Below are 56,717 nucleotides of genomic sequence, written 5' to 3'. Positions count from 1 at the left end.
CGCGACGAACGTCAGCCCGAGACCCCAGCCGGCGACCCGGACGATCCGGCGGCGCCACTTGCTTCGGACGGCCTGCTGACGCACGGGAACCTCCTGGTGGGGCGGATGTCACCCACCAGGACGCCGCGACCACGCTCGGTGGTGGACGAGTTCCCGTCATTTCGTCCGGAAGGACGATCGCCTCCTCTGAAAGGCCGAGGCGAGCTGTTGCCGCGTCAGCGAGTCAGCGTGGTGCCGTCGAACCAGTTCCGCGCGCCGACCGCGGTGTCGTGCTCGCGGCCGCCGGCGACGGTGATCCGCTCGAGCGCTGCGAGATGCTCCGGCGCGAGTGTCACGTGCGCCGCGAGGCTGTTCTGCTCGACGTACGCCGCCCGCCGGGTGCCCGGGATCGGGACCACGTCGTCCGCCTTGGCGAGCAGCCAGGCCAGCGCGACCTGGCCCGGCGTCGCCTCCAGCTCGGCCGCGATCCCGCGGACGATCTCGACGGTGCTGAGGTTGTGGTCGAGGTTCTCCTCGGAGTACCAGGGCATCGTCGCGCGGTGGTCGGCGCCGGTCAGGTCCGCGCGGGACGCGATCGCGCCGGTCAGCGCGCCGCGACCGAGCGGGCTGTACGGCACGATGCCGATCCCGAGCTCGCGGGTCAGCGGCAGCACCTCGCGCTCGATCCCGCGCTCCCACAGCGACCACTCGGTCTGGATCGCGGTGATCGGGTGCACGGCGTGCGCGCGCCGGATGGTGTCCGGCGCCGCCTCGGACAGCCCGAGGTACCGGACTTTGCCTTCGGCAACGAACTCGGCCAGCGCGCCGACGGTGTCCTCGATCGGCACGGCCGGGTCGACGCGGTGCTGGTAGTACAGGTCGACGTGGTCGGTGCCGAGCCGGCGCAGCGACCGCTCCAGGCGCTCGCGCGCGTACGCCGGGCTGCCGTCGATCTTCGCCTCGCCGCCGCCGAACGGCGCCGCGACGATCCCGAACTTGGTCGCGACCACGAAGTCGTCACGGCGGCCGGCCAGCGCGCGGCCGAGGATCTCCTCGCTGTCGCCGTACCCGTCGGCGGTGTCGATCAGCGTCACGCCGAGCTTCGCGGCCCGGTCGAGGATCTCGCGGGCGGCTTGGTCGGCGTCGTAGCTGCCCTGCTGGCCGTACGGGTTGGCGAAGCTCATCGCGCCGAAGCCGATCGCGCCGACCTGGAGCTCGCCGGGGCCGAGCAGGCGGGTGGGGATGGTCATGTCAGGGTCCTTCCGGTGGGATGTCCTCATCTGGGGACAAGTGTATGTCCTCAGCTGGGGACAAATCCAGCCGGTCCCGTAGACTGCGCTCATGCCGGATGTCCAGCGGGCGACCCGCGATGCCGAAGCGACCCGGCAGCGGATTCTGACCGCCGCGGTCGACGCGTTCGCGGCGTACGGGTTCGACGGCGCGAGCACGCGGACGATCGCGGGCAGTGCCGGCGTGGACCCGCGGCTGATCACCCGGTACTACGGGTCGAAGGAAGCACTGTTCGAGCAAGTCGTCGAGAAGACCTACGAGCACCCGCTGATGATGCTGCCCGGCGACAACCTGGTGATGGCGCGCTCGCTGCTCAGCGATCCGCCCGAGGGGCAGTCGAAGGGGTTGCTGCTGACGATCCGCTCGGCAGGCAGCCCGCGCGCGGTCGAGATCATGCAGCGGCACCTCGCCGGACACTACCAGCGCGATCTGGCCGCCGGGCTGCCGGACGGGATCGATGCGGCGGCCCGGGCCGCGCTGCTGATCGCGGTCTGCAGCGGGGTGCAGTTGCTGCGGAACGTGCTGGACAACACCGCGCTGCAGGGTGAGGCGTCGGATGCTGTGGTGGAAAGGCTCGCGGCAGCGCTGGATCTGCTGGGCAGCTAGCTGGTCTGTTAGCTCGAGTACGGCGGGGGCTAGCTTGCCGCCGGTCCCGTCGAGCCGCGGACGACCAGCTGAGTGGCCAGCTCGAGGTGCAGTGCCTCGGGCTGGTGGCCGTCCAGGAAGCGCATCAGCTGGGTGACCGCGATCCGGCCCATCTCCTGCAGGGGCTGGCGAACGGTGGTCAGCGGCGGGTCGATCGCGGCGCTCAGGTCGATGTCGTCGAAGCCGGTGATCGACAGGTCGCCGGGGACGGTGAGGCCGCGGGCGCGCGCCGCATGGTAGGTGCCGACGGCAACCTTGTCGTTGAAGCAGACAACGGCTGTCGGCCGGGGGTGCAGGTCGAGGAGCTGGTCGGCGGCCTCGCGGCCGTCCTCGATGGTGGGGTGGACGTAGCGGATCCTTGTCGGCGGCAACAGCGTGCCCGCGGCGGCGAGCGCCGCCCGGTGCCCGACCATCCGCGCGTCGGTGGCCAGCCACTCCTCGGGGCCGGCGATCACCGCGATGTCGCGGTGGCCGAGCCCGGTCAGGTGCGCGACGACCGCGTTCGCGCCGGAGGCGTGTGCGGCCGACACCGCGGCGACGTCCGGCGGCAGCGGCTGCCGGGGATCGACGACGACGAACGGGAATCCCGAACGGGACAGAACCGTCAGCTCGCGCGCCGACTCCGGCGGCAGGATCAGGATCGCGCCGTCGACACCGTCCTGCTCCGGCAGCCCGCTGAGGACGTCGGTCTCCTGGCCCGACTCCCCGGCGTCCAGGATCAGGCGGCGGCCGTGCAGCGCGAGGGTCTCGGCGATCGACGACACGATCAGGCCGAAGTAGTCGGTCAGCAGGTACGGGCAACGGACGTGGACAGCGCCCAGGCTCTCGGCCGGTTCGTCGCCGGCGTTTCGCCGTGCAACAGCCTGCAGCACCAGGTCGCGGGTCCGCGGGGCGACGTTCTCGTGGTCGTTCAGCACCCGGGAGACGGTGGCGATCGAGACCCCGGTCTCCGCGGCGATGTCGCGCAACGTGGTGCGCGGCTCCACGATGGCCGCGCTCCGGCGCCCGCGCGACCCGTTCATCGCCGCAGTCTAACGGACCATTGACGCGGTTGCGGTGGTGCTGTTTCATGATGAAACAGTTTTTGCAGGATGCTCGGTTCTGGTGATCGGGCCTGTGCATGACCATCTCGACCGGCGCGTGCCCCCGGCGCCGGTCGCCCGCCCCCGCAAGGAGAGTCATGTCGTCCTTCTGGAAACCCCGCGCCCGGCGCCGCCGTGGCGTCGTCCTGTCCGCCGCGGCGGCCGCCGTCGTCGCGGCCACCTGCCTGACGGTGCCCGCCCAGACCGCCTCGGCCGCGCCGAACGTCGCGGTCTACCTGACCACCCCGAACCGCTCCAGCCTGCTCGGCCGGCAGGGCGACCTGAGCTTCGGCTCCGGCGGCTCCGGGCCGACGATCACGGTCAACCCCGGTACGACGTACCAGTCGATGGTCGGTTTCGGTGCCTCGTTCACCGACGCCGCAGCGTGGAACATCTTCAACTCACCGCGCCGCAACGAGGTGATGAACGCGCTGTTCAACCGCGGCAGCGGGATCGGCCTCAGCTTCCTGCGCCAGCCGATCGGCTCGACCGACTTCTCGCGCAGCTTCTACACCTACAACGACGGCGCCGCCGACCCGAGCCTGTCCCGGTTCTCGATCGCGCACGACCAGTCGTACATCCTGCCGCTGGTCAAGCAGGCGCTGGCGCTGAACCCGGAGATCTCGGTGATGGCGACGCCGTGGAGCGCGCCGGCCTGGATGAAGGACAACAACAACCTGATCGGCGGCTCGCTCAGCGACAGCCGGATCGGGGTGTACGCCGACTACCTGGTCAAGTTCACCCAGGCGTACCAGGCGGCCGGCGTACCGATCGACTACCTGAGCGTGCAGAACGAGCCGAAGTTCTCGCCGCCCGGGTACCCGGGGATGTACATGCTCGCCGGGCAGCAGAGCAACATCATCAACAACCTGGTGCCGAAGCTGCGCGCGGCCGGGCTGGACGCGCGGATGCTCGGCTACGACCACAACTGGGACGACACGTCGTACGCGCAGACGGTGAACAACAGCACCGGCAACAACGTCGTCGGCTCGGCCTGGCACTGCTACGGCGGCAACCCGTCGGGGCAGTCGGTGGTGCGCAACGCGCAGCCGAACAAGGAGATCTTCTTCACCGAGTGCTCCGGCACCAAGTCCGGTGACGACGCCTCGACCTTCCGCGACTCGCTGCGCTGGCAGGGCATCAACCTGGCGATCGGTACGACGCGCAACTGGGCCCGCACGGTGACCACCTGGAACATGGCGCTGAACAACGCCAACGGCCCGGTGATCGGCAGCTGCGGCAACTGCACCGGCGTCGCGACCGTCGACGGCAACAACGTCGCCTACAACGCCGAGTACTACGTACTCGGTCACCTGAGCAAGTTCGTCCGCCCCGGCGCGGTCCGGATCGACTCCACCGGCTACGGCGAGGGCGGCATCCAGAACGTTGCCTTCCGCAACCCCGACGGCACCATCGTCCTGGTCGCGATCAACAGCGGCGGCACCCAGAACTTCCAGGTCTCCTACGGCGGCCAGAACTTCGGCTACAACCTCCCCGGCGGCGCCATGGCCACCTTCACCTGGCCCGGCAACGGCGGCGGCAACCCGCCCACCGGCGGTAACACCGGCCCCATCACCGGCCTCGGCGGCAAGTGCCTCGACGTCACCAACGGCTCCACCGCCAACGGCAACCAGCCCCAGCTGTGGACCTGCTCCTCCGGCCCCAACCAGCAGTGGACCGTCGGCACCGACGGCACCATCCGGGCCCTCGGCAAGTGCCTCGACGTGACGGGCAACGGCACCGCGAACGGCACCGCCGTACAACTCTGGGACTGCTTCGGCGGCCCCAACCAACGCTGGACCCGCTCCAACGGCACACTGATCAACGCCGCGAGCAACACCTGCCTCGACGTACGAGACAACAACTCCGCTGACGGCGCCCGCCTGCAGATCTGGACTTGCACAGGCGGCGCCAACCAACGCTGGACGACCCCGGCCTAGCCGCTGGCGGGAGCCCTGCCCCTGACCAGGGCTCCCGCACGCATCCTTCAGTGCTCCATCAGCTCCCGCACCGTCGTGAACAACATTTCCTCAGCGGATCGACGGGGAGTGGTCGATGCGGCAGCACTGGGATACGTGTGCTTCATGGACCCTCTGTGTTCGCCGCAGTGGTCGTCCGTGTGGCGATGGTGTCTGCGGCGTCAGCCCTTCCTGTACGTCTAGGCGCGGACCGGAGACTCCCACGCGACTACTTGGTGATCCTCGATTGGGCCTACGAGGCCGGCGTACTCCGTCTCTCCGGCATGGACGCGCAGTTCCGTCACCGTGACGTGCAGTCCTGCTGCACGGAAGGTACGGGCCGTCCCCATCGCGGTCTTGAGGACGAACGTGATCGCGACAGACTGTAACGATCGGCCGAGCCGGCACGATAGACGCGTCAAGGGGAGGAACTAACGACGCGCCTGGACGGCGGATCGTCGGAGTGTGCGGCTCTTGAGGCCTGAAGGCGCAAGAGCACGCAGGCCAGTGGCATGGGGGCCACTACGTACACATCTTTTGGGGGGAAGTACATGTCGGGAATCGTGCTGCGGAAGAGTCGTGCCCGGAAGGTCATCACCCGGTGAATGGCAGCGACGTTGTTGAGACCATCAATCTTGCTCCCGATGCCGGACTGGTCAAGAGTCTTGGCGCGAACCACACGCTGGAGTCCGCGATCGCTGATCTCGTGGACAACAGCCTCGATGCTGGCGCGACCAAGGTCGCCGTCCGGCTGCTGACTGACAGCGAGAGGCTCGTTCAAGTCGAGGTGTTCGACAACGGTACTGGGATGGACTCAGCAGGGGTCGACAAAGCGATGACGCTCGGGCATCAGCGTGAGTACTCCGACAACGATCTCGGTCACTTCGGGATCGGGATGAAGGCTGCATCGTTCGGACACGCTGATGTCCTCACCGTGTGGTCATCACGGTACGGCGCGGTTCCGGTGGGTCGTCGCATCCGGCGCAGCGACTTCTCGAAGGATTTCTCCTGCGAGGTGCTGTCCGACGACGCTGCGTCCAACGCGGAGGTGCAACGCAAGCGGGTGATCGGAGCGGACCGCGGGACCTCCGTTGTCTGGAGCGAGCTTCGAGGTGCCTATCGCGGTGCCAACACCACGGAGGCACGGACCTGGATCGCGAACGCCGAACGCAGCCTCCGGTCGCATCTGGGTGTCACCTTTCACCGCCTCATCACCAAGAATGCACTCGACCTCGAGATCGTGGTCGACGAGCTGGAGTACGCCGATGAGGCGATCGGAACGCCGGTCGAGGCGATCGACCCGTTCGGTTACGCCAGCTCAGGTCACCCGGACTACCCCAAGGCGGTGGTTGCGGAGTCGGGAGGGCGTCAAGTCGTTCTGCAGTGCCACATCTGGCCACCAAAGGTCGACATCACGGGTTTCCGCATGAGCGGCAAGCCAGGGAACCAGTTCCAAGGCTTCTACATCTACAGAAACGACCGCCTGTTGCAAGTGGGAGGGTGGGCGGAGGTGGCGAACCCCTCCATCCAGCGTCAGCTCGCTCGCGTCGTACTTGACGACGAAACCGCGATCGGCTCCTTTCTCACGATGAATCCCGAGAAGGCCGGCCTTCGCTTCGAGCCCATCTTTCGGGACGCGCTGGACCACGCCGCTGCGGCGGATGGAACCACGTTCGACACCTTCCTGAAGGACGCCGAGACCCGCTACGTCGAGGGCAACCGCCGGATCAGCAGGCGTCGACCGGTGATCACTCCCGACAAAGGGTTCGCGCCGAAACTGCGAAGGTCCATCGAGAGAGAACTCCCGCTGATCCACACCGATGCTCTCAACCTGCAGTGGAAGCGTCTCCCCGACGACGAGTTCATCGAGGTCGATTTCGGCAACAGCACGTTGTGGATCAACAGTCGATACCGCTATCTCTTCGCCCCCGAGCGGGGGAGTTTGAACGATGCGCCCGTCGTCAAGGCGCTCCTGTTCCTGCTGGCCCACACGGTGTTCGAAGGCGCACACCTGGGACCGAAGGACAAGGACAACATCGCTCTCTGGCGCGCGATTCTCGGTGCCGCTGTCAAGGCCGAGGAGGAGATGCGCGGTGAGTAGCGCGGGCTCGACATCGGCTGATCAGGTGACGGACGTTCGTCACCTGTCGGTGGCGAACATCGACGCCGTCTGGAGTTCAGGGCACCCCGTAGTACTGCCCATCGTCGGGACGCCGGCGTGCGAACTCGTGATCCATCCGGCTCACGGCACGATCACGCTGATCACCGACTTCGAGCCGCCAGAACCGGACGTCGCGAAGTGGCGCAACATCACCTTCAACGTGGCGAGTTCGGATGGCGGAGATCTGGCTGAGCTGTCGGTTTCAGTTGAGGGGAACGTTCATGGTGCCTACGGCCTGCTGACCAGCGTGGCTGACAGGCTCCAGCTGCAGAGCGAACCGCTCGCGGCGGCGGCCGCGTTCGCCGTGACGAAACACCGCATGCTCTTCGCCGGTGAGGCCCGCCTGAGCGTCGAGAAGGAACTGGGGCTGTTCGGCGAGCTTCTGGTTCTCGAGTACCTGATCGAAAAGATCGGAGCAGGCGCCGCGATCGCATCGTGGCAGGGCCCGCTGTCGGAAGAACACGACTTCGTGTTCGGTCACGTGCATCTGGAGGTCAAATCGACGTCCAGTGAACGTCGACGCCACATGATGCACGGACTCCGGCAGCTCGTGCCACTCCGCAATGTTCCGCTGAGTCTGGTCTCGATCCAGCTGACTCGTAGCAACCATGAGGGTGGGCTGACACTCGGACAGTTGATCTCACGGGTCCGTACGAGTTCGGGCGCCTACCGTCCGGCCGTCGACACCAGCCTCGAAGCCCTAGGGTGGGATGACGCCCACGGGGATCTTTACACCACGTTCTGGACCACTCGAAACACGCCACGTGCTTTCGATATCAACGAGCAGTTCCCCGCCCTGACGACCGCACGACTCGACCAGGTCGTCCCGCACCTGGATCTGATCGGTGACCTCGCGTACCGCGTTGATCTGACCTACTCCAACCCCGATCCGTTGCCCGAGCCGCTGGCGGATCTCGTGGCCTTTGACGAGGAGCTCTCATGACCGAGGTAGACAACGGCACATCCCCAGGATGGGCGACGCCTCTCCGTAACCTCCTGCAAGGCTTCGCGGAACAGACACCCGGTCCGCTCCTACCGGTGCTGACGATGTTCGGTGGTGGTGAAGTCTCGGAGGAGGAACTGCTCGCCTTCGTCAGAGTCGCGTCCGTCAACAACAACGCGATGATCGCTCTCCGGCTTGCCTTCTCCAAATGGGACGCCCGCGAAGACCTCGATTCACCCGGGCTCGACGGCGTGCCAACAGCCCCTTCGACGATCGCGCGACGGCGTGCGGTGGTCCACCAATTGGGGTTGTCTCCCGCGGCCGAGGAAGTCATCCGCGCTGTCATTCCAGTTCATCAGAAGAAGTCGATCATCATCAGCAAGGAGTTCGAGCCCTGGTACGAGGAGGCGCGGCATCAGCGCAGCAGCCTCTATTGGGACGACTACGAGAAGTACCTCGCGGAGATCAAGAGGTGGCCAGCGTCCTCGATCACAACGCTCGACCAGAGCACCAATTCCGTGATCGAACGCCTCAGCGACCCGACCCGCGCCGAGATCAAGCAGACCAAGGGCCTGGTCGTCGGTTACGTGCAGAGCGGGAAGACCGCGAACTTCACCGGAGTGATCGCGAAAGCGGTCGACGCCGGCTACCGCCTGGTCATCGTCATGACCGGCACGATCGAGATCCTCCGTGCCCAGACGCAGCGCCGTATCGACATGGAGCTGATGGGCGTCGAGAACGTCCTGTCCGGCCAGGACCCGGCAGATCCGGTGGTGGCGAAGGGCCTCGACTACCAGCAGGACGAGGAATGGCTGCACGACAAATTCGTACGGCACTCCGAGCCAGCACTCAACCAACCCGGAGTGGCGCGCATTCGTCGGGTGACGACCCACCACAACGACTACAAGAGCCTTCCACAGGGGATGTCCCAGCTTCGGTACGAGCGGCACGACAAGACCAAGCCGTTGAACGCTGCTGAGAATCTTTTCCATGCCGACGCTTACGTGGTCATCGTGAAGAAGAACTCGGCACCGCTGACGAAGCTGATCAAGGATCTGAAGCCGCTGCAGGCGATGCTCGCGGAGCTGCCGGCGCTCATCATCGACGACGAGTCCGATCTCGCGTCGGTCAACACCAAGGATCCGAAGAAGTCCACCGCACGGACGACGATCAACCATCACATCACCGACCTGATGAGGATTGTCCCCCGCGCGCAGTACGTCGGCTACACCGCTACCCCTTTCGCCAACGTGTTCATCGATCCGGACGACGACAGCAATCTCTTTCCGTCAGACTTCGTGCTCTCCCTGCCTCGCCCTGAGGACTACATGGGTGTCCAGGAGTTCCACGACGTCGATCCCGACTGGGAGAACGTGCCGAAGACCGCGGTGACGTCGAACGAGGTCGCCTTCGCCCGCTCGATCAAGGCGAATCCGAACCACGACCCCGATCTTCATCGCGAAGAGCTTCGCGACGCGATCGACTCCTGGGTCTTGAGCGGAGCAATGAAGAAGTACCGCTCGTCCGTCAGCGGCCGTCTCTACCGGCACCACACGATGCTCGTCCACGAGGAGCTGGGCAACAAGGCCCACCTCGACTCTGCCACTGTCGTCCGCTCTCTCTGGGACAGCGGGAGATTCACGTCCGGTGAGGGCCTGACCAGGCTCCGCAAACTCTTCGACGATGACTTCCTGCCAGTTATGCTCGGTCGCGCCGACGGCGAACCGGTGCCGTCCAGCTTCGATGACATCAGACCGTACGTCGGTCAGGCCGTAGCAGAAATGACGAGCGGCGGCTCGGACCCGGTACTGATCGTGAACTCAGACAAGGCGGTCCAGGAGCAGCAGCAGGCACTCGACTTCGACGCAGGGCGGGTTTGGCGGATTCTGATCGGAGGCGCGAAGCTCAGCCGGGGATTCACTGTCGAAGGCCTCACAACAACGTTCTTCCGCCGCAAGGCCGGACAGGCCGACACTCTCATGCAGGCGGGGCGCTGGTTCGGTTTTCGCGAGGGGTACTCCGACCTTGTTCGCCTCTACATTCGTCGTGACGAATTGGCGGACCTCTACGAGGCGTTCGAGGCCCTGCTGCTCGACGAGGAGGCCTTCCGGGCCGAGCTGGCCCAGTACGCCGGCCTTGACGAGGAAGGCAAGCCGCTGGTCGAGCCGCGGCACATCCCCCCGCTCGTCAGCCAGCACCTCCCCTGGCTCAAGCCAACAGCGCGGAACAAGATGTTCAACGCGGTCGTGAAGTCACGTGGCTCAGTTGGTACGTTCCATCAACTGTCATCGATTCCTCCCAGGGGAGCTGATGAGCACCACGCGAACCTGACAGACGTGATCCTCCCGCTGTTGCAGCGAGCGACACGTGACGCGGAACTGCCGTACGTGGACACGGACAAGACGCCGAAGACCCAGTCAGCGAAGGTTGGGCTCATAGACGCCGCCGAGTTCGAGGAGTACTTCGAAAAGCTCGTCTGGCACCCCGACTACGACGGTGTGATCGGGCCACTCCGCGCATTCATCTCGACGGCGACGAAGAGCGGCGCAATCAAGGACTGGGCGATCATGTGGCCACAGCGGAAGCGGGAGACCGCGGGACGAATGCTTTCGTTCCCGGAGTTGGCCGCCGCCGCACCGATCTGGAAACGGAAGCGCCGCCAGCCGCCACGCATCGACTTCACCGGCGAGAACAAGCGCAACCTTCTCTCCGCCGAGGCCGTACCCCAAGGGGGGAACTTCGCGATGCTCGGGGCGAGCAGCACGAGGGGTGTTCTGGTGATCTCGTTGGTTGCCGACCAGAACGAGACCAGTGAATTGACTCCGGTCGACCGTCCTCAGGTCGTCGGTCTCATCTCCTTGCGAGTTCCTGACGCCTCAGTCCGCAACAAGCGGGAACTGATCCAGTACTCCGTTGTAGTCGCGGACAAAGCCGACGAGATCGCTGTCGACGAGTCCGAGGCCAAGCAATGACCGAGCCAGCGTCGGTTGCTCGGTCGGAGGTCGTCGACCTGGCCCCACGAGTCTGGCGAGACGCCTTCCCATGGCTCGCGATCAAGACCTTGCCTGATATGGGTTCCTGGCCGGAGACAGCGATCGACGAGACGGACCAGTCGCAGCGCCGAATCGTCTTCGACAGCATTGTGGCGGTCGCGATCGATCAGTTGGGACAGTGGACGATCGGTGAGATCCTGCCCGGCGTACCGCTGGACATACCGATCGAGGATCTCCGACTACCTGTCCGTGCCTACAACGTCCTGCATCGCGAGAAGCGACTGACGACGGGCGAGTTGGTCGACCTGCGCGTCGACGAGCTCCTTGCCTACCGCAACGCTGGCATAGGAACAGTGGCTTCGATCCTTCGGACCTTGGCTGACCGATCGACGTCCCTGCCGCAGGCCGCGCTGGTGGACGACACCGGTGCCGTAGCCGAGCCTGCTCCACCTGCTTCGTGGATCAGCGCTCTGATCAACGACATCGAGACCCTCGCCGAGTGGAATCAAACCACCGGTCAAGTTGATCGCGGATTACTGGCTCCGCACGCACTTGGGGCGCCCGGAGAAGTCATCGCCGCACACCGGCGGATACATTCGCTGTCGGCCACCGAGGTCTTGCCGATGTCGCCGACAAGCGCGGCGGACCTGCTCGAGCAGGCGATTCTCGGGATGGACGAGCGTTATCGCACCATCCTTGCTCGCCGGCTCTTCTCTTGGTCGCCGGTGACGTTGGAGCAGCTCGGCAAGGAGTTCGACGTCAGTCGCGAGCGCATCCGTCAGCTCGAGTCTCGGGCGCGCACAAAGTTGCATGAGCTCGTCGCGGAAGGAACTGCGGTTGGTCACATCGCTGCCCTCGTCCGAAGCGAGGTTCGCGGCGTTCGCCCGCTGGCTGAGGTGCTCGCTGTAGTCCCCGCGCTCGAACGGACCATCGAGAGCGTCGGCCAGCCGGCTTGGCGCGTTATCGATGTCCTGGACGACACCTACGAGATTGCCGACGGGTGGTGTGTCGAACCGAGCCTCGAGGCGGCGAAGCGCGAGACGGCGATCTACCTCGACGAGCTGGCTGACGAGTTCGGAGTGGTCCGGTTGGAGGACGTCGGTCTGGTCGGCGCCGATGATCCGGGGACTCTACCGTGGCTGACCGACTGGCTGACCTATCTCGGGTACGAGCAGCGCGCCGGATACGTGCTGCTGCGTACGAGCTCCATCAATGACCTCGCCGCAGCGCACCTGTCGATCGAGGGTGGACCGTTGCCGATCCAGGTGATCATCGAGCGGGTGGGTCGAGGATCTCTCGGCAATCTTCGCAATCAACTCAATGTCGACCCACGATTTCACAAGGTCGACGTCGAGCACTGGGCCCTGGCCGTGTGGGGGATGGAGAAGTACAGCAACATTCGCGCGGAGATCGGCAAGTTGCTGGATCAGGCGGGTGGTGAGCTCTCCCTTGCTACAGTGATCGACTCTCTGGTTGAACGGTTCGGAGTTGCATCTGCTTCAGTGAATGTGTATGCCGGGAGCGCACCGTATGAGGTCCGAAACGGGATGGTGCGTGTTCAGTCGGTGGGGATCGTCGGTGGAAAGAACCCTGCCAAGGTTCAGGGCTACTACCGACGTGGCGACGAGTGGTTGTACCGCACTACTGTCACCCACGACCATCTGCGGGGGAGCGGTTGGGGTTCGTCGACCGCAGTTGCCACCATTCTCGGCTTGTCCCCAGGCACGCAGGCAGAATTGCCGAGCCGACTCGGGCCGCAGAAGTTTTCGTGGAGGAACCATCAGCCGGCGTACGGCAGCATTAGGCGATTCCTCGAAGCCGACGATCTCGGAATCGGTGACGAGATCTTCCTCGTCTTCCGTGCCGACGCCAGCTTCGACGTCGAGAAGCTACCGGACCTTCCGAAGACGTCGCTGGCGCGGGCACTTCGTCTGGTCGGCGCCGACCTCACACTCGAGAACCAAGAAGCAACCGACGCGATGGCTGCCGCCATAAAGTACCCGTCAGGTCTGGGCCGAACCACCGTCGCCGACGGATACAAGGCCAGACGCGAGCCGCAACTCGCGGACCTGCTAGCCGAGGCGGACACCCGCTGATCAAAGGTCACGGCGGGTGTGCGACTGATCGACGCCGGAGATCTTGACGGGGGACGGTTCGAGGGGGTGCGGGCCGCCGTCGGAGTCGGCGAGATGGGGAAGTGGATCAGCAGGCGGTCCTCATAGCTGTTCCGCGTGCGGCTGGTGCCTTCTTGTCTTGCTGGCGCGACCGGGACGTGTGCAAACTCGGCGTGGGAGGCGGCATGGACGATTCACAAGCTCTTCGCCGGGCGGGATGGGCCGGCATCGCCTCCGTCGTACTGCTCGCCGGCGCGGTGGCGCTCACCGCGTCGGTCGGTGTCGACGCGCCTGGGATGTCGGATGCCGACATCCTGCGGAGGCTCAACGACGACACCCGCCAGGCTGCAGCCGGTATCGGGCTGCCGCTGCTCAGCGCGGGCGTGGCTCTGCTGCTGTGGTTCGCTGTGGGGCTGCGTCAGATTCTGGATCGCTTGTCCGGTGGCGATCTGCTCACCCATGCCATCGTCCCAGCGGCAGCGCTGTTCGGTGGGCTGATGATCACCGGCGTCTCGCTTGATGTGGCGACCGCGTTCAGCGCGTGGTCGGCCGAGTTCACTCCGGACCCGGACGTCGCTCGGGTACTTGGTACGGCGAGCGTCGTCGTAGCACTCACCGGTCTGGTCGGCGGTGCGGTGGTGGTCGCCGTGACAGCCCGAATCGGTCAACGCACTCGAACCCTGCCCCGGTGGGCGATCTGGACGTCGTACGCCGTCGCGCTGCTCTGCCTGTCAGGCTTCTGGACCGCCGGCACCGGCTCCGTCGCCTTCGGCCTGTGGCTCATCGGTGCCGCGATCGCGCTGCTGCGGAAGGCTTGACGTGGTGGGTGCTCGCCGTACACCCGGAGCGCCTCAGAACTCGGCTCCGACCTCCAGGACCTCGATGGTCGTGCCTGCGCCGACCAGGTGGTAGACCGCCCGTAACCCGTGCGCGTACAGCACCTTGATCTCGTCCTCGTCCGGGTCGTCCCAGCCGGAGGGCAGCAGTTGCCGGGCCTCCAGCATGTTCACCAGCACACAGGCATCCAACGGCCCGTTCAGCATCGCCGCGTCCAGTTCGTCCACTGCCGCGGCGGTCCACACCACGTGATTCGACACCGCAGTCCGGTACCCGGCACGGCCGCCTCCCATGCGGTGCGCCCGAGCAGGAGCCGTCAGTGCGGCAGGCGACGGGTGTCGATCAGTTCTTGTGCGACGTCGCGGAGTTTGGTGTTGGTGTCTTGGGAGTAGCGTTTGAGGATGGCGAAGGCTCGGTCGCCGTCGAGGTTGAAGCGTTCCATCAGGATGCCCATGGCTTGGCCGACGAGTTTGCGGGCGTCGACGGCGGCGGCGAGGGTGGTTTCGTGGCGGGTGGTGGCGACGGCGACGGAGGCGTGCCGGGCGAGGATGTGGGCGATGGCCTCGTCGTCGGGGCCGAAGGCGTCGGGTTGTGCGGAGTACAGGCCGAGTACGCCGACGACGGGGGCTTTGCCGGTGGTCAGTGGCATGTCGAGGACGCTGCGTACGCCGAGGGCGCGGACCGTGGCGGCCCACTCGGGCCAGCGGTGGTCGGTGGCGGTGTCGCGGACGCGGACGATGGCGTGGTCGCGCATCGACTCGGTGAGCGGGCCTTTGCCGCCGCCGACCTGGAGCTGGTAGATCTCGGCCACGACCGGGTGGGTGACGGCGGGGATCTCGAGCTCGCGGCCGCGGTTGGTGGTGAGCGCGACGCCGGCGTGCGAGCAGTTCAGTGCCTGCAGTGCGAACTCGACGACGGCGCCGACGGTTTCTTCGATGCCGCCGGAGTCGTGCAGTTCCAGGGCGAGCTGCGCGAACCTTCTCGCCAGTGCGTTCTCGTGCGGTGGGAGCGCGCGGACATCGGCCGGTTCTCCGACGGGCCGTCGGGTCCGCCGCGTTCCGGAGAGTGCGCTTGTGCTCATATCGTCAAGGTAGCTTGACGATCGATCCGCGTCAAGGTAACTTGACGCCAGTAGCGTTGAGCTTGTCGTCAAGTTATCTTGACGTCATGGGTGGTGACGTAGTGCAACCTCCGGGGCCGCCGGACAGTAGGAGTCTGGAGCAGTTGCTCGAGGTGCTGCGAGTCAGTGATGAGCGGGAGCGGTATGAGCGCGACATCGAAGAAGGCCGGGAAGCCGGTCAACCGGTCGCGACCCTTGTGAAGGCTCTGGGGGATCTGCCGGGCGTGACCGGGCTGGAGGCGCTGCGCGCGAGCCGGCGCGTGGTCGAGCTGCTCACCGGCGCGCGCTGGCACATGATCCGTCAGGCCCGCGAAGAAGGCTCCAGCTGGAGCCAGGTCGGCCTCGCGATGGGGACGAGCAAGCAGGCGGCGTACGACTTCTACCGGCGCAATCTCGACCAGCAGGACGCGTCGGCCGACGCAGCGAACAGTTCGACCCGATCGCGGGCAGCTCAGGGCGCGGACGCCAGCGACTGAGATCCCGGGACCTGCTGATTGCTGTACTCCGCGAACACCTTGGGGAAACCCTGCCGCCACGACGGGTAGGCCAAGGTCATTCCCAGGTCGGTCTTTGCCCTGGCGTTGCCGGCCGGGCGGAGCTGGTTGCCGTAGTACACGCTCTGGGGGCCGAGCCGCTGGGTGGCCTCCTCCTCGGATACTTGCCGCGGCCGCGGTCCTCCCAGCAGGTCGGCCAGGTACGGGAGCCAGTCCGCCTGCGGGGCGGGGTCGTCGTCCACGACGTTGTAGATGCCCTGGGCATCTTTCTCGATCGCCGGCAGCGTGGCCGCGACCGCGTCGTCGACGTGGACGAACGGGGAGTGGCCGGCGCCCGCGCCGACGATCGGGAGCTCGCCGGCCTGGACGGCGGTCGCGATGTCGCCGCCCGGGCCGATCGCCGTACCGGGGCCGTACAGGAAGCCGTACCGCAGTACGACGCCCTCCACGCCGTCGGTTCCGAGCACCAGCTCCTCGGCCATCAAGATTCTCGTACCGTCGCGGCGGAGCTCGTTCGTCACCGCCAGCCAGCGGCCGTAGTCGGTCGACGGCTCCGCGAGCGCGGTCATCTGGTTGACGACGACCTCGGGCCGATACCCCGCGATCGCCCGGCGTACGGACGTGGCGTCGAGCCCGTCCATCACCACCGCTCGCGCGCCGAGCGCCTCGAGCGCCTGAAGACTGCCGGTACGACGGGTGCTGGCCGCGACGTCGTGCCCACGCTCCAGCAACGCCGCGACGAGCGGCCGACCGACGACTCCTGTTCCCCCGGCAACGAACACTCGCATGGCTGTCTCCCTCGCGTCGCTGGCTGTCGTGCCCAGCCTCGGCGAACGTGCTTCCGGTTCGCGCCCGCGGGAGTCCCTGGTCCGGGCCCGGGCGCGGCCGAAATCGTGCCGACGGTGGAGGGAACCATCGGCACGATCTCGGCCCGGGCGGTTCCGGCCGTCCCGTCGTTCATCTCAGGGGCTCGACGAGCCGATGGGGCCAGATGAACGGCGGAACGGTCCGGCGGTCGGCGCCGGCCAGAAAGGGCGCGGGACCATGCGCCCTGCCATGAGTCGCCGTCCAGCCCCCGCGACCAGCACGACTACCTGTCAGAACCTGTGAAACTCCCAGCCAGTACCCACTCGACCGCCGCACATGCGACAGATTTCCCCCGACTTTTCGCCGCCGAACTCGTCGCTTCCCTGAGTCACCCCACTCCGACGGAGAGTGCCGACCCGGGCTGCTTCCGGGGGACCGTACGGCGGCTGACGCCACCCGGACCAGGAGGGCACCCCTAATATTGGTGGGAGTTGACACCACCCTGGCGGGCGCGCAAGCGGAGCGAGTCCGAGCAGATTGAGCGGAGGGGGCACATGTCGGCGACGAAGCTCCTGGTGCTCGGTGTCGTGCACCTCTCCGGCGGCGCGCATGGCTACCAGGTGCGGTCCGAACTGCAGAACTGGCGTGCGGAGATCTGGGCCAAGATCAAGCCCGGCTCGATCTATCACGCGCTGAAGAAGGCGGCGGCTGATGGCCTCCTCACCGAACAAGCCGAGCCGGGCAACTCCGGGCCGGAGCGCGTTCTGTACCACGTGACGGCTCAGGGACGTGACGAGATCGTCGAACTGGTCCGCGACGGTCTGCGGCGCACCCATGACCCCACCATGCTCGACGCGGCCATCGCCATGTTGCCCATGCTGACCAGGGCGGATGCCATCGCGCACGTTGACGAGCGGGTCGTGCGCCTGGAAGCGGAGCTCGAAGAGCAGGCCAAGTGGCGCGAGCACCCCGATCGGGACACCCCCGAGCACGTTCGCGATCAGGTCGAACTGTGGGCGGGACACGCTCGCATCGAACTGGAGTGGGCGAAGAGCCTGAGCCAACGACTGTCCGAGGGCGCCTACACCATGGCCGATGATCCGGGTTCGTGGCGAACGGTCCCCGACCACCTCGAGACGCACTTCTAGTAAAACTTGACTAGCTCTTCCTTCTCGTGCAGTCTGATCAAGTACTCAAATTTGACTAGCACTCAACCAGTCGGTTCGCGACACCGAGAGAAGGAGTCGAACCCATGGGAAAGCTCGCGATCGAGACGAGCGGGTTGAAGAAGAGCTTCGGCAAGACCCACGCGGTCGCCGGTGTGGACCTGGCCGTGAGTGCCGGGGGCGTGTACGGCGTGCTCGGTCCGAACGGGGCGGGCAAGACCACCACGATCCGGATGCTGGCCACGCTCCTGCGCCCCGATGCCGGAGAGGCGCAAGTGCTCGGGTACGACGTCGTGCGTGACGCCCGGGCGGTGCAGAGCAGGGTGGTCCTCACCGGGCAGTTCGCGTCGGTCGACGAGGACCTCACCGGGGTGGAGAACCTGTTGCTGCTCGCCAGGTTGCTCGGCTACTCACGCCGCCGAGGCAGGGAGCGGGCGGCCGACCTGCTCGACGCGTTCGGTCTTGCCGAGGCGGCCGACCGGCAGGTGAAGAAGTACTCCGGCGGGATGCGCCGGCGCATCGACATCGCGGCGAGCCTGGTCGTCACTCCCGAACTGATCTTCCTCGACGAGCCCACGACCGGGCTCGACCCGCGCAGCAGGAACCAGGTCTGGGAGATCGTCAGGGGCATGGTCGCCGAGGGCGCCACCGTGTTGCTGACCACGCAGTACCTCGACGAGGCCGACCAGCTGGCCGACCGGATCGCGGTGATCGACCACGGGAAGGTGATCGCCGAGGGCTCGAGTGGCGAGCTCAAGGCATCGGTCGGTGCCGGCTCGCTGCACGTACGGCTCCGTGCGCCCGAGCAGCGGGCCGAGGCCGAACGGGTCCTCGCCGGCGTCCTCGAGGTGCCGGCCGAGCCGTCCGCCGACCCGGCCGCGCTGTCCGCGCGGATCTCCGACCCCGAGCGGGTCGCCCGCGCCCTGGCCGAGCTGGCCCGCAGCGGCATCGACGTCACCGAGTTCGCGCTCGGTCAGCCGAGCCTGGACGAGGTGTTCCTCACCCTGACCGGACACGCCGCCGAGGAGGACGCCGCATGAGTGCCACGACCGCGGAACAGGCGCCGGCGCCGGTCACCGAGGACGCGCTGCGCAGTGTGCTGCTGGCCGGCGAGCGGCCGTCGCGCCCCGGCCCGGTGCGCACCTCGCTGACGTTCGGCTGGCGCGCTGTGCTGAAGATCAAACACGTGCCCGAGCAGCTCGTCGACGTGACCATGTTCCCGATCATGTTCACGCTGATGTTCACCTACCTGTTCGGTGGCGCGCTCGCCGGGTCGACGCAGGAGTACCTGCAGTTCCTGCTGCCGGGCATCCTGGTGCAGGCCAACGTCATGATCACCATGAACACCGGCATCACGCTGAACACCGACATCCAGAAGGGGGTGTTCGACAGGTTCAGGTCACTTCCGGTGTGGCGACCGTCGCCGCTGGTCGGCGCCCTGCTCGGCGATGTGCTGCGCTACTCGATCGGGTCGGCGATCGTGATCACGCTCGGACTGGTCCTGGGGTTCCGGCCGGAGGGCGGCGCCGTCGGCGTGGTGCTGTCGGTCGCGCTGCTGCTGGTGTTCTCGTTCTGCCTGTCGTGGCTGTGGACGATGCTTGGCCTGGTCCTGCGCACGCCGAACTCGGTGGCGGGGGTCAGCATGATGGTGATGTTCCCGCTGACGTTCGTGAGCAACATCTTCGTGGACCCGCAGACGATGCCCGGGTGGATGCAGGCGGTCGTCGAGGTCAACCCGATCAGCCACCTGGCGACCGTCGTACGCGGCCTGATGGACGGCTCGGTGCCCGCCGGGGAAATCGGCTGGGTGCTCGTCTCGTCCGTACTTCTCGTCGCGGTCTTCGGTCCCATCACCATGGTCCTCTACCGCAACAAGAAGTAGATGCCGCTACCGCGAGCACTTGGCCGAAATCGGCCGCTCGCCCCGAAAGGAGATGTGAGATGAACGAGATGGACTTTCGCGTGACATCGAACGACGGCGCCGCCATCGCCTACGACCGGAAGGGAAGCGGCCCGGCGGTCGTCCTGGTAGGCGGCGCGCTGGACGACGGAGCCGAGAACGCTGTCTTGGTACCTGCTCTCGCCGAGCACTTCACCGTCTACAACTACGCCCGTCGGGGACGCGGCGCGAGCGGCTTCATCGAGCCCTACGCCGTGGAAAGAGAGCTCGAGGACCTGGATGCGTTGATCGCGGAGGCGGGGGGCTCGGCACACCTGTTCGGCGCGTCCTCCGGTGGCGCGCTGGCGCTGGAAGCCGCCGCGGCCGGGTCAGCCATCGACACGATCGCCGTGTGGGAGGTGCCCTACGCGGTCGGGGACGACATCCGCCCGCAATTCGAGGAGTACGTCGCGGACACCCGACGCGCCTTCGACGCCGGGCGGGACGAGGAGGTTCTCGAACTGTTCATGCGCCTGTCCGGCGCCTCCGACGACAACATCGCGGCCAGGAAAGCGGCAGGCAAGCAGACGTCGCACTGGGCGGATTCGGTCGCCCTCGCGCCCACGCTGGTCCACGACAGCATCTTCCACAACCGCTACCAGCTGCCGGCCGATCGACTGGCAACGGTCACCCAACCGGTCCTGGTCACCACCGGAGGACCGATCACAGTCCCCTACATGGCAGGCCTGCCCTCGGACTTCTTCGACCGCGCAGCCGACGAGCTTGCAGACCTACTACCCCACGCTCAACGCGAGACCCTCGACGGCCCGGATCACGTCGTCGACCCACAGACCATCGCTCCACTGTTGCTACGGTTCTTCAGCAGCGAACACTGAGAGGCCCGCGAGGCGGTGCGGGAAGACCGATCAGGCACCGCGCAAGCAGATCGTCGTCGCCACGCAAGGCCCGGTGACCTGGGAGCGAGATGGCACGCGGGGCCAAGGGGGGCGCCGGGTCGGAGGTGTGGGCCAAAAGCGTGGGTGAAGCGTGCGCTGGAGGAACGACAAAGCCCAGGACACTCGCGTGACCTGGGCTGATGTGCGCCGCCAGGGACTCGAACCCCGAACCCGCTGATTCCCATGGAACCAGTCGGCGCCGTTCTCATTGTTACTCCTGAACGTGCCCTTCAGCGCGAAATTGCAGCATCGGGCGATCGGAAGGCGCTGGACTGTGCTCGTTGACACCCGCCCTATTCCGTGGGTAAAGGCATGGGAGTGCCGCCGGTGCCGACAAGGCAAGGGGCGGGGCCGTTCAAGCTGTCGATGAGTACCTACGACTCAGTCTAGGAGGCCGCGGCACCCCGCCTATTGGCGCATTTGATGTCTCACACTCGTACGTTCGACTCTCTCGATCGCTTCCAGGTTAGCTCCGCCAGGGCCGTACGTCGGGTACGGCGTCCCTGATTGCGATCGAGACTGCGGATGCCTGACTGAGGTCGATCTCACGGGGACTCGTGCTCTGGCCGTCACGGCGATGCTGATGGTGGCAGCCCACCTCGTGAGCGGCGCGAGAGCCAGATACGCGCAGTAGATCCGCCGTGTGCAGTTGTGAACACATCGACATCGCAGAGTGCGGTACTCGGTGCCCGCGGCGCGGGACTGTCGGGATGGATGAGGTATGCACTCGCTGATGATGCGAATGCGCGCAGAGTGGACAACTGGAACAGAGTTGCGATCCACACTCTGATGTAGCGCAGCTTGTCCCACTGACGATCGAGTGGCCCTGCAGGCGGTGGCCGGCGAAAGCCCAGTCGGCATAGTTGGCGCCTAGAGAACGAAGCGACGGATCGCGGGCATTTCGTAGCTACTTACGGTTGAGCATTACCTAAGGCCGTTCTGCAGACAGCATCCTCTAGTACTCCTACACTGATCGGGCAGTCAAGGGCCGTCTGGCTTTACGGCGGGTATAGGGGGAAGTATGTGGAGCGATCTGTCACTGGCTGTCGTGGTCTGCGTGGGTGCTGCCGTCGCGTTTTTCCACAAGCTGACAAGGTGGATTATTTTAGCCGTCTCTTCGGTTAGCTTGGTCGCACTCATCAGCGTCCATTCTGGGCCAGAACCCAGATTCCCGTTTATTCGAGTGCTAAATTTCAAGATCGATTCCGTGGTTGACCGAACTCTATTAACTATTGTGATAATCGTCGGGATCGGCGGTCTCATAGGGCTTTCAAAGCTTATTGGACTGATTCTAAGCAGAATGCCAATGCAAATTACCGTGGCGGCATGCTCGCTTGTAGTTGCCGCCTTCTTGACCGATTCCCGCGTCCTATGGATCGCCGCCATGGCAAGCGTTCTTGTCGCGCCCCTATCGTGGATCTTATTCTTCATCGTGGGAAGTAGTATAGATGTTCGCAGAGCTCTAAAATGGGATGGATATCCGGGTCGTAATAAGTGTGGGAGTTGCAGCTACGGCTGTATGGGTCGCAGTTGTGCAACCACAGTCAGACTTAGGACTTCTAAGGCCTGACGACGGCTTCACCTACATGTCGTCGGGCGAAACTAGGGAAAAGATCAAAACACTCGATTTGAGCTCCTTGCCGGAACAGGAAAGGCCGGGCCCACCTCTGGCGAAGGTAGATGTTACCTATGAGAACATTGATCTGGCTGCTGGAGCGGCTCAAATTACTGTGCGCCTATTAGCTGAGCAAATATTGATAAAAGATCTGCGCCTTAAAAACGACCTGGCTCGGCCCTTAGTATCCGACGGGCAGGTTTCTAGTCGAGTCCAGGCTTCCAGGCCGGCGACACTGGAGCTTATTAGCGTGACTAAGTCTGGAGAGTTCGCCCACGACTCCGATCCAGTCGATATTCGAGCCCTATTGCAAACAGCTGCACCTGGTGCGGCGCCTGTCTTCGCGCGGTTCTCGGTGCCCGTCCAGCGCGGAGCAATGTTTCCAATCGATCGGGCGCAAGTCAGTGCGGTGTTCATTCTCGATTTTCCACCGGAGTATGTCGAACCTGTTAGATCAGGGATCAATATACAGACCGTCACGCTGGGGCAACTACCGCAAGCAACAAGATGGGCGGTTGGCGACTATGGATCGGTTCATGGTTGGCGGCCAAGTAGCCTTGTTCTCTATACGTTTCTATTGTCGCTCGCCCCATTATGCTCAATCATCGCGCTTAGGTCTAGGCCCGGACATTTGGATGGAAATGCTTGGGAGGTCGCTGCGGCCTTAATTGCAGTCCTGGCGTTGCGTCAAGTATTGGTCCCTGAGCAGGAAGCCGGAACGCTAACAATTATCGATTTCGTCTTGGCGGCTGAGGTGCTCGTAATCCTCCTAATGCACTACGGAATAGACGGTTCCTTGAGAAGGAGGCTGCTGGCATCTCTTGGAGTCGCTGACCGAGCTGAGGCTTCAGTCAGAGCAGGTGTGCTAGGGGCAATCGAAACTGAGAATGTGCGCAGCGCGGATAGATGCGAGCGCGGCGCGGGGACCTTTGCGAGGGCCGGGGTGTGGGCGCTCGTCATCGCCAGAGTTGCCCGCTCCCGTTGACGGCCTGCGCGGAGCGGGTGACATCACGATCGGTCATCGTGGTAACCGCTGTCTCGCTCGACGCGCCCGCATCTGAGGTGACCTCGTCCCGCCATTTCGAGGCCGCCTCGGTACTGATCGGTGCCCTTTGTGGCCAGCCATTCGCCCCGGTCGTCGCGGACTTGGTGGACGAGTTTGCGGTGGGACTCGTCGAGCGTGATCAGCATCAGTCGTCCGTGTTCAGGTCCTAGGAGCCTTCCATACGGTCGGCCGCCATGTGGCTGACCATGTAGCGGACGGGGCGGGCTTCGGCGTTGTAGCCGACGCGAGTGTGGATCAGAAGGGGCGTGCCCGGCGCCATCATCAGCCGTTGGGCCTCTTCGGCGCTGGGCATGCGGGCTGTGAGGGTGTCGTGCCAGCGGATTTGCTTGTGGCCGGTCGCGGCCAGGAGACCGCAGGGGACTCCGAGGTCACTGGGGTTCCAGAACAGGTCGTTCCCGTCGGTAACGATGGGCGGGAAGTAGGAGTCGCTGAGTTGTTGGGGTTCGTCGTTGACCCAGCGGAGGCGGTTTCGGGCCTGGATCGGTGTGCCTGCAGGGATCTGGAGCGCCTTGCCTACGTCGGCCGGCGCTCAAATTGAGAGGATCTGTAGATCGTTTCGCACCGTGGACACCTACCGGCGGCAGCTCGACAACCACGTCCTCCCCGCGCTTGGTGAGGTCAAGTTGGGGAGCTGAGGACGCCGCTGCTGGACAAGGTGGTTGGTGCGATCAAGCGGGACGTTGGGCCGGCAACGGCGAAGACGCGCCGGAGCGTTGTGTCCGGCACGCTTGGGCTGGCCGCGCGGTACGGCGCGATCGACACGAACCCGATTCGGGACGTGGACACGATCGAGAGCGAGTCCAAGCGGAAGGCTCGGGCGCTGACGGACGAGGAGCGGGATGCGTGGTTCGATCAGCTCCGGGCTGACCCGGGTGCGGTTGCTGCCGACCTGCCTGACCTGACCACGTTCATGCTGGCGACCGGCGTCAGGATCGGGGAGGCGCTGGGGGTGCACGGAGAACAGATCAACCTGGCAGCCAGCGAGGTGGAGATCACGCACCAGATCATCCGCATCAAGGGGCAGGGGCTGGTCCGGATCAAGACGAAGTCGCGGGCGGGGGAGCGGGTTCTCAAAGTGCCGGCGTGGGGCATGGCGATGCTGCGGGCACGGCTGATGAACGGGGCGCGGCTGGACGAGCCGGTGTTTGCGGACTCGCGTGGCGGCTACCGGGATCCGGCCAACACGCGGCGCGATCTGCGGGAGGCGCGGTCGCCGATCGGGGGTGAGCTGCGCCAGGAGCTGGGGCGGATGTTGCGGTCGGCGCGGCGGGCGGCTGGGTTGGGGCAGGGCGACGTCGCGAGTCGGCTTGGTTGGGCTCAGTCGAGGGTGAGCCTGGTCGAGACAGCGCGGGTGCGGCTGGAGGTGATCGACGCCGCTGCGCTGCTGGAGTTGTACGGAGCGTCAGGGACGGTTCGGGTCGAGGTGCTGGAGCTGGCCAGGAAGGCAGCGGAGGGGAGCCAGGCGGATGCGCTGGCGTGGATCACGTCGCACTCGTTCCGGAAGACGACGGCGACGATCTTGGACGACGCCGGGCAGAGCGCTCGGCAGATCGCGGACCAGCTCGGGCACGCCCGGCCGTCGCTCACCCAGGACGTCTACATGGCGCGGCGGGCGAAGAACCCGGCAGCGGCGGCGGCGCTGGAGGCCGCGTTGAACAAGTCGGCTGATGTTGTCGAGCGGTTGAGACAGGCGACGCCGCCTGACGCGGCAGAGACCTGCGATCCCGAGGCCGACGTGTCGTAGAACACGAAAGGCATGGGGTAAAGCATGGCCCATAGATACACGAAAGCCCCGGTCACGCTGTGACCAGGGCTTTTGTGCGCCGCCAGGGACTCGAACCCCGAACCCGCTGATTAAGAGTCAGCTGCTCTGCCAATTGAGCTAGCGGCGCGTGTTGTTCAGTTGGTGTTTCCTTCGAACGAAGAGAACAGTAGCAGGGGAGTGGGGGAGATGAAAAATCGGTTCTTTCAGGGGTGGCGGGAGAGGATCGCGTGGGCTGCGTTGTGGCCGGGGATGCCGCTGACGGCGCCGCCTCTGGCGGCTCCGGAGCCGCAGATGAGGAGGTTGGGGAGGTCGGTTTCCACGCCCCAGGTGCCTGCCTCAGAAGCGTCTTCGGTCCAGGGCCAGGTGAGGTCGTTGTGGAAGATGTGGCCGCCGGGCATGGCGATGGAGGACTCGATGTCCTGAGGGGATTTCGACTCGATGCAGGGGTTGCCGTTGGCGTCCAGGGCTATGCAGGAGTCGAGGGGTTCGGCGAGGTAGTTGTCGAGGCCGGCGAGGACTCGGCGGGTGGCTTCGGTGCGAGCCCCATCGTTGTCTTCGGCAAAGAGGCGGGTGGGGAAGTGGACGCCGAAGACGGTGAGGGTGTGGTGGCCGGAGGCGGCCAGCGTGGGGCTGAGGATCGAGGGGTCGGTGAGGGAGTGGCAGTAGACCTCTGAGGGTGGGACGGCGGGGAGGGTGCCGGAGGCGGCCTCGGCGTAGGCGGTTTCCAGTTGAGAGTAGTTCTCGTCGATGTGGAAGGTGCCGGCGAAGGCTCGGCGGGGGTCGTCGCCGGACTTCAGGGCGGGGAGGTGGGTGAGGAGGAGGTTGATCTTGAGTTGGGAGCCCTCGGGGGAGGAAGCGGGGGTGCGGCCGCGGAGGCGGTCCAGTACGGCGGGGGCCACGTTCGCCAGGATGTAGGTGCAGTCGACCGTGCGCTCTCCGTCGCCGCCGAGCCAGGTGACCGAGCCGGTCTTGCCGTCGGCTTCGACGGTGGTGACGGCGGCGTCGGTGACGATCGTCGCGCCGGCGCGGACGGCGGCCTGGTGGAGGGCGGTGGTGACGGCGCCCATGCCGCCGACGGGGACTCGCCACTCGCCGGTGCCGTTGCCGATCAGGTGGTAGAGGAAGCAGCGGTTCTGCAGGAGGGAGTCGTCGTGGAGGCGGGCGAAGGTGCCGATGACGCCGTCGGTGGCGACGACGCCGCGGACGGTGTCGTCGGTGAAGCGGCGTTCGATGGTTTCGCCGAGGGGGCGGTCGACGAGCTCGGACCAGAGGGTGGGGTCGACTCGGGCGCGCAGAGCTGACGCGGGCTGGAGGGGTTCGAGGAGGGTGGGCGCGAGCGTGGCGGCCAGGTCGGAGACCGAGCTGTAGAACTGCTGCCAGGACTCGTACTCGGTGTCGCTGCCGGTGAGGGCCCGGAACGAGTCTCGGGTCAGCGCCCCCTCAGGGCGCTCGACGAGCAGGCCCAGGTCGCGGCCGTCGCGGCGTACCGGCGTGTACGACGCCACAGAGCGGGAGCGCAGCTCCAGGGACAGGCCGAGGTCGGCGACGATCTTGTCGGGGAGCAGGCTGACCAGGTACGAGTAGCGCGACAGGCGCGCGTCGACGCCGGGGAAGACCTGCTCGCTGACCGCGGCGCCGCCGGTGTGCGGCTGCTGCTCGACGACCAGGGTGCTCAGGCCGGCGCCGGCCAGGTAGCCGGCGGCGACCAGGCCGTTGTGCCCGCCGCCGACGATCACCACGTCGTAGAAATCCCTCATCGGACCGGCCACTCCAGTTCGTGGTACGCGGCGTCCCAGAACATCCACTCGTACCGGGTCGTGGTGGAAAAGTGCCGATGGCAACGATCGCGTTCCCCCGGCCCGACCTCGGCGCCGAGCGCGTCCGTCACCGCCAGCACCGACTCTACGACCGCGTCGAACTCCGGGGAACCGTACGACGCGATCCACTCGGCGTACACCGGGTCCGGTGACGACTGCTTCAGCAGCTCGCGGCCGACGTCACGGTAGATCCAGTAGCACGGCAGTACGGCGGCGACCGCCTCGGCGTACGTCCCGGTCGCGCAGACCGCCGTCAGGTAGGACATGTACGCCGTCGTCGTCGGCCCCGACCCGGTCGCGTCGACGTCGGCCGAGGTCAGCCCGAGCGACCCGAGCAGCGACGTGTGCAGTTCGCGCTCGACGTCGATCGCCTCGGCTGCGTGCCGCGCGAACATGCTCACCGCGTCCTCATCGGTGGCCCGCGCGGCGGCCAGCGCCAGCGACCGGGAGTAGGCGCGCAGGTAGTGGCTGTCCTGGACGATGAAGTAGCGGAACTTCTCGTGCGGCAGCGTCCCGTCGGTCAGCCCGGTGATGAACGGGTGCCGGAGGATCTCGGTGTACACCTTGGCGGCCCCGGCGTCCCACAGCTCGCTGGAAAACGTCATCCTCGATCTCCTCGCTCGACTGCCAGAACCCTAGCGAGCGCGCGGCCGCCGTACAGGAGACGAAAATCACGTTCCGGCCTTACCCTGGCGCCATGGGGGAGCAACGATCGGACGTCGACGCGGTGTGTATGGAGCCGCCGTACGGTCCTGCCATGAGCATGCCGCCAGACACCCCGCTGCTGCGCCGGATCCGGGCGTCGGTGATCGGTGACGACCAGGTGATGCCCGGCCCGTACGGACCGCGCCGCGTCACCTACGCCGACTACACCGCCTCCGGCCGGGCGCTGACCTTCCTCGAGGACTTCATCCGCGACGAGGTGCTGCCGCGCTACGCGAACACCCACACCGAGTCCAGCGGCACCGGCCTGCAGACCACCCGGCTGCGCGAGGACGCCCGGCGGATCATCCACGACAGCGTCGGCGGCGACGCCGAGACCGCGGTGATCTTCTGCGGCTCCGGCGCGACCGGTGCGATCGACAAGCTGATCGGCGTCCTCGGGCTGCGGATCCCGGCGTCGCTCGACGACGAGTACCACCTCACCGACACGATCCCGCCCGCGCAGCGGCCGGTGGTCTTCATCGGCCCGTACGAGCACCACAGCAACGAGCTGCCCTGGCGCGAGTCGATCGCCGACGTGGTGGTGATCGGCCAGGACGCCGACGGGCACATCGACATCCCGCTGCTGGAGTCCAAGCTCGTCGAGTACGCCGACCGCCCGCTGAAGATCGGCTCGTTCTCGGCGGCCAGCAACGTGACCGGGATCGTCAGCAACACCCATCGCGTCTCGGCGTTGCTGCACCGTCACGGCGCGCTGTCGTTCTGGGACTTCGCCGCGGCCGCGCCGTACATCGAGATCGACATGTACGGCGGCCGGGCCGACGACCCGCTGGCCTACAAGGACGCGATCTTCCTCAGCCCGCACAAGTTCATCGGCGGCCCCGGTACGCCGGGCGTCCTGGTCGCCCGCCGGGAGCTGCTGCGCAACCGCGTCCCCGACGTACCGGGTGGTGGCACGGTCGCCTACGTGAACCCGACCGAGCACCGCTACCTCGACGACCCGGTGCACCGCGAGGAGGGCGGGACGCCGGCGATCATCGAGTCGATCCGGGCCGGCCTGGTCTTCCAGCTCAAGCAGGCGGTCGGGATCGACGTGATCCGCGCCCACGAGGACGCGTACCTGCGGCGCGCGGTCGAGGCCTGGCGGGCCGAGCCGAACCTGGAGATCCTCGGCAACCTGGACTCCGAGCGGCTGTCGATCGTGTCGTTCGTGGTCAAGGCGCCGTCCGGGCGCTACCTGCACCACAACTACGTGGTTGCCCTGCTCAACGACCTGTTCGGGATCCAGTCCCGCGGCGGCTGCTCGTGCGCCGGCCCGTACGGGCACACGCTGCTCGGGATCGACCTGGCCCGCTCGGCGGAGTTCGCCGAGGAGATCGTGCACGGCTGCGAGGGCATCAAGCCCGGCTGGGTGCGGGTCAACTTCAACTACTTCATCTCCGAGGCCGTCTTCGGGTACGTCGTGGAGGCGGTGAAGCTGATCGCCCAGGAGGGCTGGCGGCTGCTCGGCGACTACCGCTTCGACCCGTCGAACGGGCTCTGGCGGCACCACCGCGGCCCGGTCGAGCCGCCGCTGCGGCTCTCCCAGGTCGGGTACGACCGCGACGGCGCGCTGCGCTACCCGAGGCACGACACGACCGCGCCGGAGTCGGCGCTCGAGGGCTACCTCGCGGAGGCGCGGGAGCTGCTGGCCGCGTGCCAGCACGCCGACGAGGAGGCCGAGGGCACGGTCAACAGCGATTTCGACCACCTGCGTTGGTTCGACCTGCCGAGTAGTTGCCTGTCACCCGTAGTCCGCTAGCTCTTTGCCTGGCCGACCTAGATTGGGTGCTGTGGACAACGAGTTCTTCGACCTGCTGACCGGGAGCTACCAGCGGCTGGTGGGTGCGCCGCTCGGGGATGACCTCGACAATGCCGACTACGGGCTGCTCGCGCACGACACCTCGGCCGATCCGCTCTTCACGTACGCGAACGCCACGGCGTTACGGCTCTTCGAGTACTCCGCGGAGGAGTTCAGGGGGCTGCCCTCGCGGTTGTCGGCCGAGCCCGACCGGCAGGAGGACCGGGACGAGTTCCTCAAGCGTGTGGAGAAGAACGGGTTCGGCAGCGGGTACTCCGGGGTGCGGATCAGCAAGAGCGGCCGCAGGTTCCGGATCGAGAACGTGACGCTGTGGAACCTGGTGGACGCGGACGGCGCGTCCCACGGGCAGGCGGCACGGATCGGGAGCTGGACCGACCTCAGCTCGTAGAGCGTCCGGTGCTGCCGCGGACGAGCAGGCGGGGGCGGAAGGCCACTGCTTCAGGAGCTGTGGGGCCGGTGAGCTGGGTGTGGAGTTGGTGCCACGCCTGCTTGCCGAGGGTGTTGCGGGGGACTGCCGCCGTGGTCAGCGGTGGCGTGGTGAAGCGGGCGAACGGGATGTCGTCGAAGCCGGTGACGGAGATCTGCCCGGGGACGTCGACGCCCAGTTCGTGCAGGCCGCTGAGGGCTCCGAAGGCGACCATGTCGTTGTAGGCGATGACGGCGGTGGCGCCGCTGCCGGCGACCTCGCCGGCGACGGCGTGACCGTTCTCGAAGGTCGCTCCGCAGGCGATCTGGGTGAGGGCGAAGGCGTTGTTGGACAAGCGGACGAGGGCGTCGAGGCGCTCGCTGTTCGACGTACTGGCGGGTGGGCCGGCCAGGTAGACGATCCGGCGGTGCCCCAAGGACAGGAGATGCGCGACCAGGTCCTGGATCCCCGCCGCGTAGTCGACCGACAGCGACGGTACGCCGGCCAGCGTGCGGTTGATCAGCACCAGCGGCGCGAGCTGCGGCACGAGCCGCTCCAGATCGGCAGTCGGGAGCCGCGGCGAAGCCAGTACGACGCCGTCGCAGCGCCGCCGGGCCTCGAGCGCCAGCACCTCCTCGTCCTCGACCTGCTCGTTGGACTCGGCGATCAGCAGCCGGTGCCCGTCCGCCCCCGCGGCCAGCGAGAGGCCGCGCAGTACGTCCTGGAACATCGGGTTCGACAGGTCGGGCACGATCAGCGCGATCGTCGCCGTCCGGCCGAGGGCCAGGCTGCGGGCGACCTGGCTGGGGGCGTAGTCGAGCGCACGCGCAGCGGTCAGCACCCGCTCGGCGAGCTCGGGCGCGACGGTGGCGTGCCCGTTCATCACCCGCGAGACGGTCGCCCGGGACACTCCCGCGGCCTCGGCGACGCGGCGGATGTTCGCCGTCGCCCGTACCTGCTCGTCCACACCCAACCCCCATCCGAGAAACCGGTCTCCCGCGCCACCATAAACGCAGAAGCGCTCAGGACGAAACATTTTCGGCAACACGCTCGACCCGTTGACACGTTTCAAGCAAGCCTGCTAGAAACCGGTTACTCACTCGGAGGTGACCGTGACCTACACGCGGTACAGCCAACGCCGCCGCGACGCGGTCACCGGCTACCTGTTCCTGACGCCGTGGCTGATCGGCCTGGTGGCGATCACGCTCGGGCCGATCCTGGCGTCGCTCTACCTGGCCTTCACCGACTACTCGCTGCTGAAGCCGCCGGAGTGGGTCGGCCTGGCGAACTTCCAGGAGATGCTGTCCGACCGCCGGCTGCACAAGTCGCTGCTGGTTACCTTCCAGTACGTGTTCGTCTCGGTGCCGCTGCAGCTGCTGATGGCGCTCGGCCTGGCCATCGTGCTGAACAAGGGCGTCCGCGGTCTCGGCTTCTACCGCTCGGTCTTCTACCTGCCGTCGCTGCTGGCCGGCAGCGTCTCGATCGCGATCCTGTGGCGGCAGATCTTCGGCCAGGACGGCCTGGTCAACGACCTGCTGGCCAAGATCGGCATCGAGGGCCAGAGCTGGATCGCGCACCCGGACTTCGCGCTCGGCACCCTGATCCTGCTGAACGGCTGGACGTTCGGCGCCCCGATGGTGATCTTCCTGGCCGGCCTGCGACAGATCCCGGCGTCGTACTACGAAGCGGCCGCCGTCGACGGAGCCGGCCGGTGGACGACGTTCGTGCACATCACCCTGCCGCTGCTGACGCCGATCATCTTCTTCAACCTGGTGCTCCAGGTGATCGGTGCCTTCCAGAGCTTCACCCAGGCGTTCGTGGTCAGCGGCGGCACCGGCGGCCCGGCCGACTCGACGCTGCTCTACACGCTCTACCTGTACGACGAGGGCTTCGGTTCCTTCCACATGGGCTACGCCTCCGCGATGGCCTGGGTGCTGCTGGTCATCATCGCGGCGCTGACCGCCATCAACTTCCTGTTCGCCAAGCGATGGGTGTTCTACGGTGACGAGTGAAACGCGCGCGAAGCCGCTGCTCAAGCACGCGCTGATCATCGTGTTCGGCTTCGTGATGCTCTACCCGCTGCTCTGGCTGCTGTCGAGCTCGTTCAAGCCGACCGAGGTGATCTTCCGCGAGCCGTCGCTGCTGCCGAGCAAGGTGCAGTTCTCCAACTACACCGACGGCTGGACGGCGCTGGCGCACCCGTTCGAGCACTACCTGTGGAACTCGGCGCTGATCGCCGTCCTGGCGATCGTCGGCAACCTGCTGACCTGCTCGCTGGCGGCGTACGCGTTCGCCCGGGTCGATTTCCCGCTGAAGAAGCTCTGGTTCGCGCTGATGCTCGGCACGATCATGCTGCCGATCCACGTGCTGATCGTGCCGCAGTACGTGCTGTTCTCGAAGCTGGACTGGATCAACACGATCCTGCCGCTGGTGGTGCCGAAGTTCCTGGCCCACGACGCGTTCTTCGTGTTCCTGATGGTCCAGTTCATCCGCGGGCTGCCGCGTGAGCTGGACGAGGCCGCGCGCCTGGACGGCTGCGGGCACTTCCGGATCTACGCGCGGATCGTGATGCCGCTGTGCCTGCCGGCGCTGGCCACGTCGGCGGTGTTCACCTTCATCTGGACCTGGAACGACTTCTTCAGCCAGCTGATCTTCCTCACCGACCCGGACAAGTACACGGTGCCGGTCGCGCTGCGCTCCTTCATGGACGCCCAGAGCGGGACGTCGTGGGGACCGCTGTTCGCGATGTCGGTGGTCGCGCTGGTGCCGATCTTCGGCTTCTTCCTGGCCGGCCAGCGCTACCTCACCCGCGGCATCGCCACCACGGGGCTCAAATGACCACCGGACAAAGGACCACGCTCATGAAGTACTCGTCGTACCGGCGGATCGCCGCGCTCGGTCTGGCCGGACTGCTCCTCGCGCTGCCGGGCTGCGGCGGCGACTCCGGCGCAGCTTCGGACGACCCGAACGCTCCCGTCACGCTGCGGTTCTCCTGGTGGGGCAACCAGGACCGCGCCGCGCTCACCCAGAAGGCGATCGACGCGTTCCAGACCGCCAACCCCGGGATCACCGTCAAGCCGGAGTACGGCGACTTCAACGGGTACTTCGACAAGCTCGCGACCAGCGTCGCGGCCAACGACGCGCCGGACGTGATCACGCTCGGCGGCGCGTACCCGCGGGAGTACGGCGACCGCGGTGCGCTGCTCGACCTGGCCGAGGTCAAGGACACGCTGAAGACCGACAAGATCGACCAGGCGTCGCTGTCGAACGGGAACTTCGGCGACAAGCAGTACGGCGTACCGACCGGCGTGAACGCGTACGGCGTGGTGGTGAACCCCAAGGTGTTCAAGGCCGCCGGTGTCGCCCTGCCCGACGACAGCACCTGGACCTGGGAGGACTTCGCGCGGATCGCCGAGGAGCTCGCGAAGAAGTCGCCGAAGGGCACCTACGGCGCGGAGGACCCGACCAGCGCCGACGTGCTCGACCTGTACGCCCGGCAGCGCGGCGAGTCGCTCTACACCGCTGACGGCAAGGTCGGGATCAGCGAAGGGACGCTGACCGACTGGTTCACGATGACGACCAAGCTGCGCGACTCCGGCGGTACGCCGCCGGCCGCGGTGACGTCGGAGCTGGTCGGCCAGCCGGCGCCGGAGCAGAGCCTGATGGGTCGCGGCTTGGCCGGGATGCAGCTGGACTGGACGAACCAGCTCGGCTCGTTGCGGAAGGCATCGGGTTCGGAGCTGCAGCTGCTCCGGGCGCCGGGTGAGGGCGCGGCGACCAAGCCCGGGATGTGGCTGCAGGCCTCGCAGATCTACACGATCAGCGCGCGGACCAAGCACCAGGAGGCCGCGGCGAAGCTGGTGAACTTCCTCGTGAACGACCCCGCCGCGGGCAAGATCACCCTGGCCAACCGCGGTATCCCGGCGAACTCCGAGGTGCTCGCCGCGGTCAAGCCGGCGCTGCCGAAGGACGAGGCCGCGTCGGCCGACTTCATCGCGGCGATCGCGCCGAAGGTCGGGCCGGCGCTGATCATCGGGCCGACCGGGTCGACCGAGAGCATCAAGATCCTGGACCGGACCAACGCTGAGGTGCTGTTCGACCGGCAGACCCCGGCCCAGGGTGCGCAGCGGTTCCTGGAGGAGCTCGGGGCGGCGATTCGGTGATCGACCGCCGGGCGCTGGTCAGCCGGTACGACGTCGAGGTGGCGGGCGTCGTACCGGAGGCACCGCTGTCGGTGGGCAACGGGGAGCTGTGCTTCACCGTGGACTCGACCGGGCTGCAGACCTGGCCCGAGCGCTACCCGGTCGCGCCCCGAACCGACGGCGAGCCGACCGGCAGCCTGCTCGGGACGCTGTCGCAGTGGGGCTGGCACAGCTTTCCGGGCGCCCACGACCTCAGCGAGACGCGGCGCGAGTACGCGACGCCGAAGGGCCCGGTGCCGTACGTCGATCTCGGCGCGGAGATGGATCTCGCGACGACGGACGAGCCGCAGCAGACCGCGGCCGAGGAGTGGTTGCGGGCGAACCCGCACCGGCTCGAGCTCGGGCAGATCGGGTTCGTGCTGCCGGGGGAGGCGACCCAGCCCCGGCAGCGGCTGGACCTGTGGGGCGGGGTGATCGACAGTGCGTTCGTGGTCGACGGGCACGGCGTACGGGTGCGGACGCTGTGCGCGCCGGACGAGGACGTGATCGCGGTCCGGGTGGAGTCGACGGCACGGCTCGGGGTGCGGCTGGCGTTCCCGTACGGGTCGGGGGCCTGGGGCAACGGTGCGGACTGGGAGCGGCCCGGGGCGCACACGACGACGGTGCACGAGGTCGATGGCGGCTGGCAGCTGGAACGGCGGCTGGACGGGACGCGGTACTGGGTGACGGTCGGGGCCGAGGACGCGCGGCTGGAGCAGATCGGGACGCACGAGTTCTTGCTCAGGGCAACGGCTGAGGTGCTGGAGCTGCGGGTCGGGTTCTCCGGGGAGCAGCGGGAGGTGCCGGCGGGGTTCGCGGCACTGGAGGTCGAGTGCAGGGAGTCGTGGGCGAGGTTTTGGGAGTCCGGCGCTGCGGTTGAGTTGCAGGGGGACGCCCGCGCGGCGGAGATCGAGCGGCGGGTGGTGCTCTCGCAGTACCTGACCGCGATCAACTGCGCGGGCTCACTGCCGCCGCAGGAGACCGGGCTGCTGTGCAACAGCTGGCGCGGGCGGTTCCACCTGGAGATGCACTGGTGGCACGGCGCGCACTTCGCCTTGTGGGGGAGACCGGAGCTGCTCGAACGCAGCCTGGGCTGGTACGAGCGGATCTTGCCGGTGGCGCGGGAGACCGCGCGGCTGCAGGGGTACGCCGGGGTGCGGTGGCCGAAGCAGGTCGCGCCCGACGGGCGGGAGAGCCCGAGCAGCATCGGGCCGTTCCTGGTGTGGCAGCAGCCGCATCCGATCTACCTGGCCGAGCTGGTCCGGCGTACGGGGTCGGTGGATGCGGTGGAGCGGTACGGCAGGGTCGTGCTGGAGAGCGCCGAGTTCATGGCGTCGTACGCCGTGAAAACGCCGCGCGGTTATCAGTTGGGACCGCCGCTGATCCCGGCGCAGGAGTCGTACTCCGCGATCCGCGGCGAGTTGGTGAACCCGACGTTCGAGCTGGCGTACTGGCGATGGGCGCTGTTGGTCGCGCAGGAGTGGCGAGCGGGCCTCGGGCTGTCGCCGGAGCCGCGCTGGGCCGAGGTGGCCGACGGGCTGGTGCCCGCGCCGGTCGAGGACGGCTGCTACGCGGCGATCGAGGGCGAGACGATCCGCGCCGACCATCCGTCGATGCTGTACGCGCTCGGGCTGGTCCCTGACACCGGGTACGTCGACCGTGCCACGATGCGGCGCACGCTGGACGGCGTACTGGCTGACTGGGACTGGGAGAGCACCTGGGGCTGGGACTACCCGGCGATCGCGATGACCGCGGCGCGGCTCGGCGAGCCCGAGCTGGCGGTCGACGCGTTGTTGCTCAAGGCCACCAAGAACGACGTGCTCGCGAACGGGCACAACCGGCAGACCCCGTCGCTGCCGGTCTACCTCCCGGGCAACGGCGGCCTGCTCGCCGCCGTCGCCTTGATGGCGGCGGGGGCCGACGGCGCCGCCCCGGCGTTCCCCCGCGACTGGACCGTCCGGCACGAAGGACTGCACCGCTCACCCTGAAGCCAATCCAAGGAGACTCGTGAACAACCGCCGCTACGCCCTGGTCGGGACCGGTTCGCGCGCCGGCATGTACGTCGGCGCCCTCACCTCGACGTACGCCGATGTCGGCACGCTCGTGGCCTGGTGCGACACCAACCCGACGCGGATGAAGTACTACGACGAGGTGGTGACCGCAGCGGGCGGCACCGCGCCACCGCACTACGGGCCGGACGACTTCGCGCGGCTGCTCGACGAGCAGCGGCCGGAGGTCGTGATCGTCACCTCGCCGGATGCGACCCACCACCGGTACGCCGTCGCGGCGCTCGAAGCGGGCTGCGACGTGGTCGTCGAGAAGCCGCTGACGACGGCGCTCGACCCGGCCCAGGAGATCGTCGCCGCGGTCGAGGGATCTTCGGGCGACCTCGTGGTGACCTTCAACTACCGCTACTCACCTCGCAACAGCGAGTTCCGCCGCCTGATCGCCGACGGTGCGATCGGCAAGGTGACGTCGATCCACTTCGAGTGGGCGCTGGACACCGTGCACGGCGCCGACTACTTCCGCCGCTGGCACCGCCGCAAGGAGATCTCCGGCGGGCTGCTCGTGCACAAGTCCAGCCACCACTTCGACCTGGTCAACTGGTGGCTGGCCGACGTACCCGAGGTGGTGACTGCTGCTGGTGGGTTGCGCTTCTACGGCGACAAGAACGCCGCCGAGCGCGGGCTCACGGATCGTCCGGTGCGGTCGGCGGGATCGCCGGGGCTGACGACCGATCCGTTCGCGCTCGACCTGGCGGCGGACGACAAGCTGCGTGCGCTGTACCTGGACGCGGAGGGCGACGACGGGTACATCCGCGACCAGGACGTGTTCAGCCCGGGGATCAGCATCGAGGACAACATGGGGCTGCTCGTCACCTATCGCTCCGGCGCGATCCTCACGTACTCGCTGAACGCGCACGCGCCGTGGGAGGGCTACCGGGTGTCGGTCAACGGCACCGAGGGCCGGCTGGAGCTGGAGGTCGTGGAACGCAGCTTCGTCGACAGCGTCGCGGCGGCGGTGGACCCGAGCGTCAACCCCGACGACCCTACCACCGGCGGTACGGCGAACCCGCGGCCGGCGGGCGAACGCATCCTGCTGCAGCGGCACTGGGAGCAGGCGCAGGAGATCGAGATCCCGCAGGGCGAGGGCGCGCACGGCGGCGGCGACAACCAGTTGCTGGACGACGTGTTCCGTCCGACCGGTACGCCGGACCCGCTGGAGCGGCGCGCCGGCTACCGCGACGGTCTGCGCAGTGTCGCGGTGGGGATCGCGGCGAACCAGTCGCTGGAGTCCGGGCTACCGGTGAGCATCAAGGACTTCGGACTGCCGCTGGACCGATGAGCTGCCGAGCGCCTGCTGGTAGCCGCCGGCGGTGCGCGTCCAGAGCACGCCGTTGATGACCAGCGACCGGTTGCCCACCGGCTTGGCCGCGGTGGCGAGCACAGGTTTGCGCTGCCACTCGCAACCGGCCCAGGCCTGCTGAGTGACCCGCAGCGCGACAGCACCAGGCCCCTCCGCGTACGTCGAAGCGCGGAGGGCCTGGGTGCACCCGACCGGCGTGGCGACGATGAGAACGACCTGCCGCTTGTCGGCGACTACCGGTCGTACTTCGTACACCCGAACAGCGCTGGTCTGCGGAGGAGCAGCCTGTGTCACGGGCGGCGGAGCAGGCGCGGGCTCAGGTTCGGAGGACCCGAAGACCTTGGAGAGCACGAAGACCGTGAAAGAGAGCAGCCCGATCAGGAAGGTCACCACCACAGCGACCCCGTAGACGAACCACACGCTCCCTGACGACTTCATCCCGGCGATCCTCTCAAACCCACCAGCTCAAATCCCGCTCAAACACGGAAGTTCAGCGGTCCGGGAGTGCTTGCTCGACCGAGCACCACCAACTGGTTCGCCCGCCAACGGTGCCGGTGGTCATCGGTGCGTGGTCGCGCGGGCAGGTACCACCCACCCGCCGCCAGGGAACGATCGTCAGCGTGTGCACCCCTCCACCACGAAAGGCAGCGGCGATCGTGGCCCGGACCGACCGCAACAGCTTGGTGACCTGAGCGGACGACAGATCCCGGACATTCGTCCCCGGATGCAGCCTCGCCCGCCACAACGCCTCGTCGGCGAGCAGGTTCCCGATCCCCGCGATCCGGTGCTGGTCGAGCAGCCGCGCTTTGACAGGAGTCGAACCCCCGCTGCTCAAGGCCGCCCGAAACTGGTCCGGCGTCATCGTCTGCGCATCCGGCCCGAGCTCACCCACCGGCGGATCCAGCCTGACCCGCCCCAACCGCCGAGGATCGACCAGCATCAACCGCCCACCATCCTCGAAGCCCAGCGTGAACCGAGCCCACGAGTAGTCCCCAACCTCCCGCCGCCCCTCCCAGTAGTCCCCACCGTCGATCTCGGCGCCGTCAGCATCGGCCACCACGATCTTCCCCGACATCCCAAGATGAATGCCGAGGCTGATCGTGCTCGAGCCCCCGCGGACTTCGCACCACATGCTCTTGCCCTGCCGCCGCGCGTTCAGCAGAACCCCACCGACCAGCGCATCCCGAATCTCCCCCGGCCGATGCGGCCGGCACACGAACGAGTCACTGTCGTCGACCTCGACGATCCGCCGCCCCAGACCATGCTTCTCGATCACCGACCGAGCCGACTCGACCTCAACAAGCTCAGGCACGCCCCCACCGTACCGTCGCCCCCACCACAGTCAGGCAACAACGAAAGGGGAGGAACAAAGCCGAGCGAAGCGAAGGCAAACCCACAGCGCACCCCAGCCACAGCAGCCGAGCGAAGCGAAGGCCCAGGGGGTGCGGGTGGCGAAGCCCCCGCCCCGCGCCGAGCGAAGCGAAGGCGCACAACATGCCGAAGGCGACCCGGTCCGCGCTTTCCGCGGACACAGATCGCCTTCGCCTGAGGGTGAGTGACGGGACTCGAACCCGCGGCCACCTGGACCACAACCAGGTGCTCTACCAGCTGAGCTACACCCACCATTGCCGCTTCAACTGCAGCGGCTGGGTAAGCATACCGACGATGGTCAGTTGTCGGAAATCGGGGTGCTGACCAGGCTCGCGGCTGCTCTCGCGGTGTCGCTGTCGGGGCCGGGTTGGGGCACGAAAACGGTCTGCCGGTAGTACCGCAGCTCGGAGATCGACTCGGTGATGTCGGCCAGTGCGCGGTGGTTGCCGTTCTTGGCCGGCGTCGCGTAGTAGACCCGCGGGTACCAGCGCCGGACCAGTTCCTTGATGGAGCTGACGTCGACGTTGCGATAGTGCAGGTGCGACTCGACCTTGGGCATGTCGCGGACCAGGAAGGTCCGGTCGGTGCCGACGGAGTTGCCGGCCAGGGCGGCTTTGCGCGGCTCCTTGACGTACCCGCTGATGAACTCGAGCACCTGCTGCTCGGCGTCGGCGAGCGGGATGCCGTGCGGCAGTTCCTCGAGCAGGCCGGACGCGGTGTGCATGTCGCGGACGAAGTCGCCCATCTGGTCGAGGGCTTGCTGCGGCGGCGCGATCACCACGTCGATGCCGTCGCCGAGGACGTTGAGTTCGTAGTCGGTGACGAGTACGGCGACCTCGATCAAGGCGTCGTTCGCCAGGTCGAGGCCGGTCATCTCGCAGTCGATCCACACCAGCCGGTCGTTCATGGGAGCCCACCTTACGGCGAGGGGGTCCGTGCGTCGCGCCCGGCAGCCGATTCACCCGGGCGTGGCGGCCCGTACGGTGGGCTGATGATCGCGACGAGGTTCACGACTGCCCGGCTGGAGCTGCTGCCGCTGGAGGTCCGGTACGCCGAGGAGATGGCGGCGGTGCTGTCCGCGCCGGAGCTCTACGAGTTCACCGGCGGGGAGGCCCCGTCGGTGAACTTGCTGACCGAGCGCTACCGGCGCCAGGTCGCCGGGCCGGGCCGCCCAGGGGAGTACTGGCTGAACTGGGTGATCAGTCTGGACGGCGTACTGGTCGGCTTCGTGCAGGCGACGGTGACGGACGTCGCCGAGGTCGCCTGGGTGGTCGGGAAGCAGTGGCACCGGCAGGGGATCGCGCGGGAGGCCGCGGTCGGGCTGGTGCGGTGGCTGGGCGACCGTACGGTGATCGCGCACGTGCATCCCGAGCACAAGGCGTCACAAGCCGTCGCTGCGGCAGCGGGCCTGCACAAGACCGATCAGGTGGAGGATGGCGAGGAGCGCTGGACCACCTAGCCGGTGACCCAGTCCATGTGGTCGATCCACAGGTCGAGCAGCGCGCGGTCGCCGTGCACCTCCAGTTGCGGAGCCTCGGCGAGCGGGCGGCGCCGGCTCAGCACCAGCAGCAGGTCGGCGGCCGGACCGCGAACGGCGACGTCGGCCTTCAGGTGGGTGCGTTCGAGTGCGACCCGGTCCTGCTCGCGCCGGGCCACCCACTCCCCGGTGGCGTCGGTCGCGTGGAAGTGCAGGGTCTCGCCGTTGCCGCGCATCGCGTCGGCGAAGCCGGGCCGGTGCTCCCAGTAGCCCTGCGAGGTCATCGTGTCGAGCCAGTCCTCGATCGCCCCGACGGCGTACTCCGGCTGCAGCTCGTACGTCGTACCGAGCGCCGATGCCGCGTCCGCCCGGTGCACGCAGGCCTCGCCGAACAGGCGGCGCGACCAGAACTGCACCCCTGCGTCGCCGCCGGACGGATCCCAGACCGGCGTCTGTTCGGTGACCGATGCGAACGCTCGCTGGGCCGCGGCGGCGCTCTCGTTGAGCCAGTCGCGCCAGGCGGCGGGGTCGGTCGGCCCGGGGGTGTAGCTGGCGAAGGCCGGGCCCGGATCCATCATCCGCTCGCCGACGAGCTTCGCGATCTCCCGCTGGGTCGAGCCGACGTGGTCGACCAGCTCGGTCAGCGTCCACTCCGGGCAGGTCGGGACCCGCGCGGAGCCGTCAGCGCCGTCCACCCAGTCGGCGAACGTGGCCGTCTGCTCGACGACTCCGGACAAGTAAGCCTGCGAGTCCATAGCGGTACCTCCGACTGCCGGTGACGTTGCCGGTCAGCCTTGCACGTGGTGAGGCCAGGACGCGGGGGAGTCGCCGCTCCGTTCAGCCCAGGAAACGGAACAGGCCCGCGCCGACGAATCGGTGCGGGCCTGCTACGTACTGGGGGTTCAGACGGGGCGAACGTTCTCCGCCTGCGGGCCCTTCGGGCCCTGCGCCAGGTCGAACTCGACCTTCTGGTTCTCGTCGAGGGTCCGGAAGCCGTCCGTCGCGATCGCCGAGTAGTGCACGAACACGTCGGCGCCGCCGCCGTCCTGCGAGATGAAGCCGAAGCCCTTTTCGCCGTTGAACCACTTCACTGTTCCGCTGGCCATGATCTGCTCCTTTGGTGGGGCGGGTATCAGGTCCGGCGGTCGCCGGCACCTGGGTTGCCGAACGAGCCCTCCCACCCGGACCGTGGCCCGGAAATGAGAAAACGCCCTGCGGATCACATCTCCCGCGGGCGTTTCAAGAACGAACGTGGAACTGCAAAACTGCAACCGGCGGAAACGGTAGCACGAAATCACTGCGAGTACAGAGAACCGCCGCAGCGGCTACCAGGAGCCACGGTGGTCGGGGACCATGAACGCGAACGGGATGATCAGCACCAGCACCGCCGCGAACACCACGAAGCTGTGCGCCTGGGCGATCCCCGGTGTGGCCGCGTGCGACAGGATCGCCGTGGTCACGGAGACCGCGATGATCCCGCCGGACTGCCGGAACATCCCGCGCAGCCCGGCGATCGCCGAGATCTGGTCCGGTGCGAGCTGCAGCGACGCGTTGTTCGACGCCGGGATCGACAGCCCCATCCCGATGCCGGTCACGGCGGCGGCCGCGGCCAGCCACCCGTACGGCGTGAGGCCGTGCGGCGCCAGCGACATGATCGTCATCCCGCCGGCGACCAGCAGGAACCCGCCGATCATCGGCGCCCGGTAGCCGGTCCGCCGTAACGCGAACACCGCGAGCCCGGCGACGCAGATCATCCCGACGGCCCTTGCCGTGAGCAACGTTCCGGCCTGGAGCGGCTGGATCCCGTAGCGGGCTTCGGCGTACAGGGGGACCAGGGCGCCGAAGCCGAGCACGGCAGCGCCGTACAGGAGGTTGATCGCGTTCATCACGGCGAAGCCGCGGCCGCGCAGCAGTTGGACCGGGATGAACGGGTTCGCGGCCCGGTTGGCGTGCCGGACGAAGAGGAAGCCGAAGACGAGCGCGAGCACCTCGGAGGCGATGAACAGCGGGTCGGTCGGGGACGCGCCGCCGCTGCCGAGCGAGCTGATGCCGTACATACCGAGCAGGATGGTCAGGGCCAGGAAGGCCGCGCCGACCAGGTCGATCCGGGCCGCCTTCTTCGGGGCGCTGTGCGGGACGAACTTCCAGGCCAGCAGGATCAGCAGGACGCCGGCCGGGACGTTGACCAGGAAGATCTCCCGCCACGACCAGTAGGTGACGATCACGCCGCCGATGATCGGGCCGAGGATGCCGCCGATCGGGAAGATCGAGGTGAACATGCCGACCGCGCGGTCCCGGTCGCGGCCGAACTGCTCGGCCACGATGCCGGTCGCGGTCGGCATGAACGCGCCGCCGCCGATCGCCTGGAAGGCCCGGAAGACGACCAGCAGGTAGATGTTGTCGGCCAGGCTGCAGGCCAGCGACGCGAGCGTGAACAGGACGGCGGCGCCGAGGAAGATCTTCTTCCGGCCGAACTGGTCGCCGAGCCGGCCGGCCACCGGCATCACCAGGATCTGGCCGAGCGCGTAGATGGTGATCGTCCAGCCCGACCAGTTCAGCTGGGCGCCGAGGTCGCGCTGGATCGCGATCAGCGCGGTGGCCACGATGGTCTGGTCGATCGAGGCCATCAGCAGCGCGATCGAGACGATCGGGAACACGATCCAGCGCTTCGGCGACGGCTCGTCCCCGCCGAGAACCGGCGGCTCGGTGACCGTGGTCGGCCCGTCGGTGGCAGGGCGGCTGCTGGCTGGGAGACTCTGGGGTTCCATCAGCAGCCAGAGTACATTGCTTGCCAGCAGGCAATAAAGGGGTAGAGACGATGTTCGACACCGAGACGTTGAACAAGCTGCGCGGCGTGATCTCGCGGCTGGCGCGCGAGCTCAACGCCACGGCCACCGACGAGGGCCTGACGCCGACCCAGGCGTCGGTGCTCGGCCTGATCGCGTTCCGCGGCCCGCTCGGCCTGACCGAGCTGGCCCAGCTGGAGGGGCTGAACCCGACGATGGTCTCCCGGGTGATCGGGCGGCTGACCGAGCTCGGGCTGATCCAGCGCGACCCGAACCCGGCGGACCTGCGGGCGATCCAGGTCGAGGCGACCGATCAGGGGCGGGAGCTGCAGCAGCGGATCAAGTTGCTGCGGACTGAGGCGATCGGCAAGTGCCTCGACCAGCTGCCGGAGGAGTCGGCGCGGACGATCATCGACGCGCTGCCGGCGCTGGAGGAGCTCGCGCTCGCCCTGCGCTCGACGCACGGTTGACCGTCGGTCACGGGCTGTCGCGTGGCTGGCGGCCGGGCCGGGGATCGGCTACTTTCGACTATTAACTCTAGTGAATAACTAGAGTTTGACACCTGTGGGGGGTGGGTCGGATGGCGATGGTCGCGGTGATCGGCGCGGGGGCGGCCGGGATGCTGACGGCGGCACGGTTGCTGGATGCGGCCGGCGGCCGGGCGTTGCGGATCGTGCTGATCGATCCGGGCCGCGGTCGCGGCCCGGCGTACTCGACGGACGACGGGCGGCACCTGCTGAACGTCCCGGCGGCCGGGATGAGCGCGCTGCCGGACGCGCCGGACGACTTCGTCGACTGGTTGCGCGAGCGCGTCGACCCGGAGATCAAGCCGTCGAGCTTCGTCGCGCGCGGCCGGTACGGCGACTACCTGGCCGATCACCTCGCGGACTGCGAGCGGCGGTCGTCGGCGGTGCTCGAGCGCCGGTACGGCCGGGTCGTTGCGGTCGACCACACCGGGCGCCGGGAGGTGACCGTGCGGTTGGACACCGGTGAGGTGCTGGTCGCGAGTGCGGCGGTGCTGGCGACCGGTACGGCGCCCGGCGTCGCCTGGGCGCCCGCTGGGTTGGTGGCGTCGGAGCGGTTCGTGGGTGACCCGTGGGCGCCGGGTGCGCTGGACGCTTTGCCGGAGTCCGACGTGCTGCTGGTCGGTACCGGGCTGACGATGGTCGACGTCGTGCTGTCGCTGGATCGCCCGAGCCGCAGCGTGCACGCGGTGTCCCGGCACGGCGTCGTACCGGCGGTGCACCGGTCGGAGAAGACGCCGCCGGTCGCGGCTGAGCTGACCGGGGATCTGCAGGCGTTGCGGACCGGTGTGCTGCGGCACGTAGTAAAGACAGCACGGCGTACTGGTGACTGGCGGGCCGCGATCGACGGGCTGCGGCCGATCACCGCGCAGCTGTGGAAAAGCCTGTCCGACGACGACAAGGCCGAATTCCTGCGGACCGACGCGCGGACCTGGGACGTGCACCGGCACCGAATGGCGCCGATCACCGCGGAGCGGCTGGCGGCGGTGCGCGAGTCCGGGCGGCTGTGCCTGCACCGCGGCGAGGTGGTCACGGCCGAGGACACCGGCGACGCAGTCCGCGTGCTGCTCAGCGACGGTACGGCGATGACCGTCGGCGCCGTGGTCAACTGCACCGGCCCGGTCGGCGACCCGTCAGCTGACCCGCTGCTGGCGACCTTGCTGGCCGGCGGACTCGCTCGCACCGGCCCAGCCGGTCTCGGCCTCGACACCGCCGACGACGGACGCGTGCTCGGGGCAACGGGTCGGCGAGCGCCGCTGTGGACCCTCGGCGCGCTGCGCCGCGGTGCGCTGTGGGAGTCGACGGCGATGCCGGAGATCCGCTGCCAGGCGGCCGAGGTGGCGCGGGCGGTCGTTGACTGTATCTACCGGCCAGCTGCGCGGCGGCTACCGCCTGATCACGAGACGGCCGGTGGTCCGGCGTACGTCGTACTGGTCGGGGGTGGCTGACCAGGTACGGCAGCAGCCGGAGCGGCCGCACTCGCAGGTGAAGTCGAACGCGGGGACGTCGGCGAGGTTGATGTCGGCGGCCCAGAGGCGGAGTTGGCGGCAGGTGGCGAGGTTCTCGATCTCGCGTTGCCGGGCCAGGTCCTCGCCCGGTGCGAGGCGGGGGAGCTTGTCGAGCTGGGCCCGTACGGCGGTGGTGATCGAGGGCCAGTCGGGCTCGGCAGGTACCTCGATCACCGCCCGGCCGTGCAGCGCCGCCTCGTCGCGGACCCGCTGGGCCAGCACCGCGTCGCGAGCGAGCAGACCTTCGAGGCGGGCCGCCGCCTCCGGATCCTCGACGCGGGCGAGGCGAGCCTCCCGGGCTCGCCGTGTCTGCTCGGCGTCGGGCAGGAGCCAGACGGCGGCCGGGACGTCAGCGGCCATCGACGGGAAGAGCTGAGGGCCTTCGACCAGAGCAGGTACGCCGCTGAGGCCGCGGGCCCGGACGTCCTCGACGGCGAGCGCGAGGCGGGTCCGCGCGATCCGGACGAACGCGTCAGCGGCGGCTTCGGGGCCGTCGGCGAGGTCGAGGTCGAGCGGACGGACCGGTGCCATCCGGCCGGCGTGGTCGTAGGTCCACCGGTCGATCGGGTGCAGCGGAAGGTCGAGCGAGCAGGCCAGGGTGCGGGCGATCGTCGACTTGCCGGCGCCCGGGGCGCCGCCGATCCACGCCATCGGGGCCCTCGGTCCGGCCGGCGGTGGCGCGGTCGTTCGGTCGCGTCTGCCCTGTGGTGCAAGGGGATCGGGAGTGGCTTCCATTCGTCGCATCCTGCCAGCCGAACGGGCGAGCGCTTTCCAAATCCCTTGGTAGGCAAGGCCTATCGGATGACGCCAAATGTGACCTTGGTCATGCCTTGACCGCCCTCAGGGCTCGGCCTACTGTATGCGGTATACACGAGCCCCTCCGAAAGGCGGGACCATGCAGACTGCTCTGCCCAAGTTCTCCGTGAACTGCTCGATCCTGTTCACCGAACTGCCTTTGCTGCAAAGACCTGCGGCTGCCCGCAAGGCCGGCTTCGAAGCGGTCGAGTTCTGGTGGCCGTTCGACTCCGCGCTGCCGGGCGACGCCGAGGTGGACGCGTTCGAACGCGCGATCCTGGAGGCCGACGTCCAGCTCACCGGGCTGAACTTCGCCGCCGGCGACATGCCCGGTGGCGATCGCGGCCTGGTGTCGTGGCCGCAACGATCGCTGGAGTTCCGCGACAACATCGCGGTCACCCTGGGGATCGGCGAACGCCTCGGCTGCCAAGCGTTCAACGCGCTGTACGGCAACCGGGTCGAGGGGTTCGCGCCCCAGGCCCAGGACGAGCTCGCCGCCGAGAACCTCGCGCTGGCCGCCACCGCGGCCGGTTCCTTCGGTGCGACCGTGCTGGTCGAACCGGTCAGCGGCGCCGAGCGCTACCCGCTGCTGACCGCGGCCGACGCGATCGCGGTGATCGACCGCGTGGTCAGCGAGTCCGGTGTCACGAGCATCGGGCTGCTGGCCGACCTGTACCACCTGACCGTCAACGGGGACGACGTGTCCAAGGCGATCACGACGTACGCCGACCGGATCGCGCACGTGCAGATCGCGGACGCCCCCGGACGCAACGAGCCCGGGACCGGCACGATCCCGATCGATCAGCACCTCGCCGAGCTGGCCGACGCCGGCTACGGCGGCTGGATCGGCTTGGAGTACAAGCCGTCCGGCGCGACCGCCGACAGTTTCGGCTGGCTGACCGACCGATCGTCCTGACCGACAAGGAGCTGGCATGCCACGAATGACTGCCGCCCGCGCGGCGGTGGAGATCCTCCGGCGCGAAGGCGTCTCCCACCTGTTCGGCCTTCCCGGCGCCGCCATCAACCCGTTCTACGCCGCCGTCCGGGCCCAGGGCGAGCTGAAGCACGTGCTGGCCCGGCACGTCGAGGGCGCCTCGCACATGGCCGAGGGCTACACCCGCGCGAAGGCCGGGAACATCGGTGTCTGCGTCGGGACCTCCGGCCCGGCCGGGACCGACATGATCACCGGGCTGTACTCGGCCTCGGCCGACTCGATCCCGATCCTGTGCATCACCGGCCAGGCGCCGGTGGCCAAGCTGCACAAGGAGGACTTCCAGGCGATCGACGTACCGTCCATCGCCGCCACCGTGACCAAGATGGCGGTCACGGTGCTGGAGGCGGCCCAGGTCCCGGGCACCTTCCAGAAGGCGTTCCAGGTGATGCGCAGCGGGCGTCCCGGCCCGGTGCTCATCGACCTGCCGCTGGACGTCCAGCTCACCGAGATCGACTTCGACCCCGAGCTGTACGTCCCGCTGCCGATCGCGACGCCGCGCGCCAGCGTCGCCCAGGCGGAGAAGGTGCTCGACCTGCTGGCGGAGGCCGAGCACCCGCTGATCGTGGCCGGCGGCGGGATCGTGAACGCCGACGCGGCCGAGCTGCTGGTCGAGTTCGCCGAGCTGCACGGCGTACCGGTGGTGCCGACGCTGATGGGCTGGGGCACGATCCCCGACGACCACCGGCTGATGGCCGGCATGGTCGGCCTGCAGACCTCGCACCGGTACGGCAACCAGACGCTGCTCGCCTCCGACCTGGTCGTCGGCATCGGCAACCGCTGGGCGAACCGGCACACCGGCGGCCTGGACGTCTACCGCGGCGAGCGCAAGTTCGTCCACATCGACGTCGAGCCGACCCAGATCGGCCGGGTCTTCGCGCCCGACCTTGGCATCGTGTCGGACGCCAAGGCCGCGCTGGAGACGCTGATCCACGTCACCCGGGAGCGGATGGCCGCGGGCGCGCTGCCGGACCGGTCGCAGTGGGCCGCGGAGTGCCGCGAGCGCAAGCGCACGCTGGTACGCCGTACCGACTTCGACGACGTCCCGGTGAAGCCGCAACGCGTCTACCAGGAGATGAACAGTGCCTTCGGACCGGACGTCCGCTACGTCTCCACGATCGGGCTGTCGCAGATCCAGGCCGCCCAGATGCTGCACGTCTACCGGCCCCGGCACTGGATCAACGCCGGCCAGGCGGGTCCGCTCGGCTGGACCGGACCGGCGGCGCTCGGCGTCGCGGTCGCGGACCCGGATGCGACGGTCGTGGCGCTGTCGGGCGACTACGACTTCCAGTTCCTGATCGAGGAGCTCGCGGTCGGCGCCCAGTTCAAGGTGCCCTACATCCACGTGGTGGTGAACAACGCCTACCTCGGGCTGATCCGGCAGGCCCAGCGCGGGCTGGACATGGACTTCTGCGTCCAGCTCTCGTTCGACAACATCAACACCCCCGAGCTCGGTGGGTACGGCGTCGACCACGTCAAGGTGGCCGAGGGCCTGGGCTGCAAGGCGCTGCGGGTGTTCGAGCCCGACGGCATCGGCCCGGCGCTGGAGGAGGCCAAGAAGCTGATGGTCGAGCACGAGGTGCCGGTGGTCGTCGAGGTGATCCTGGAACGCGTCACGAACGTTGCCATGGGCACCGAGCTGGACAACGTCGTCGAGTTCGACGAGCTGGACGGTGTGGTCAACCCGATCCCGACGGCCTCCGGCCTACGAGACTGAAGGAGGGACCCGATGAGAGTCGCAGTTCTCGGCGCCGGAGCGATCGGCGCGTACGTCGGCGCGGCCCTGCACCGCGGTGGGACGGAGGTCCACCTCGTTGCCCGGGGCGCCCATCTCGACGCGATCCGGAAGAACGGCGTGCAGGTGCACAGCCCGCGCGGTGACTGGGTCGCCAAGACCCCGGCCACCGACGACCCGAACGAGATCGGCCCGGTCGACTTCGTCTTCCTGGGCCTGAAGGCCAACTCCTACGCGACCAGCGGGCCGCTGCTGGAACCGCTGCTGCACGACAAGACCGCGGTGATCGCGGCCCAGAACGGCATCCCGTGGTGGTACTTCCACGGGCTGGCCGGCCCCTACGAGGGGCACCGGATCGAGTCGGTTGACCCGGGTGGTGAGGTGACCCGGGTCATCCAGCTCGAACGCGCGATCGGCTGCGTCGTGTACTGCTCGACCGAGCTCGACGGGCCGGGCGTCGTCCGGCACCTGGAGGGCACCCGGTTCTCGATCGGGGAGCCGGCCGGCGGGCAGAGCGAGCGCTGCCTGGAGTTCAGCGAGGCGATGGTCGCGGGCGGGCTGAAGTGCCCGGTCGAGAACGACGTCCGCAACGACATCTGGATCAAGCTGCTCGGCAACGCCGCCTTCAACCCGATCAGCGCGCTGGCCCGGGCCACCATGGTCGAGATCGCCACCCACCAGGGCACCCGCGCGATGGTCCGGCTGATGATGGAGGAGTCGCTGGAGATCGCTCGCGCGGTCGGCTGTGAACCCGACATCTCGGTCGACAAGCGGATCGACGGCGCCGAACGGGTCGGCGAGCACAAGACGTCGATGCTGCAGGACCTGGAGAAGGACAAGCCGCTCGAGCTCGACGTGATCCTCGCCGCGGTGGTCGAGCTGGCCGACCTGACCGGGACCAAGGCGCCGACGCTGCGTGCGGTCCACGCCGTCGCCGATCTGCTGGCCAGCAAGGTCGGGACGTCCACCGAGAAAGTCGCGCACGCGCCGACGTCAGGCCGGATCCCCGGCTCGGTGGCGCCGGCCGCGGTGGCGCCGTCGGCGACACCCACCCCCTGACCAGGAGGGTCCGGAGGCGAGCCCTGCCGACAGCCCTCCGGGCCCACCTGTTCCACCCGCTGCGCCCGAAGGACTCCGCGAGGTCTTTCGGGCGCAGTGTCTCGCCGTGACCAGTAGGACCAGTGGTCTCTTGAGCAGCCCACTGGTCTTGCTGGTCCTGCCGTAGGGTCGAGCTGGAATCTCACGTCGCAAAGGAGCGAGCATGAGCCTGGACCAGCAGACCTCGGGAAGGTCGCCCGACGGCAGCGCGGGGGACGCCGACTACGGGCGGATCGGCGCCGACTACACCACCTACCGCCGACCCGAGCCGCGGATCGCGGCGGCGATCCGGGACGCGCTGGGGCCGGTCCGGACGGTGCTGAACGTCGGCGCCGGTGCTGGTTCGTACGAGCCGACCGACCTGGACCTGGTCGCGGTGGAGCCCTCGGCGCAGATGCGGGCCCAGCGACCGGCCGGGCTGGTCGAGGCGATCGACGCGACCGCCGAGCAACTGCCCTTCGCCGACAACGCGTTCGATGGCGCGATGGCGACGTTCACGGTCCACCAGTGGCGCGATCTCGCGGCCGGCCTGGCCGAGGTCCGCCGGGTGACGGCCGGCCCGGTCGTCGTGCTGACCTGCGACCCGACGCTGCTGAAGCGGTTCTGGCTGTACGAGTACGCGCCGGAGGCGATCGAGACCGAGGCCCGGCGCTACCCGCCGATCGAGACCGTCACCGCGGCGCTCGGCGGCGGGCAGGCGTTCGGCGTACCGATTCCGCTGGACTGTTCGGACGGGTTCGGCGAGGCGTACTACGGCCGCCCGGAGCGGCTGCTCGATCCCGGCGCCCGGCAGGCCAACTCCGCCTGGAGCTTCGTCGCGCCCGAGGTGCACGAGCGCTTCACCGAGCACCTCGGCCGCGACCTCGCCGACGGGACCTGGGACACGCGACACGGGCACCTGCGTGACCAGCAGCACTTCGACGGATCGCTGGTGATGATCGTCTCGCCGGGAGATCTGATCTATCATCGCTGAATGGCGATGACAGAGCTGAAGGTCGATGAGACGATCGGGCTGGCCGCGGCGGCCTGTCTGTTCAACGGGTTCAGCGACGGCTCCCGGCTGGCGATCGTGCGGCACCTGGCCGCCGGCGAGCAGCGGGTCGTCGACCTGACCGAGCAGCTCGGCCTCGCCCAGTCGACCGTGTCGAAACATCTCGCGTGCCTGCGGGACTGCGGGCTCGTGGAGTCCCGCCCGCAGGGCCGGGCGTCGCTGTTCAGCCTGACGCACCCCGAGGCGACGATGGAGCTCCTGGCCGCGGCCGAGACGCTGCTCGCGCTGACCGGGGACGCGGTGGCGCTCTGCCCGGTCTACGGGATCGAGGCGCAGAAGTGAGCGAGCCGCTGCAGATCAGCACCACCTGGATCGCCGACGCCGACGAGCGCCGCCGGCTCGGCCGCCGCGCGCAGCTGCTGGCCGCCGCGTCGGTCACGTACAACGTGGTCGAGGCCGTGGTCGCGATCACCGCCGGCCTGGTCGCCGGGTCGGTCGCGCTGGTCGGCTTCGGGCTCGACTCGGTCGTCGAGGTCTCCAGCGGCCTGATCATCCTGTGGCAGTTCCGGCACCGGCTCCCCGAGACCCGGGAGCGGCAGGCGCTGCGGCTGCTCGCGTTCTCGTTCTTCGGCCTCGCGGCGTACGTCGGGTTCGAGTCGGTGCGCAGCCTGATCGTGGGGTCGGACCCCGAGGCGTCACCGGTCGGGATCGGGATCGCCGTCGCGTCGCTGATCGTGATGCCGTTCCTGTCCTGGGCGCAACGGCGTACCGGCAAAGCCCTCGGGTCGAACGCGGTTGTTGCCGACAGCACCCAAACGCTGCTCTGCACGTACCTGTCCGCGGTGCTGCTGATCGGGCTGGTGCTGAACGCGACCCTCGGCTGGAGCTGGGCTGACCCGGTCGCGGGCCTGATCATCGCGGGTGTCGCGGTGCGTGAGGGAATCGAGGCCTGGCAAGGCAAGGGCTGCTGCTCGCCGATCGCGGGCGGAACGACAGCAGCCGCCGGCTGCACCTGCGCTGAGGGCGCGTGCACCGACGGCTGCTGCTGACGCTGAAGGACCGCCGGCGGGCGAGCTGGCTTTCCCCCGCCGGCGGCCTGGTGTCAGGTGTTGCGTCCTGACAGTTCCTCGACCACCTTCAGCAGTGCTGAGTGGTCGAGAGATCCGTGACCCATGGCGCGGGCCGCGGAAACCAGCTGGGCGACCAGGCCGGTCACCGGAAGGGCGACACCGGCCGCCCGGGCGGCGGACTGGGCGATCCCCATGTCCTTGTGGTGCAGGTCGATCCGGAACCCCGGAGCGAACTCGCGGGCCAGCATCGACGACGCCTTCAGGTCGAGGATCCGGTTGCCGGCCAGGCCACCGGCCAGCACCTCGAGGCCGCGCTCGCCGTCCACACCGGATGCCTCCAGCAGCACGATCGCCTCGCTGACCAGCGCGATGGTTCCGGCCACCAGCAGCTGGTTGGCCGCCTTCACGGTCTGGCCCGCGCCATGACCGCCGACGTGCACGATGGTCCGGCCGAGGTCCTCGAGCACCGGCTTGGCCTCGGCGAACACCTCGTCGTCACCGCCGACCATGATCGACAGCGACGCCTTGATCGCGCCCTGCTCGCCACCACTGACCGGCGCGTCCAGGACCCGTACGCCGCGCTCGGCGCCGGCCTTGGCGACCTCCAGCGAGGTCTCCGGCGCGATCGACGACATGTCGATCAGCAGCACCCCCGGCTGCGCCGACTCCAGTACGCCGCCCGGCCCGAGCACCACCTCGGCGACCTGCGGCGAGTCCGGCAGCATCGTGATCACGACCTCCGCCCCGGCGACCGCCTCGGCGATCGTCGGCGCGGGCTTGCCGCCGGCCTGCAGCAGCTTGTCGACCGAGGCCGGGACCACGTCGTACCCGGTGACGTCGTGCCCGGCGCCGACCAGGTTCGCCGCCATGTGCGACCCCATGATGCCGAGGCCGATGAATCCGATCTTCTTCGCCATCGGTTCGTCCTCTCAGACCGGGTTGAGGCTCTGCTCGAGCGCGGCCCGCATCAGCCGGGCGGTCTCCGACGGCGTCTTGCCGACCTTGACCCCGACCGCCTCGAGCGCCTCCTGCTTGGCGGCCGCCGTACCGGAGGAGCCGGAGACGATCGCGCCGGCGTGGCCCATCGTCTTGCCCTCGGGTGCGGTGAAGCCCGCGACGTAGCCGACCACCGGCTTGGTCACGTACTCGGCGATGAAGGCCGCGGCCCGCTCCTCGGCGTCGCCGCCGATCTCGCCGATCATCACGATCGCCTCGGTGTCGGGGTCGTCCTGGAAGGCCCGCAGCGCGTCGATGTGGGTGGTGCCGATGATCGGGTCGCCGCCGATCCCGATCGCGGTGGTGAAGCCGTACTCGCGCAGCTCGTACATCATCTGGTACGTCAGCGTGCCGGACTTCGAGACCAGGCCGATCCGGCCGGGGCCGGCGATGTCGGCCGGGATGATGCCGGCGTTGGCCAGGCCGGGGCTGATCAGGCCGGGGGAGTTCGGGCCGATGATCCGGGTCCCGTTCGCCTCGGCGTGCGCGAAGAACGCGGCGGTGTCGTGCACCGGGACGCCCTCGGTGATCACCACGACCAGCTCCAGGCCGGCGTCGACGGCCTCGATCACCGCGCCCTTGACGAACCGCGGCGGCACGAACACCACCGACACGTCGGCGCCGGTGGCCTTCACGGCGTCGGCGCAGGACCCGTAGACCGGGATCGACCGCTTGGCGAAGTCGACCGACTGGCCGCCCTTGCCCGGCGTCACGCCGCCGACGATGTTGGTGCCCGCGCCGAGCATCCGGGAGGTGTGCTTCTGCCCCTCGGCGCCGGTCATGCCCTGCACGATGACCTTGCTCTTGTCGGTCAGGAAGATCGCCATCTGTCCAGCTCCTCTCAGGCCTGCGCGGCCAGCTCGGCGGCGCGGTCGGCGGCACCGTCCATGGTGTCCACCACCGTCACCAGCGGGTGGTTCGCCTTGGCGAGGATCTTGCGGCCCTCGTCCACGTTGTTGCCGTCGAGCCGGACCACCAGCGGCTTGTTCGCCGCGGGGCCGAGCAGCTCGAGCGCCTGCACGATGCCGTTGGAGACCGCGTCGCAGGCGGTGATGCCGCCGAAGACGTTCACGAACACGCTCTTCACCTGGGCGTCGCCGAGGATGATGCCGAGTCCGTTGGCCATCACCTCGGCGCTCGCGCCACCCCCGATGTCCAGGAAGTTCGCGGGCTTCACGCCGCCGTGCGCCGCACCGGCGTACGCGACGACGTCGAGGGTGGACATCACCAGCCCGGCGCCGTTGCCGATGATCCCGACCTCGCCGTCGAGCTTGACGTAGTTGAGGCCCTTCTCCTGGGCGGCGGCCTCCAGCGGGTCGGCCGCGGCCTTGTCCTCGAAGGCGGCGTGGTCCGGGTGCCGGTAGCCGGCGTTCTCGTCCAGCGTCACCTTGCCGTCCAGCGCCTCCAGCCGCCCGTCGCCGAGCTTGACCAGCGGGTTCACCTCGACCAGCGAGGCGTCCTCGGCGATGAACACCGTCCAGAGCGTCTTGACCACCTCGGCCGCGCCCTCGGGGAAGCCGGCCGCGGCGACGATCTCGGCGGCCTTCGCGTCGTCGACACCGACTGCCGGGTCGATCGCGATCTTGGCGATCGCGTCCGGGTTGGTGTGCGCGACCTCCTCGATCTCGACGCCGCCCTCGGTGCTGGCGATGCACAGGTAGCCGCGGTTGGCCCGGTCGACCAGGAACGAGAGGTAGTACTCCTCGGCGATGTCGGCCGCCGGGGCGAGCAGCACCCGCCGGACGGTGTGGCCCTTGATGTCCATCCCGAGGATGTCCTGGGCCCGGGCGGTCGCCTCGGCGGGGTCGGCGGCCAGCTTGACGCCACCGGCCTTGCCGCGGCCGCCGGCCTTCACCTGCGCCTTGACCACCACCCGGCCGCCGAGCGCCTCGGCCGCTGCGGCCGCGTCGGCGGCGTCCTCGACCACCCGGCCGAGAGTGACCGGCACCGCGTGCCGGGCGAAGAGTTCTTTGGCTTGGTACTCCATCAGGTCCACGGGGGGTAGTCCTCTCCTCACGCACGCTGCTGACTCGTTCTGGCGACTGTATGCTGTATGCAAGCTCACATTCAAGGGCCCGTGGGTCTGGACAAGAGGTAGCGGAGAGGAGTACCAAAGTTCCATACGGTATGCAGTAGTCAGGAGGCGATCATGAACGACGCGACCACCAGTACGCCTCCCCGGGACGTTCGGGACGTGTACGGCCGCCGGTACCGGATCGGCGAGGACGCCCGGGAGCTGACCGGGCACTCCCGCCGCTGGCAGTTGTGGGCCGCGTGGGCCTGTATGGCGGCGATCAGTCCACTGCAGTACTCGTTCGGCTCGGCCGCCCTCGGCCTCGACGCCGGACGGGCCTGGGGCACCGTCCAGACGATGTGGCTGCTGGCCGTCTTCGTCGCTTTCCAAGCCCTCGTCGCCGTCCCGGCCGCCTGGTTGCAGCGCGTACGCCGGGTGACGCCGACCCAGCTGGTCGTCCTCGGCGGGTTCCTCGCCGCGGTCGGCCTGGTGACGCTGGCCCACGTCGGCAGCTACGCCGGCGCGGTCCTCGGGTACGCCGTCGTCGGCGGCGCCGGCGCCGGGCTCGTCTACTCCGCGTGCATCACCACCGCGGCCCGCTGGTTCCCCGACCGGCGGACGTCGACGATCGGGTTCGTCACCGGCGGCTTCGCCGTCGGCGCGGTACCGAGCATCCTGCTGCTGACGCTCTTCGACACCAGCGGCGGCCAGCGCTACGTGTTCGACCTGACCGCGGTGGTCGCGCTGCTGATCGTGATGACCGCGGGCGGCCTGCTCAAGGACCCGCCGCGGCACTGGTGGCCGGCCGAGATCGACGCCCAGGCCTGGGCCGTCGACCGGCGGCTGAACCGGAGCATCCCGAACAACCTGCCGGCCGTGCGCTACTACCGCCCGGGCGAGGCGATGCGGACCGGCGCGCTGCCGCTGATGTGGCTGACGCTGGCGGTCAGTACGGCGCTGTCGCTGTTCGGCATCGCGTTCGTGGTCAGCTACGCGACCGAGGCCCGGCTCGGGACGGCGGTCGCCGGACTGGCCGCCGGAATGCTTGCCGCAGTCAACGGTCTCGGGCGGTCCACGGCCGGGACGCTGTCCGACCGGTTCGGCCGGCGGCGGGTGCTGGCCGCCGTACTGATGGTCGAGGGCTTCACCCACGTCGGCCTGGTGCTGGCGGGGGAGGCCGGGTTGGGCGTCGTGTTCGTGCTGTGCGCGATGTTCGCCGGGCTCGGCGGCGGCGCCTTCTACGCGATCATGGCGAACCTGGTGCTGGAGTTCTTCGGCGAGAACAGCTTGCTGCAGAACCAGTCCATCCTGTACAGCGCCAAGGCCGTCGGTGGCCTGGTCGGTGTCGGTGTCGCCGCGACCCTGGTGGCGACGGTCGGCTACCGCCCGGTCTTCCTGGCCGCGGGCCTGCTCGGGGTGGTCACCGCCGTCATCGTCCGCTTCCTGAAGCAACCCGGACGACCAGCGTTGTCGGTGAGCTCCCACCTCGGTACGCCGGTCGCCGGCGCGATCCGGCCCGGCGAGTGAGCCGGCCGGACGCGGGCGGAGTGCGCTCGGCCGCGGCGCAGCCGCGAGACGCCGGGGGCGAACCTCCCGCCCCCACCGGGGCGTCGTCCGGCGCCGAGTACGCGTGGGTGCGTCCCGCTGAGCCCTGCGTGCTCGAGCTCGTCTCCAAGCTGGCGCGCGAACCCTGGACGGACCGGCCGACTTGCGTGCATCCGGTCCTCGGGTCGGTCGCGCGGGCTGTGCACGACCACTGCAGCCCGCGCGGCCGGCAGGCTTTGTTGCCGCTGGCCCCCTTGTTCCTGGACACCGCGCGGCCGGGCTTCGACCTGTCCGCGCGGCTGGTGGCGCTCTGCGTGTCGAGTGCGCTGTCCGGGCCGGGGGAGATGGCGGGGGACGAGCGCTCGCGTCTGCAGAACGCGCAGGAGACTGCGTGCTACCTACTGGCCGACCGGGCGGGTCCTCCGCCCGCCGGGCCGGCCCGCTGGTGGTTACCCGCGCTGGACCGGCTGAAGCTCAGCGAGCCGTTCTACCGGACCGTGGTGGCCACCGAGCATGCCGCGGAGGCAGTCGTGGGGGGGGGGGCGGGGGGGGGCGTGGGTGGGGGGGGGAGGTGGGGGGCGTCGTCGGTGGGCCCCCCGTGGGGGGGGGGGACCCACGGGCTCTGCCGGCTGTCCGGCGTACCGGACCGGGC

General features: G+C 68.3%; 50 protein-coding genes, 2 tRNA genes and 1 pseudogene (1 of these 53 running past the window's edge). 31 read left to right on the top strand and 22 right to left on the bottom strand.

The genetic code is table 11. The features are described 5' to 3' along the window. Both AB0M01_RS23035 and AB0M01_RS23030 read right to left on the bottom strand, forming a co-directional pair. Positions 1-84: the beginning of a transglycosylase domain-containing protein gene (locus tag AB0M01_RS23035; protein WP_363672663.1), read on the bottom strand. Its footprint begins 1,707 nt before the window's first position; only the first 84 of its 1,791 coding nucleotides appear in the window; it begins with the start codon at positions 82-84; the stop codon falls past the left edge of the window. Positions 85-215: 131 nt separating this feature from the next. Then, complete coding sequence (locus tag AB0M01_RS23030) at positions 216-1,229, bottom strand: aldo/keto reductase (protein ID WP_363672661.1); 1,014 nt, start codon at positions 1,227-1,229, stop codon at positions 216-218. Between the two features lie 91 nt (positions 1,230-1,320). Between AB0M01_RS23030 and AB0M01_RS23025 the strand changes: the two genes are divergently transcribed. Then, positions 1,321-1,875 carry a helix-turn-helix domain-containing protein gene (locus AB0M01_RS23025; RefSeq protein ID WP_363672659.1) on the top strand — a complete coding sequence of 185 codons (555 nt, stop codon included), beginning with the start codon at positions 1,321-1,323 and terminating at the stop codon, positions 1,873-1,875. A gap of 29 nt (positions 1,876-1,904) precedes the next feature. On the opposite strand, the gene AB0M01_RS23020 is transcribed toward AB0M01_RS23025, so the two are convergent. Further along, positions 1,905-2,936, bottom strand: a complete 1,032-nt coding sequence (locus tag AB0M01_RS23020; protein ID WP_363672657.1) for a LacI family DNA-binding transcriptional regulator — start codon at positions 2,934-2,936, stop codon at positions 1,905-1,907. Between the two features lie 158 nt (positions 2,937-3,094). Between AB0M01_RS23020 and AB0M01_RS23015 the strand changes: the two genes are divergently transcribed. The 6 genes from AB0M01_RS23015 to AB0M01_RS22990 all read left to right on the top strand — a co-directional run bounded on the left by AB0M01_RS23015 (position 3,095) and on the right by AB0M01_RS22990 (position 13,983). Beyond that, complete coding sequence (locus AB0M01_RS23015; protein ID WP_363672655.1) at positions 3,095-4,936, top strand: ricin-type beta-trefoil lectin domain protein; 1,842 nt, start codon at positions 3,095-3,097, stop codon at positions 4,934-4,936. 619 nt (positions 4,937-5,555) lie between these two features. Then, positions 5,556-7,055, top strand: coding sequence for an ATP-binding protein (locus AB0M01_RS23010; protein WP_363672653.1), 1,500 nt, complete (start codon positions 5,556-5,558; stop codon positions 7,053-7,055). Then, on the top strand, positions 7,048-8,058 hold the full coding sequence (locus tag AB0M01_RS23005) for a PD-(D/E)XK motif protein (RefSeq protein ID WP_363672651.1): 1,011 nt from the start codon (positions 7,048-7,050) through the stop codon (positions 8,056-8,058). Before AB0M01_RS23010 ends, AB0M01_RS23005 begins: the two co-directional genes overlap by 8 nt. Continuing rightward, positions 8,055-11,030: a Z1 domain-containing protein gene (locus tag AB0M01_RS23000; RefSeq protein WP_363672649.1), complete on the top strand. Its 2,976-nt coding sequence runs from the start codon at positions 8,055-8,057 to the stop codon at positions 11,028-11,030. The genes AB0M01_RS23005 and AB0M01_RS23000 overlap by 4 nt, the downstream gene beginning before the upstream one ends. After that, positions 11,027-13,147, top strand: coding sequence for a sigma factor-like helix-turn-helix DNA-binding protein (locus tag AB0M01_RS22995; RefSeq protein ID WP_363672647.1), 2,121 nt, complete (start codon positions 11,027-11,029; stop codon positions 13,145-13,147). The genes AB0M01_RS23000 and AB0M01_RS22995 overlap by 4 nt, the downstream gene beginning before the upstream one ends. Before the next feature lie 203 nt (positions 13,148-13,350). After that, positions 13,351-13,983, top strand: a complete 633-nt coding sequence (locus tag AB0M01_RS22990) for a hypothetical protein (RefSeq protein WP_363672645.1) — start codon at positions 13,351-13,353, stop codon at positions 13,981-13,983. Between the two features lie 33 nt (positions 13,984-14,016). On the opposite strand, the gene AB0M01_RS22985 is transcribed toward AB0M01_RS22990, so the two are convergent. Together AB0M01_RS22985 and AB0M01_RS22980 are read right to left on the bottom strand one after the other, a co-directional pair. Beyond that, positions 14,017-14,262 carry a hypothetical protein gene (locus AB0M01_RS22985; protein WP_363672643.1) on the bottom strand — a complete coding sequence of 82 codons (246 nt, stop codon included), beginning with the start codon at positions 14,260-14,262 and terminating at the stop codon, positions 14,017-14,019. A gap of 56 nt (positions 14,263-14,318) precedes the next feature. Beyond that, positions 14,319-15,083 carry a GAF and ANTAR domain-containing protein gene (locus AB0M01_RS22980; RefSeq protein ID WP_363672641.1) on the bottom strand — a complete coding sequence of 255 codons (765 nt, stop codon included), beginning with the start codon at positions 15,081-15,083 and terminating at the stop codon, positions 14,319-14,321. Positions 15,084-15,226: 143 nt separating this feature from the next. Between AB0M01_RS22980 and AB0M01_RS22975 the strand changes: the two genes are divergently transcribed. Further along, positions 15,227-15,598: a hypothetical protein gene (locus AB0M01_RS22975; RefSeq protein ID WP_363672639.1), complete on the top strand. Its 372-nt coding sequence runs from the start codon at positions 15,227-15,229 to the stop codon at positions 15,596-15,598. Here the strand turns inward: AB0M01_RS22975 and AB0M01_RS22970 are convergent. Then, entirely contained in the window at positions 15,574-16,404 is an 831-nt protein-coding gene (locus AB0M01_RS22970) for an NAD(P)-dependent oxidoreductase (protein ID WP_363672637.1), read from the bottom strand. The two genes, AB0M01_RS22975 and AB0M01_RS22970, sit on opposite strands and share 25 nt — an antisense overlap. A 573-nt stretch (positions 16,405-16,977) precedes the next feature. On the opposite strand from AB0M01_RS22970, the gene AB0M01_RS22965 reads away from it, so the two are divergent. The 5 genes from AB0M01_RS22965 (at position 16,978) to AB0M01_RS22945 (ending at position 23,024) form a co-directional block, all read left to right on the top strand. After that, positions 16,978-17,571 carry a PadR family transcriptional regulator gene (locus AB0M01_RS22965; RefSeq protein ID WP_363672635.1) on the top strand — a complete coding sequence of 198 codons (594 nt, stop codon included), beginning with the start codon at positions 16,978-16,980 and terminating at the stop codon, positions 17,569-17,571. Positions 17,572-17,675: 104 nt separating this feature from the next. Next, positions 17,676-18,629 (top strand): ATP-binding cassette domain-containing protein, encoded by a 954-nt coding sequence (locus tag AB0M01_RS22960; RefSeq protein WP_363672633.1) that lies wholly within the window; start codon positions 17,676-17,678, stop codon positions 18,627-18,629. Continuing rightward, on the top strand, positions 18,626-19,471 hold the full coding sequence (locus AB0M01_RS22955; RefSeq protein ID WP_363672631.1) for an ABC transporter permease: 846 nt from the start codon (positions 18,626-18,628) through the stop codon (positions 19,469-19,471). Before AB0M01_RS22960 ends, AB0M01_RS22955 begins: the two co-directional genes overlap by 4 nt. A gap of 59 nt (positions 19,472-19,530) precedes the next feature. Further along, on the top strand, positions 19,531-20,364 hold the full coding sequence (locus AB0M01_RS22950) for an alpha/beta hydrolase (RefSeq protein ID WP_363672629.1): 834 nt from the start codon (positions 19,531-19,533) through the stop codon (positions 20,362-20,364). Between the two features lie 1,532 nt (positions 20,365-21,896). Then, positions 21,897-23,024 (top strand): hypothetical protein, encoded by a 1,128-nt coding sequence (locus tag AB0M01_RS22945; protein WP_363672627.1) that lies wholly within the window; start codon positions 21,897-21,899, stop codon positions 23,022-23,024. A 226-nt stretch (positions 23,025-23,250) separates the two neighbouring features. On the opposite strand, the pseudogene AB0M01_RS22940 reads toward AB0M01_RS22945, so the two are convergent. Further along, positions 23,251-23,622: pseudogene (locus tag AB0M01_RS22940) on the bottom strand (UTRA domain-containing protein); the annotation flags it as partial. 198 nt (positions 23,623-23,820) lie between these two features. Between AB0M01_RS22940 and AB0M01_RS22935 the strand changes: the two are divergent. Then, a complete protein-coding gene (locus tag AB0M01_RS22935; RefSeq protein ID WP_363672625.1) occupies positions 23,821-24,849 on the top strand; it encodes a tyrosine-type recombinase/integrase in 1,029 nt (342 codons plus the stop codon). 75 nt (positions 24,850-24,924) lie between these two features. Here AB0M01_RS22935 and AB0M01_RS22930 read toward each other — a convergent pair. From AB0M01_RS22930 to tenA, 3 genes are all read right to left on the bottom strand, one after another. Beyond that, positions 24,925-24,997 (bottom strand) — tRNA-Lys (locus AB0M01_RS22930). 76 nt (positions 24,998-25,073) lie between these two features. Next, complete coding sequence (locus AB0M01_RS22925) at positions 25,074-26,627, bottom strand: NAD(P)/FAD-dependent oxidoreductase (protein WP_363672623.1); 1,554 nt, start codon at positions 26,625-26,627, stop codon at positions 25,074-25,076. Next, positions 26,624-27,292: a thiaminase II gene (gene tenA / locus AB0M01_RS22920; protein ID WP_363672621.1), complete on the bottom strand. Its 669-nt coding sequence runs from the start codon at positions 27,290-27,292 to the stop codon at positions 26,624-26,626. The genes AB0M01_RS22925 and tenA overlap by 4 nt, the downstream gene beginning before the upstream one ends. Positions 27,293-27,444: 152 nt before the next feature. Here tenA and AB0M01_RS22915 point away from each other — a divergent pair, with 152 nt between their 5' ends. Then, positions 27,445-29,151 (top strand): aminotransferase class V-fold PLP-dependent enzyme, encoded by a 1,707-nt coding sequence (locus tag AB0M01_RS22915; RefSeq protein ID WP_363672619.1) that lies wholly within the window; start codon positions 27,445-27,447, stop codon positions 29,149-29,151. 31 nt (positions 29,152-29,182) lie between these two features. Next, positions 29,183-29,599 (top strand): MEKHLA domain-containing protein, encoded by a 417-nt coding sequence (locus AB0M01_RS22910; protein ID WP_363672617.1) that lies wholly within the window; start codon positions 29,183-29,185, stop codon positions 29,597-29,599. Here the strand turns inward: AB0M01_RS22910 and AB0M01_RS22905 are convergent. Next, entirely contained in the window at positions 29,589-30,584 is a 996-nt protein-coding gene (locus tag AB0M01_RS22905; RefSeq protein ID WP_363672615.1) for a LacI family DNA-binding transcriptional regulator, read from the bottom strand. The two genes, AB0M01_RS22910 and AB0M01_RS22905, sit on opposite strands and share 11 nt — an antisense overlap. 139 nt (positions 30,585-30,723) lie before the next feature. Between AB0M01_RS22905 and AB0M01_RS22900 the strand changes: the two genes are divergently transcribed. From AB0M01_RS22900 to AB0M01_RS22880, 5 genes are read left to right on the top strand one after another with little or no spacing between them, the layout of a single operon-like run. Beyond that, positions 30,724-31,629: a sugar ABC transporter permease gene (locus tag AB0M01_RS22900; protein WP_363672613.1), complete on the top strand. Its 906-nt coding sequence runs from the start codon at positions 30,724-30,726 to the stop codon at positions 31,627-31,629. Beyond that, positions 31,619-32,455, top strand: coding sequence for a carbohydrate ABC transporter permease (locus tag AB0M01_RS22895; RefSeq protein ID WP_363672611.1), 837 nt, complete (start codon positions 31,619-31,621; stop codon positions 32,453-32,455). Before AB0M01_RS22900 ends, AB0M01_RS22895 begins: the two co-directional genes overlap by 11 nt. A gap of 23 nt (positions 32,456-32,478) precedes the next feature. Then, complete coding sequence (locus tag AB0M01_RS22890) at positions 32,479-33,780, top strand: extracellular solute-binding protein (protein ID WP_363672609.1); 1,302 nt, start codon at positions 32,479-32,481, stop codon at positions 33,778-33,780. Next, on the top strand, positions 33,777-35,786 hold the full coding sequence (locus AB0M01_RS22885) for a hypothetical protein (RefSeq protein WP_363672607.1): 2,010 nt from the start codon (positions 33,777-33,779) through the stop codon (positions 35,784-35,786). The genes AB0M01_RS22890 and AB0M01_RS22885 overlap by 4 nt, the downstream gene beginning before the upstream one ends. 19 nt (positions 35,787-35,805) lie before the next feature. Beyond that, positions 35,806-37,143, top strand: coding sequence for a Gfo/Idh/MocA family oxidoreductase (locus AB0M01_RS22880; RefSeq protein WP_363672605.1), 1,338 nt, complete (start codon positions 35,806-35,808; stop codon positions 37,141-37,143). Here AB0M01_RS22880 and AB0M01_RS22875 read toward each other — a convergent pair. The 4 genes from AB0M01_RS22875 to orn form a co-directional block, all read right to left on the bottom strand. Next, on the bottom strand, positions 37,099-37,602 hold the full coding sequence (locus AB0M01_RS22875; protein WP_363672603.1) for a hypothetical protein: 504 nt from the start codon (positions 37,600-37,602) through the stop codon (positions 37,099-37,101). The genes AB0M01_RS22880 and AB0M01_RS22875 overlap by 45 nt on opposite strands. 52 nt (positions 37,603-37,654) lie before the next feature. Continuing rightward, on the bottom strand, positions 37,655-38,476 hold the full coding sequence (locus tag AB0M01_RS22870) for a DNA-formamidopyrimidine glycosylase family protein (protein ID WP_363672601.1): 822 nt from the start codon (positions 38,474-38,476) through the stop codon (positions 37,655-37,657). Positions 38,477-38,714: 238 nt separating this feature from the next. Continuing rightward, positions 38,715-38,787 (bottom strand) — tRNA-His (locus AB0M01_RS22865). 46 nt (positions 38,788-38,833) lie between these two features. Further along, positions 38,834-39,442, bottom strand: a complete 609-nt coding sequence (orn, locus tag AB0M01_RS22860; protein WP_363672599.1) for an oligoribonuclease — start codon at positions 39,440-39,442, stop codon at positions 38,834-38,836. 84 nt (positions 39,443-39,526) lie between these two features. Here orn and AB0M01_RS22855 point away from each other — a divergent pair, with 84 nt between their 5' ends. Further along, a complete protein-coding gene (locus AB0M01_RS22855) occupies positions 39,527-39,994 on the top strand; it encodes a GNAT family N-acetyltransferase (RefSeq protein ID WP_363672597.1) in 468 nt (155 codons plus the stop codon). On the opposite strand, the gene AB0M01_RS22850 is transcribed toward AB0M01_RS22855, so the two are convergent. The 3 genes from AB0M01_RS22850 to AB0M01_RS22840 form a co-directional block, all read right to left on the bottom strand. Next, positions 39,991-40,767 carry a maleylpyruvate isomerase family mycothiol-dependent enzyme gene (locus tag AB0M01_RS22850; protein WP_363672595.1) on the bottom strand — a complete coding sequence of 259 codons (777 nt, stop codon included), beginning with the start codon at positions 40,765-40,767 and terminating at the stop codon, positions 39,991-39,993. The genes AB0M01_RS22855 and AB0M01_RS22850 overlap by 4 nt on opposite strands. Before the next feature lie 147 nt (positions 40,768-40,914). After that, positions 40,915-41,118 carry a cold-shock protein gene (locus AB0M01_RS22845; RefSeq protein WP_012919747.1) on the bottom strand — a complete coding sequence of 68 codons (204 nt, stop codon included), beginning with the start codon at positions 41,116-41,118 and terminating at the stop codon, positions 40,915-40,917. A gap of 219 nt (positions 41,119-41,337) precedes the next feature. Then, the gene (locus AB0M01_RS22840) at positions 41,338-42,780 is read right to left on the bottom strand and encodes an MFS transporter (protein WP_363672592.1); all 1,443 of its coding nucleotides are present in this window, start codon (positions 42,778-42,780) and stop codon (positions 41,338-41,340) included. Positions 42,781-42,830: 50 nt separating this feature from the next. On the opposite strand from AB0M01_RS22840, the gene AB0M01_RS22835 reads away from it, so the two are divergent. Both AB0M01_RS22835 and AB0M01_RS22830 read left to right on the top strand, forming a co-directional pair. Beyond that, positions 42,831-43,268, top strand: coding sequence for a MarR family transcriptional regulator (locus AB0M01_RS22835; protein WP_363672591.1), 438 nt, complete (start codon positions 42,831-42,833; stop codon positions 43,266-43,268). A gap of 110 nt (positions 43,269-43,378) precedes the next feature. Next, positions 43,379-44,770, top strand: a complete 1,392-nt coding sequence (locus AB0M01_RS22830; protein ID WP_363672589.1) for an FAD/NAD(P)-binding protein — start codon at positions 43,379-43,381, stop codon at positions 44,768-44,770. Here the strand turns inward: AB0M01_RS22830 and AB0M01_RS22825 are convergent. Next, the gene (locus AB0M01_RS22825) at positions 44,708-45,481 is read right to left on the bottom strand and encodes a hypothetical protein (RefSeq protein ID WP_363672587.1); all 774 of its coding nucleotides are present in this window, start codon (positions 45,479-45,481) and stop codon (positions 44,708-44,710) included. The two genes, AB0M01_RS22830 and AB0M01_RS22825, sit on opposite strands and share 63 nt — an antisense overlap. A 244-nt stretch (positions 45,482-45,725) precedes the next feature. Between AB0M01_RS22825 and AB0M01_RS22820 the strand changes: the two genes are divergently transcribed. The 6 genes from AB0M01_RS22820 (at position 45,726) to AB0M01_RS22795 (ending at position 51,489) form a co-directional block, all read left to right on the top strand. Continuing rightward, on the top strand, positions 45,726-46,541 hold the full coding sequence (locus AB0M01_RS22820; RefSeq protein WP_363672585.1) for a TIM barrel protein: 816 nt from the start codon (positions 45,726-45,728) through the stop codon (positions 46,539-46,541). 16 nt (positions 46,542-46,557) lie between these two features. Continuing rightward, positions 46,558-48,333, top strand: a complete 1,776-nt coding sequence (gene gcl / locus AB0M01_RS22815) for a glyoxylate carboligase (RefSeq protein ID WP_363672583.1) — start codon at positions 46,558-46,560, stop codon at positions 48,331-48,333. Between the two features lie 12 nt (positions 48,334-48,345). Continuing rightward, complete coding sequence (locus AB0M01_RS22810) at positions 48,346-49,410, top strand: 2-dehydropantoate 2-reductase (RefSeq protein WP_363672581.1); 1,065 nt, start codon at positions 48,346-48,348, stop codon at positions 49,408-49,410. Positions 49,411-49,612: 202 nt separating this feature from the next. Next, positions 49,613-50,422 (top strand): class I SAM-dependent methyltransferase, encoded by an 810-nt coding sequence (locus tag AB0M01_RS22805; protein WP_363672579.1) that lies wholly within the window; start codon positions 49,613-49,615, stop codon positions 50,420-50,422. Continuing rightward, positions 50,423-50,782 carry a metalloregulator ArsR/SmtB family transcription factor gene (locus tag AB0M01_RS22800; RefSeq protein ID WP_363672577.1) on the top strand — a complete coding sequence of 120 codons (360 nt, stop codon included), beginning with the start codon at positions 50,423-50,425 and terminating at the stop codon, positions 50,780-50,782. Continuing rightward, positions 50,779-51,489, top strand: a complete 711-nt coding sequence (locus tag AB0M01_RS22795) for a cation transporter (protein ID WP_363672575.1) — start codon at positions 50,779-50,781, stop codon at positions 51,487-51,489. The genes AB0M01_RS22800 and AB0M01_RS22795 overlap by 4 nt, the downstream gene beginning before the upstream one ends. A 53-nt stretch (positions 51,490-51,542) precedes the next feature. On the opposite strand, the gene AB0M01_RS22790 is transcribed toward AB0M01_RS22795, so the two are convergent. From AB0M01_RS22790 to sucC, 3 genes are read right to left on the bottom strand one after another with little or no spacing between them, the layout of a single operon-like run. Then, the gene (locus tag AB0M01_RS22790; protein ID WP_363672573.1) at positions 51,543-52,427 is read right to left on the bottom strand and encodes a 2-hydroxy-3-oxopropionate reductase; all 885 of its coding nucleotides are present in this window, start codon (positions 52,425-52,427) and stop codon (positions 51,543-51,545) included. 12 nt (positions 52,428-52,439) lie between these two features. Beyond that, entirely contained in the window at positions 52,440-53,333 is an 894-nt protein-coding gene (gene sucD / locus AB0M01_RS22785; RefSeq protein ID WP_363672571.1) for a succinate--CoA ligase subunit alpha, read from the bottom strand. Positions 53,334-53,347: 14 nt separating this feature from the next. Continuing rightward, the gene (gene sucC / locus AB0M01_RS22780; protein ID WP_363672569.1) at positions 53,348-54,502 is read right to left on the bottom strand and encodes an ADP-forming succinate--CoA ligase subunit beta; all 1,155 of its coding nucleotides are present in this window, start codon (positions 54,500-54,502) and stop codon (positions 53,348-53,350) included. Positions 54,503-54,655: 153 nt separating this feature from the next. On the opposite strand from sucC, the gene AB0M01_RS22775 reads away from it, so the two are divergent. Beyond that, positions 54,656-56,047, top strand: a complete 1,392-nt coding sequence (locus AB0M01_RS22775; protein WP_363672567.1) for an OFA family MFS transporter — start codon at positions 54,656-54,658, stop codon at positions 56,045-56,047. Positions 56,048-56,717 lie beyond the last annotated feature (670 nt).

Origin of the sequence: Kribbella sp. NPDC051770 (genome assembly GCF_040681455.1) — a bacterium.
Taxonomy (GTDB): Bacteria; Actinomycetota; Actinomycetes; order Propionibacteriales; family Kribbellaceae; genus Kribbella.
This window is presented reverse-complemented; position numbering and strand designations above follow the sequence as displayed.

Bases quoted from the DNA above. Each gene is read 5' to 3' on its own strand.
- AB0M01_RS23030 (WP_363672661.1), bottom strand. From the start codon at position 1,229: ATGACCATCCCCACCCGCCTGCTCGGCCCCGGCGAGCTCCAGGTCGGC.
- AB0M01_RS23025 (WP_363672659.1), top strand. From the start codon at position 1,321: ATGCCGGATGTCCAGCGGGCGACCCGCGATGCCGAAGCGACCCGGCAG.
- AB0M01_RS23020 (WP_363672657.1), bottom strand. From the start codon at position 2,936: ATGAACGGGTCGCGCGGGCGCCGGAGCGCGGCCATCGTGGAGCCGCGC.
- AB0M01_RS23015 (WP_363672655.1), top strand. From the start codon at position 3,095: ATGTCGTCCTTCTGGAAACCCCGCGCCCGGCGCCGCCGTGGCGTCGTC.
- AB0M01_RS23000 (WP_363672649.1), top strand. From the start codon at position 8,055: ATGACCGAGGTAGACAACGGCACATCCCCAGGATGGGCGACGCCTCTC.
- AB0M01_RS22995 (WP_363672647.1), top strand. From the start codon at position 11,027: ATGACCGAGCCAGCGTCGGTTGCTCGGTCGGAGGTCGTCGACCTGGCC.
- AB0M01_RS22990 (WP_363672645.1), top strand. From the start codon at position 13,351: ATGGACGATTCACAAGCTCTTCGCCGGGCGGGATGGGCCGGCATCGCC.
- AB0M01_RS22980 (WP_363672641.1), bottom strand. From the start codon at position 15,083: ATGAGCACAAGCGCACTCTCCGGAACGCGGCGGACCCGACGGCCCGTC.
- AB0M01_RS22970 (WP_363672637.1), bottom strand. From the start codon at position 16,404: ATGCGAGTGTTCGTTGCCGGGGGAACAGGAGTCGTCGGTCGGCCGCTC.
- AB0M01_RS22965 (WP_363672635.1), top strand. From the start codon at position 16,978: ATGTCGGCGACGAAGCTCCTGGTGCTCGGTGTCGTGCACCTCTCCGGC.
- AB0M01_RS22960 (WP_363672633.1), top strand. From the start codon at position 17,676: ATGGGAAAGCTCGCGATCGAGACGAGCGGGTTGAAGAAGAGCTTCGGC.
- AB0M01_RS22955 (WP_363672631.1), top strand. From the start codon at position 18,626: ATGAGTGCCACGACCGCGGAACAGGCGCCGGCGCCGGTCACCGAGGAC.
- AB0M01_RS22950 (WP_363672629.1), top strand. From the start codon at position 19,531: ATGAACGAGATGGACTTTCGCGTGACATCGAACGACGGCGCCGCCATC.
- AB0M01_RS22945 (WP_363672627.1), top strand. From the start codon at position 21,897: ATGGATATCCGGGTCGTAATAAGTGTGGGAGTTGCAGCTACGGCTGTA.
- AB0M01_RS22925 (WP_363672623.1), bottom strand. From the start codon at position 26,627: ATGAGGGATTTCTACGACGTGGTGATCGTCGGCGGCGGGCACAACGGC.
- tenA (WP_363672621.1), bottom strand. From the start codon at position 27,292: ATGACGTTTTCCAGCGAGCTGTGGGACGCCGGGGCCGCCAAGGTGTAC.
- AB0M01_RS22915 (WP_363672619.1), top strand. From the start codon at position 27,445: ATGAGCATGCCGCCAGACACCCCGCTGCTGCGCCGGATCCGGGCGTCG.
- AB0M01_RS22890 (WP_363672609.1), top strand. From the start codon at position 32,479: ATGAAGTACTCGTCGTACCGGCGGATCGCCGCGCTCGGTCTGGCCGGA.
- AB0M01_RS22875 (WP_363672603.1), bottom strand. From the start codon at position 37,602: ATGAAGTCGTCAGGGAGCGTGTGGTTCGTCTACGGGGTCGCTGTGGTG.
- orn (WP_363672599.1), bottom strand. From the start codon at position 39,442: ATGAACGACCGGCTGGTGTGGATCGACTGCGAGATGACCGGCCTCGAC.
- AB0M01_RS22855 (WP_363672597.1), top strand. From the start codon at position 39,527: ATGATCGCGACGAGGTTCACGACTGCCCGGCTGGAGCTGCTGCCGCTG.
- AB0M01_RS22850 (WP_363672595.1), bottom strand. From the start codon at position 40,767: ATGGACTCGCAGGCTTACTTGTCCGGAGTCGTCGAGCAGACGGCCACG.
- AB0M01_RS22845 (WP_012919747.1), bottom strand. From the start codon at position 41,118: ATGGCCAGCGGAACAGTGAAGTGGTTCAACGGCGAAAAGGGCTTCGGC.
- AB0M01_RS22840 (WP_363672592.1), bottom strand. From the start codon at position 42,780: ATGGAACCCCAGAGTCTCCCAGCCAGCAGCCGCCCTGCCACCGACGGG.
- AB0M01_RS22835 (WP_363672591.1), top strand. From the start codon at position 42,831: ATGTTCGACACCGAGACGTTGAACAAGCTGCGCGGCGTGATCTCGCGG.
- AB0M01_RS22830 (WP_363672589.1), top strand. From the start codon at position 43,379: ATGGCGATGGTCGCGGTGATCGGCGCGGGGGCGGCCGGGATGCTGACG.
- AB0M01_RS22825 (WP_363672587.1), bottom strand. From the start codon at position 45,481: ATGGCGTGGATCGGCGGCGCCCCGGGCGCCGGCAAGTCGACGATCGCC.
- AB0M01_RS22820 (WP_363672585.1), top strand. From the start codon at position 45,726: ATGCAGACTGCTCTGCCCAAGTTCTCCGTGAACTGCTCGATCCTGTTC.
- gcl (WP_363672583.1), top strand. From the start codon at position 46,558: ATGCCACGAATGACTGCCGCCCGCGCGGCGGTGGAGATCCTCCGGCGC.
- AB0M01_RS22810 (WP_363672581.1), top strand. From the start codon at position 48,346: ATGAGAGTCGCAGTTCTCGGCGCCGGAGCGATCGGCGCGTACGTCGGC.
- AB0M01_RS22805 (WP_363672579.1), top strand. From the start codon at position 49,613: ATGAGCCTGGACCAGCAGACCTCGGGAAGGTCGCCCGACGGCAGCGCG.
- AB0M01_RS22800 (WP_363672577.1), top strand. From the start codon at position 50,423: ATGGCGATGACAGAGCTGAAGGTCGATGAGACGATCGGGCTGGCCGCG.
- AB0M01_RS22790 (WP_363672573.1), bottom strand. From the start codon at position 52,427: ATGGCGAAGAAGATCGGATTCATCGGCCTCGGCATCATGGGGTCGCAC.
- sucD (WP_363672571.1), bottom strand. From the start codon at position 53,333: ATGGCGATCTTCCTGACCGACAAGAGCAAGGTCATCGTGCAGGGCATG.
- AB0M01_RS22775 (WP_363672567.1), top strand. From the start codon at position 54,656: ATGAACGACGCGACCACCAGTACGCCTCCCCGGGACGTTCGGGACGTG.